We start from the raw sequence: 55,633 nt of genomic DNA, 5'->3' as shown, positions 1-55,633 counted from the left end.
GCTGGCCGCCGCCTCCCTCCACGTACGCGTCCTGCGGAAGGGCCGTACTGTCCGGCTGGAGCCGCGTCGGCCCGCCACGGCCGCTCCGGCCGCCTGGATTCCCGCGTGCGTCTGCGTGGCGGCCGGTCTCGTGACCGTGTTCGTCTTCTTCAAGCTGCAGTACGCCTTCGCCCTCTACGACGGGTACATCGGCTACGCATCCGCCGCCGGTGCGGCCCGAGGCTTCCTGGTGGCGGCCGTGCCCGTCGCCGCCGTGCCCGCGTGGGCCCTCGTGGTAACGCCGGGACGCTTCGCCGTCGCGCTGCTCGGCGGCTGGGTCGGCGGCGTGAACGCCATCGCGGCCATCGACTACGCGAGGGTCGGAATCCGCTTCGCGGACCGCGCCGAGGGCCTCACCCTCGCGGTCGCGTCACTCGTACTCGGCGCGACGGCGATGTTCCTGGGCGCACGCCGGACCGCGACGACACCGCTCGTACGGTTCCGGCGCACCGTCCTCGTCGCCCTGCTGGTCGCCGTGCCCGTGCTCGCCGCGTGCGGGGCCGTGCTCCAGGATCGCCTGGCGCGCAGCGAGGCGAAGCCCCTGGCGCACGGGCCGTCCTATTCCCTGTGCCAGTCCAGCCCTCCGTCCTCGTTGACGAACGGGGCGTAGTTCCCCAGCTGTTCGCCGGTCTCCAGAGAGGTGGCCGTCGCGTCGAGGAGGGCGGGGAGCGAGGACCACATCGGGAAGTCCTTGAAGTGGCCGCCCAGTTCGTGGTCGGCATTGCCTATTCGGCCCGCACGGGGGCCGGGGCGCAGGTCGATCACCAGGTAGTCCCCGGCGCCGTCCTTCGCGAAGGGGATCCAGGCGCGGTTCCACCACGGGCCGAACTCGGACTCGGGGTCGTCCTCGTCGTCCTCCTCCTCTTCCTCCAGCTCGTCCTCGTAGATCTCGACCCTCAGCTCCCAGTTCTCCTCGACCGCCTCAGCGCCCAGCAGGGACCAGAAGGGCGGCAGCACGCTCGCGTCGGCCGAGCCGTCGTGCCGCAGCAGGCTCTCCTTCAGCGGCTCGGGGAAGGCCAGCCCTATCGCTTCCTCGGCCGCGGCGATGCGCTCGGGCTTCGCGGGCGGGGCCAGCGCGGCGAACGTGGCAGGCGCGTGCGCGGCGAGCCACGTCTCGATGCGGGCCCAGGAATCGGTGATCGTCGGTGTCATACGGAAGAGCGTGGCATCCACCTCCGACAATGCCCCAACACCCCCTAGAGATGGGACCTTTCTTCGCCCATCGAAGCAACTGCCCTCTCTTTGCGCACTGTATTGACACACCTGACCTTCCCCTCGAAGCTTTCATCCGATGTCTGGGAGGGAGTGGGTCGGAGTGGGTCACATGAAGCGACTGCACGGACTCGTGGGCCTGGGCGCGGCGATGACGCTCGCCCTGAGCACGACCGCGACGGCGGTCGACGCGCCGGAGAAGCCCCGGGAGCCGCGGCTGCGCGGCGTCCCCGGGGAGATCGCGGGGTCCTCCGACCCCCGGCTCGCGGCATGGCAGCGGCTCCAGTACGGGATGTTCATCCACTGGGGCCTCTACTCCGAGCTGGGCGGGGTCTGGAAGGGCAAGCCCGTCACCAAGGGGTACAGCGAGCAGATCCAGATGTGGGCGGACATCACGCACAGCGAGTACGCGGAGGTCGCGAAGCGCTTCTCGGCGGACAAGTTCGATCCCGCCGCGATCTGTTCGCTCGCCAAGGACGCCGGAATGAAGTACGTCGTGATCACCAGCAAGCACCACGACGGCTTCTCGATGTTCGACACGAAGACCACGGACTACGACGTCGTGGACCGCACGCCCTACGGCAAGGACCCGCTCAAGGCCCTGTCGCAGGAGTGCCGTTCGCAGGGGCTCAAGTTCGGGGTCTACTTCTCGCTCGTCGACTGGCACCAGGGCCACAAGTTCGACCCGGACAACAACAATCCGATCCCCAAGTCGATGGAACCGCTCATCAAGCGGCAGCTCTCGGAGCTGATGAGCAACTACGGGCCCATCTCCGAGGTCTGGTTCGACATGTCGTCGCCGACGGCCGCGCAGAGCCGCGCGTTCGCCGGGATCGTGCGTGACAAGCAGCCCGGCGCGACCGTCAGCAGCCGCGTGTGGAACAACGCGGGCGACTTCCGCGTCATGGGCGACAACGAGGTCCCCGAGGTCCCCCTCGACGGCCCCTGGCAGACCCCCGCCTCCGTCTACCACGAGACCTGGGGCTACCGCAGCTGGCAGAAGCGCGAGGACAAGCCCGGCAAGATCCGCGACCTGGTGACGGGCCTGATGAGCGTACGGGCCCGGGGCGGCAACTACCTGCTCAACATCGGCCCGCGCGGCGACGGTTCGGTCGTCGGCTTCGAGGCCGACGTGCTGCGCGGCGTCGGCTCCTGGCTCGACCGCCACCCGCGCGCGGTCCTCGGCGCCTCGGCGACCCGCTTCGGCGGCCAGCCGTGGGGCGAGGTCACGGTCGCCGGACGGGACCTCTTCCTGCACGTCACCAAGTGGCCGAAGGCCGGGGAGGTGCGACTCCCGGGCCTGGCCACGGACGTACGCCGCGTGACGGCGGAGAAGGGCCGCGCGCTCGACTGGCGGCGGGACGGGAACGACCTGGTCGTCCGGCTCCCCGAGAAGCCGACCGACGCCGTGCTGCCCGTGCTGCGTGCCGAGTTGAAGGGGCCGCTGCGGGTGGTCCCGGACCGTACGGTCACTTCCGACGACGCGCGCTGGTCCCTCACCCCGAAGGACCTGCACACCGGCTACGGCTACGCGGACAAGGGCAGCTACTACTCGCAGAAGCGGACGCGCGTACGAGAGACCGCGTACGTGGCTTCTCCGCGCGCCCACGAGGTCCGCGTACGCCTGAACGGTACAGCCGAGCCGGACACGCTCTACCGCGTCCGGCTCGGCTCCCGCTCGTACGTCGTCTCCGGCAAGGCCCTGACGTCCGGCGCTGTCGGCCCGTTCCGCGTACCGCCCCGTACGGTGACGCCGCTGACCGTCACCCTCGCCGAGCCGTCTCATGAGGGCGAGGACCTCGGGTTGAAGGTGAAGAAGATCGAGGTCTCCCCGGATCACCGATGAGGTGAGTGCCCCTGCCGCCTCGCGGCGGAACGCGGGCACGCCGTGGCCGAGCGCGCAGTTCCCCGCGCCCCTGACGGGGCACGTTCCGCGCCCGGCGTCGCGCCGGTAGGGGCAGCCTCTTAGTCGCGGCCCCGGAGGATCAGGGCCGCTGCCCCCAGCAGGCCCGCGGCCGCACCCGTCACAGCCGTGCGGAGCGGCGGTGGGGACGGGCGGTCCGTGGCCGCGAGGCCCTTGGCGTACGTGGCGTCGAGGGCGGCACGGACACGGCCCGCCGCGTGAGCGCCAAGGCCGCCGCCGAGGACGATCGCGGCGGGGTCGAGGAGGCGGACCGTCCAGACCAGGGCCGTGCCCAGCGCGCGGCCCGCGCTGTCGAGGACCCAGGCGGCCTGCTCGTCGCCCGAGAGGGCCAGCTCCGTCACCTCGCGGGCGCCGGGGGTGGCCGCGCCCGTGAGCGCCGCGCAGCGTTCGCCGATGCCGCGCCCGGAGGCGTACCGCTCCAGGTTGCCGGGCCACTCGGCGTCCACCGCGGAGGGGACGCCGAGCTCGCCGAGGGCTATGGCCTCGCCGCGGGCCCCGGTCAGGGGCTCGCCGCCGGGGAGGATCAGGGTCGAGGAGAGGCCCGTGCCCAGGGAGACGTAGAGGAAGCCCTCCTCGGCGCCCCCGCCCCAGCGGGCCTCGCCGCGTGCCCCGCACCGTGCGTCGGAGTCGACCACGACGGGGACGCCGGGCAGCGTACGGGCGAGGAGGGCGCTCGGCTGCTCGTCCCAGTCGATGACCTCGCGCGCGGTCAGCGCGCCCGCGGGGTCCACGTACTCGGGGAAGCCCGCGCCCAGGCCCGCCACCTCGTACCCCTTCTCGCGCGCGACCTCCGAGAGCTCCCGGGCCACCTCCGCCGTGTCCGCCATCGGGGCGCGCGGGCTCGGCCGCTGTGTGCGGTACAGCAGCGTGCCGTCCTCCGCGACCAGCGCCCCGGCGATCTTCGTGCCGCCCACGTCCAGGGCGAGCGCCACCCGGGTCATCGACGGCCCCGGTACAGGACGCTCTCGAAGCGGTAGGCGTCGCCCCGGTAGACGGACTGCCCCAGCAGCACGGGGGCGTTGTTCTGATCCACGGTGATCTCCTCACAGACCAGGACGGGTTCGCCCGGTCCGATCTCCAGCAGTTCGGCCTGCCGCTCGCTGGCCGGGCAGGCCTGCGCGGCGTAGTGGCTGCGGACGACGCGCGTGCCGCTCAGCTCCTCCAGCACGGCGAAGAGCGAGCGGTCGGCCATGTCGGTCTCGGCCAGTCCGGGCACGCGGGCCCGCGGCAGTATCGACGTCTCCACGCAGACGGGGAGGCCGTCGAGGGCGCGCACCCGGACCAGTTGGACCACCTCGGCCGCGGGCGCGATCCGCAGCTTGGCCGCCTCGTCGAACCCGGCGCGGCGCACGCGCTGGTCGAGGACGGCGCCGGTGGCCCGCAGCCCGCGGGCGCGCGCGATGTCGGTGAAGCTCCGCAGCACCCCGGCCGGTTCGCTGACGACGCCCGAACCGCTGGTCTGGCGGACGAACCAGCCGCGCTGTGCGGAGGAGTCCAGCCTGCCCTCGTTCTTGAGCAGCGCGAGCGCGTTCCGGAGCGAGCTGCGGCTCACGCCGGTCTCCCTGGCGAGCTGCCGCTCGCCGGGGAGCTGCGCGCCGGGCGGGAACTCGCCCTGGTCGAGGCGGTCCAGCAGACGCGCGCGGGCCAGGGCCACGGCGGGTCCCGCCGGTCCCTCAGGGCCCGCGAGGGGGTCTTCTGTCGTCACGGACGGGACTGTACCAGTGACGGACCAGAGTCAGACCAGAAAAACCATGTAAATACATATGGACTAACCCTCGTCTCTGTGCAATCGTCAACGAGTCCGCCCGCAGAGCCGCGGGCGCTCGCTGAGTCCTGAGTGAGGCACCATGCCGGAAACCTCCCCCGTCCGGATCGCCGTCGTCGGCGCGGGCACCATCACGCAGTCCGTCCACCTCCCGGCGCTGAAGCGGCTCGGCCGCAGCCTGCGTCTGACGGCCGTCTGCGACCTCTCCCCGACCCGCGCGGCCCGTGTCGCCGCCGAGGCGGGCGAGGGCGTCCGGGCCTTCCACGAGCTGGACGCGCTGCTGGCCGACGGAGACGTCGACGCCGTCCTGCTCGCCACCCCGGGCACCCACGCCACCGCCGCGCGCGCCGCGCTGGAGGCGGGCAAGCACGTCCTGGCGGAGAAGCCGCTCTGCCTGACCGTCGCCGAGGCCGAGGAGCTGTCCGCGCTCGCCGCGGAGCGCGGCCTCGTCCTCCAGGTCGGCTACATGAAGCTGTACGACCCGGTGCTCCCCGCCGCCGCGCGCGAGCTGGCGGAGCTGGACACCCCGCGCACCGTGCGCGTCACGGTCCTGCACCCGGCCGACGAGCCGCAGGTCGAGCACCTGCGGATGGGCCCGCCCGACACCGACGTGGACACCTCCGTGATCGCGGAGGCGAACGCGTACGAGGCGGCCCGTACCGCCGAGGCCCTCGGCGACGTCCCCGAGGAGCTGGGCGCGTACTACCGCAACGTGCTCAACGGTTCCGTGATCCACGAGCTGTCCGTCCTGCGCGGCCTGGGCCTCGGCCTGCCGCGTACGTTCGACGCCGCGGCCCTGTGGCCCTGGCCCGTCTCCGGCGAGCCGCCGTGCCTGCTGGCCGACGGCGAACTCCCGGGCGGCGCGCGGCTCGTCCTCAACTGGAACTGGCTGCCCGACCACCCCGAGTACGGCGAGGAGATCACCGTCCTCGCCCGCGACGGCCGCCTCCACCTGGACATGGCCGCGCCGTACCTGGTCGACGTGCGCTCCACGCTGCGCGTCGAGAAGGCCGCGAAGGACGGCAGCGGCCTGCGCTCCGACTCCGTGGTCCGGCCCGGGTACGACACCGGGTTCGTGCTCCAGCTCGAAGCCTTCGCCGCCTCCGTCGCCGACGGCGCTCCGGTGCTGTCGGACGCCGCCGGTGCCGCCGACGACGTACGGGCGCTGCAGGCCCTGCTCACCGCCGTGGCCCGCGCGCAGGGCATCGAGGTCGGCGGCGAGGCCGCCCGGCACGCCAAGGAGGGGAACTGATGATCCGTATCGGCAACGCACCCGTCAGTTACGGCGTGTACGGGGAGGCCGCTGGCGGCGAGGGCACCTCGCCCGCGCAGCTGCTCGCCACCATGGCCGAGGCCGGGTACGAGGGCAGCGAGCTGGGCCCGCCCGGGTTCTTCGGCTCCCCGGAGGAGACCGCCGACGCCTTCGCGCGGCACGGCCTCTCCGCGATCGGCGCCTACGCGCCCGTGCACTTCGCGCTGGACGACGCGACGATCGAGCACGACCTGTCCCGTATCGCGATCACCTGCCGCGAGCTGGCCGCCGTCGCCGAACGGACGGGCACGCCGGGCCTGGTGATCCTCGCCGACGAGGGCAGCGAGACCCTGCTGCACAACCCGGCGCGCGCCCACGACGACCGTACGCTCGCGCTGGACGACGCGGGCTGGGCCCGCCTCGCGCACTACGCGCAGACGGCGCTCAGGATGGCCGAGGACCACGGGCTGCGCACCTCCTGGCACCCGCACATCTCGACGTACGTCGAGTCGGCGTGGGAGGTCGAACGGCTGCTGGACTCCACCGACGTGGGCCTCACCCTCGACATCGCGCACCTCCAGCTCGCGGGCTCCGACCCGGTGGACTGCTGGCGGGCCTGGCGCGAGCGGATCAACCACCTGCACATCAAGGACGCCTCCATGGCCGTCCTCCAGGACGCCAAGGACCAGCGGCGCACCGACTTCGACGAGTGGTGGGCACACGTCTGCGTGCCGTTCGGCAAGGGCGACGTCGACATCGACGCGTTCCTCGACGCGGTCGTCGCCGACGGCTACGACCAGTGGCTCGTCGTAGAACAGGACCGCGAGCCCACCCCCGCGGACCTCTACCCCCAGGTGGCACAGGAACAGGCCCACAACTACGCCTGGCTGTCGAAGGCCGTCCGCACCAGGAGCCAGGCGTGAAGGGCCCCTTCAGGGGCGCGGGGAACTGCGCGACCAGCCACGAAACACCCGCAGCCTGCGGCGAAACGCGAACGGGCAGCCCCTTCCCAGCCCCCGGAAAGAGGGCACGGGCAGGAATCGCGGCACTCGGATTCGGTCTGGCCCTGGCGCTGAGCGCATGCAGCGTGCCCGGCGCAGGCGGCGGCACAGCCGACGAGCAGCTCGCAGGGGGCCGGGTCACCAAGCCGGTCAGCCCCGACAAGGTCAAAGAGCTCGGCAAGACAGACCTGCGCATCATCGCCGACAGCGGCGAACAAGGCTTCCTGAAGAAGTTCGTGCCGCTGTACGAGAAGAAGTACCCGAACGTGAACGTCAAGGTCGAGACCAAGGCGTTCGCGGACTTCTCCAAGACGATCGTCAACACGATGTCCGGCGACAACCCGCCCGACCTCGTGCAGGGCAACCAGGGCTACGGCGTGGACGGCCTCCTCGTCCAGAGCGGCCTGCTGCGCCCGATAGACGACGTGGCCCACGCGTACGGCTGGGACCTGGACCTCCCCTCGGGCGCCACCAGCCAGCTCCGCTGGAGCAGCGACGGCCGGATCTTCGGCTCGGGGAACCTCTACGGGATCAGCCAGAGCAACGAGTACGTGGGCGTCTTCTCCAACAAGAAGAAGCTCAAGGAACTCGGCATCGAGGAGCCGAAGACCTGGGAGGACTTCACCGAGGCCCTGAAGGAGGCCAAGGCGAAGGGCGAGCAGCCGATCATGCTCGGCAACTCCGACCAGTACCCGGCGGAGCAGCTGCTGGGCACCATCCAGGCCCAGAAGCAGTCCGTCGCCGCCAGCCGCGCCTGGGTCAACGGCGTGCCCGGCACCACGTTCGGCACCAAGGCCAACCGCGAGTCGGCCGAGACGCTGCGCGACTGGGCGAAGAAGGGCTACCTCGGCTCCGGCTACAACGGCGTCAGCTCCGACGACGCGGTCACCAAGTTCACCGGCGGCAAGGGCGTCTTCCTCGTCGCGGGCGCCTGGAACGCACCGGCCATCGGCAAGCAGTTGAAGGACGACGCGCTCTTCACCATCCCGGAGAAGTCCGACGGCACGGTCGCCGCCGCCGGTTCGTTCGGCCTGCCCTGGCACATCTCCGCGAAGACGGAGAAGACCGAAGCGGCCATCGCCTGGCTCGGCATGATGCAGGGCGAGGAGGGCGCGCAGGCCATGGCCGACGCGGGCCGCCTCCCGGTGCGCACCAAGGGCGTCACGATGCCCGACAAGCTCGCCGAGCGGCAGGCCGCCGCCGGCAAGCGGCTGCTCGACGACGACGGGCAGACGTACTACTTCGACTGGGCCAGCAACTCGATGATGACGACCATCGGTTCGGCCACCCAGGACCTGCTGACCGGCCGTCTCGGCACCGACGCCTACCTCGGCAAGGTGCAGAAGGACTGGAAGGGCTTCCGCGCCGACCAGGAGAAGAAGGCCGCGAAGAAGAGCGGGGCAGACAAGTGACGTCCGTGAGTCCCGCGGTCAAGGCGTGGGCCCGCCGTCAGTACTGGCCCGCGTATCTCTACCTGCTGCCGGGCGCGGCCTTCTACATCCTCTTCGTGCTGCGCCCGCTCTTCACCACCGCGTGGATCTCGCTCTTCGACTGGGACGGGCTCACGCTCGGCTCGTGGGCGGGGCTGGACAACTACACGGCGCTGCTGAGCGATCCGGTGCTGCGGTCCTCGCTGCTCCACTCGCTCGTCTTCATCGTCTTCTACGCGCTGGTCCCGGTCGCCGTCGGACTGATCCTGACGGGGCTGATGGTGCGCATCCGCATCCGCGGCCTCGCGGTCTTCCGCTCGCTGCTCTTCATCCCGCAGGTGCTGTCGACCGTCGTCATCGCCGTCTCCTGGCGGTGGATCTACGACACCGACGGGCCGGTCAACGGGCTGCTGCGCGCCGTCGGCCTGGACGGCCTCGCCCGCTCCTGGCTCGGTGACTACGGCACCGCGCTGCCCTCGGTCGGGCTCATCGGCTCCTGGATCATGTACGGCCTGTGCATGGTGCTCTTCCTGACGGGCGCGATGCGCATACCCCGCGAGCTGTTCGAGGCCGCGCGGCTCGACGGCGCGGGCCCCGTGCGGGAGTTCTTCACGGTGATCCTCCCGGCCCTGCGCGGCGAGATCAGCATCGCGCTGGTCCTCACCGTCACCCAGGCGCTGCGCAACTTCGACATCGTCTGGAACACCACGACGGGCGGCCCGGGCAACAGCACCACCGTGCCCAGTGTCTTCATCTACCAGGGCGCCTTCGTCACCCGTCAGGTCGGCAGCGCGGCGGCCGTGGGCATCGCGCTGACCGTGCTGACGCTGGTGGTCTGCGCCGTGATCATGCGCGTGCTGCGCGAGAGGAAGGGCTGAGAGAGATGGCCCAGACACAGTCACCGGCACGGGTACGCCCGGCAGCGTCCGCGCCCGTACGGCCCAGGAAGTCGCCCCCGCCGCGCCGCTCCACGATGGACGGGAGCCGCAAGGAGTCGGTCGTCAGCCACGCGCTGCTGATCTTCGCCTCGCTGGTCGCGCTCTACCCGTTCGTGCAGATCCTGCTCGTCGCGCTGCACGAGCCCGGCGCGCGGGTGAGCGGCTTCTCGGTCCCCTCCTCGCTCCACTTCGACAACTTCGTGACCGCCTGGAACAAGGGCCTCTTCTCCAGCGCGCTGGTCTCCAGCCTGCTGGTCGCGGTCGCCGTGGTGGTGCTGACGATCCTCGTCTCGGTGCTGGCGGGGTACGCCTTCGCGTTCTTCACGTTCCCGCTCAAGGGCCCCCTGATGGGCATCCTGATGATCGGGCTCGTGCTGCCGTACGAGGCGACCGTGATCCCGCTCTACTACCAGATGAAGGAGTGGGGCCTGCTCAACACGTACTGGGCCCTGATCCTCCCCCAGGTCGGGCTCTCGCTCGCCCTCGGCACCTTCTGGATGCGGAACTTCTTCACCGGGGTGCCCACCTCGCTGCGCGAGGCCGCGGAGATCGACGGGGCCACCCGCTTCCAGACGCTCCGCAAGATCATGCTCCCGCTCGCGGTCCCCGCCATCACCACGCTGGCGACCCTGCTCTTCCTCTACGCCTGGAACGAGTTCCTGCTCGCCCTGGTGCTCGTCCCCAACAACCCCGATGCCCAGACCGCGCCCCTGGCGCTCTCCTTCTTCACCAGCGACCGGCGCAACAGCGACCCCGGAGTGACCTCCGCCGCCGCCGTGCTCGTCGCCCTGCCCGTCCTCATCGGCTACGTCCTGCTCCAGCGGAAGTTCATCAGCGGGATGCTGGCCGGTGCCGTCAAGGAGTAAGAACGCGTGACCGCACCGCTCACCACCTTCCCCACGGACGCCGAACTCGGCGACCGCCTCGCCGCCGAGATCGCCGACGGCATCGAGACCGCGGCCCGCGAGAACCGCCGCTACGTCCTGGGCTGCCCGGGCGGGCGCAGCCCCCGTACGACGTACCAGGCGCTCGCCGCGCTCGTACGGGAACGGGACCTGGACCTGTCCCATGTCGTGATCGCGATGATGGACGAGTACGTGGTGCCCAACGGCGACGGCTCCGGCGGTTACGCGGACGTCGACCACGAGGCGCACAACTCCTGCCACCGCTTCGCGCGCGAGGAGATCGCGGGCCCGCTCGGCATCCCGGCCGACCGCGTCTGGTTCCCGGACCCGGCGGCCCCGCACCTCTATGACAAGAAGCTGGCGGAGGCCGGGGGCGTGGACCTGTTCATCCTCGCCACCGGCGCCTCGGACGGCCACATCGCCTTCAACCCGCCCGGCTCGCCCCTCGACAGCGGCACCCGGATCGTCGCGCTCCCCGACACCACGCGCCGCGACAACATGGGCACCTTCCCGGACTTCGCCTCCCTGGACGAGGTCCCGGCGCACGGCGTCACCGTCGGCGTCGGCACCATCCGCCAGGTCTCGCACCGCGTGCGGATGGTGGTCGGCGGCGCCCACAAGCGCGCCGCCGTACGCCGTCTCCTCGTCGACGCCTACGACCCGGAGTGGCCCGCGAGCGTCGTCGCCGCCTGCGCGGACGCCCGTATCTACGCGGACGAGGCGGCCGCCGGGAAGTAGCCACGCTCCTCCCTGGACCTCCGTGGACCTCCGTGGACCGGGCATCCCGCGAAATCTCTCGCCGCCGAGCGATGACTTTCCGCGGGACGCCCGGTCCACATCCATGTCGGCAGCGGCCGCGCCGAAGCACTGAAGGAGCAGACAGCCATGGCAGAGCAGTCAGAGCAGTCGGGGAAGAAGAATCCGCACGTCGGCGGGATCGTGCTGGGCAGCACGGACCCGGCACGGCTGTGGGAGTGGTACCGGACGGCTTTCGCGCCGGAGGCCGAGAAGGAGGGGCCGATGCTCAGCCTCTCCCTGGGCAGCACGACCCTGATCTTCGAGAGCAGGAACGACGTCGGCCGCAAGTCGGTCGAGCCCGGCCGGATCCTCGTCAACTTCGAGGTGGACGGCATCCGCGACCTGGAGAAGCACCTGACGTCCGCGCTCAACGCCCGCTGGGTGCGCGAGGTCGAGGAGCCGGACGGCGCCGAGGGCGAGGTGCTCCTCGGCACGCTGGAGGACCCGGACGGGAACTACGTACAGATCTTCGAGCTGACCGGCGGCACGCCCGGCATGTAGACCCAACGGGGAGGACGCTCCATGTACCGCGGTGACGGATCCATGCGGCAGACCGGTTCACGCCGCGAAAGAGGAGCGACGGACGGGACGGACACGGGGACGGGGACGGCAGCCGGAGAGCTGCTGCGGCGGGCCGTCGGATACGCGCTGGGCTGCGCCCAGTTCGTGACCCCGGCCCTGCTGCACCGCCCCACGCCCTGTGCGAAATGGGACCTGGAGGCGCTGCTGGCACACGCCGACGACTCGCTGGCGGCGCTGCACGAGGGGTTCGACGGCGGCTCGATCGCCGTGCTGCCCGGCCCCCGGCCCCTTCCCGACGACCCCGCCGCCGCCTTCCGTTCCCGCGCCGCACGGCTGCTGGGCGCCTGGACGGCGGCGGGACCCCCGCACCGGCTGATCGCCGTCGCGGACTCGCCGCTCACCGCCGAGGCGGTGGCCCTCACCGGGGCGCTCGACCTCGCCGTGCACGGCTGGGACATCGCACGGGCGGTACGGCAGACCGACCGCCCCGTCCCTACCGGCCTGGCCGAGGCGCTGCTCCCCGTTTCCCGGCACCTGGTCCCCTACCCCGAGGCACGCCCGCCCCTCTTCGCGCCCGAGGTCCCGGTGGGCCCGGAGTCCCCGCCGGGCGACCGCCTGGTCGCCTTCCTGGGGCGCGCCCCGGACTGGTAGCGCACGACAGGGGCCGCGCCCCCGCGACGCGGCCCCTGAGATGCGAGATGTCCTTCGGCCCTCAGCCGGGGATCTCACCCGGAGGGTTCATCGGGTAGCCGAGGTACCAGGTGCGGACCCAGCCCTTCTTGCCCTTGTTGGCTCCCTTGAGGACCTTCCCGTACGACCACTTGCCGCGCTGGCAGGTCTCGTAATAGTTGTTGGTCCCCTTGCCCACCAGGCCCTTGGACGTGTAGCTCTTGCCGGGGCCGGTGCGGAGGTGCACCGTCTCGCTGACCGAGACCTTCACGTTCTTCACGTTCTTGGTGCAGGCCGAGGAGCCGACGGCGGAGGCGCTCGGTGCGCCCGTCGTCAGGACCAGCCCCGTCCCCACCATGGCACCGACCGCGAGCGTGCCCACGACCCTGCCGAAGAACTTTGGCTTCTTCATGCGTCCCCGTTCCGGTTGACCTTGGTTGATCTCCAACGGTCGTGGACGCTACAGCGCCGGAAGCCGGGATTCTGTCCCGAATTCGGGGCACTCGCCCCTGACTTCCGTGTCCGTCCGTGCTTCGTGTTCCTGCACTGCATGAACCGGAAGGGGCCCGCGGTCAACTATTCGGCGAAGAGGCCGCGCTCCCCCGCCCGTACGTCGAAGTCCTCCAGCCGGGCCTGCGCGTCCGGCAGTCCGTCGCACATCGCCTCCAGCAGCACCCGGCCCAGCAGCATCGGCGCGCAGGCCGTGTCGAAGGCGAGCCCCGTGCCGACGGCGGCGGGCAGCAGCAGGTCCTCCGGGTGCGCGACGGGCGCGAAGGCGCTGTCGGCGACGGTCACGATCCGCAGCCCTGCCCCCCGCGCGTACTCCAGCCCCTCCAGCGTCTCGCGGGGGTGCCGGGGCAGCGCGAAGCAGAGCAGGGCGCTCGCGCCCGCGCGCACGGCCGCGTCGATCCGGTCGACGAGCATCGAGCCGCCCTCGTCCAGCAGCCGCACGTCGGGGTGGACCTTGGCGGCGAAGTACGCGAACCCGCCCGCCTGGGCCGCCGCCGCGCGCAGCCCCAGCACGGGCAGCGGGCGGGAGGCCGCGAGCAGCGCCCCGGCGCGCTCGACGGGCGTGGGGTCGGCGAGCAGCGCGGCGAGGTGGCGCAGGTTGTCGATCTCGGCGTGCACGGCCTGCTGGTACTCGTTGTACGTCTCGCCGTCCGCCCCCTCGGCGCTCTGCGCGCCCTGCTCGCCCTCGCGCAGCTGGCGCCGCAGCGCCGGGTACCCGTCGAAGCCGAGCGCGACCGCGAAGCGCGTGACGGACGGCTGGCTGACGCCCGCCAGCTCCGCCAGCTCCACGCTCGACAGGAAGGGCGCGTCCTCGGCCCGCCGCACCATGCAGTGCGCGATGCGCCGCTGGGTGGGCGTCAGCCGGTGCCCCTCGAACAGCTTCAGCAACCGGGCGCTGGCACTTCCCACGGAGCCCTCCCCTATTCACTCGCCGCTAGGTCTGCATGGCCCCATACAGTACCCGGATCCCCTAGGGATGAGCCCCGGGGAATGCGGGGGCTAGCCCCACTGTCCCGCTCCGGGACCCGTCGTAATCTGGCCGCTATGAGCGCCTCCGACCCTGAGCTGAAGAAGGAACTCGACGCGACCCTGGCCACGCGCAGGGAGCTGGGTCCCGAGTACGAGGACGAGCTGATCGACTCCTTCCTGGAGAAGGTCGAGCAGCGTCTCGACGGCGTGGTCGACAAGCGGGTCCGCCGTCAGCTCGCCGAGCAGCAGATGGTGGTGGCGCGCGGCAGTGCCCGCCCCCAGCAAGGCGGCTCCCCGCAGTCGTACCCGGACGGGCTCGGCGCCCGGCTGGGGCTCGCGGTGGCCTCCCTGGTGCTGGCGATCCCGCTCTCCGCCATCGCCGCCGTGAACGCGGGGCTGTCCGGCCTGATCTCCTGCTGGGTCGGCATCGTCGCGGTCAACGCGCTCCAGGCCAGCCGCTCCTGGTTCACCTGGGGCCGCCGCTCGGAGCGGCGCTCCTCGCAGACGAGCGAGTGGGAGTAGGCCCCTGAAGGGCTGAAGGACTGAAGAGGCGGGGACCGCCGCACCCCGGCGCGCGAGCGCTCAGGGGCGGGACGACGGCGGTCCCCGCGGGCGTCATCACCGGTCCGGGAGCCGCTCCGGGAATCCGTGACGCCGACAACCTCCACTCTGCGCGACAGGTGTTAACCCCGCTTTTCGGCCGGGTGACACTTGACGCACCCCTGACGCGGAGGCGTGCCCGCGGGGCCGTACGTCGGGCCCCTACTTCACCTCGCTCGCGAGGAACGCCAGCAGGTCCTGCCTGCTCAGCACCCCGGCGGGCTTGCCCTCCGCGAGGACGATCACCGCGGGGGCGCCCTCCAGCACGGCCATCAGGTCGGCGACCGTCTCGCCCGAGCCCACGTGCGGCAGGGGCTCGCTCATGTGCTTCTCCAGCTGGTCGCCGAGCGAGGCCCGCTGCGCGAACAGCGCGTCCAGCAGCTCGCGCTCCACCACCGAGCCGATGACCTCGGCCGCCATCACGTCCGGGTGCCCCGCGCCCCGCTTGACCACCGGCATCTGCGAGACGCCGTACTCGCGCAGCACCTCGATGGCCTCGCCGACCGTCTCCTCCGGGTGCATGTGGACGAGGCTCGGGATCGGGCCGTCCTTGTGCCGCAGCACGTCGCCGACGCGGGCCACGGCGGGGCCGCCCTCCTCCAGGAAGCCGTAGTCGTTCATCCACTCGTCGTTGAAGATCTTGCTGAGGTAGCCGCGCCCGCTGTCCGGGAGCAGGACGACGACCACGTCGTCCGGGCCCAGCCGCTTGGCGACCTCCAGCGCGCCGACGACCGCCATCCCGCAGGAGCCGCCGACCAGCAGCCCCTCCTCCTTGGCGAGCCGCCGCGTCATCTGGAACGAGTCCTTGTCGGAGACCGCGACGATCTCGTCCGTGACCCCGCGGTCGTACGCGTCGGGCCAGAAGTCCTCGCCGACGCCCTCCACGAGGTACGGGCGCCCCGAGCCGCCCGAGTAGACCGAGCCCTCGGGGTCGGCGCCGACGATCTTCACGCGGCCGTCGCTGACCTCCTTCAGATAGCGCCCGGTGCCGCTGATCGTGCCGCCCGTGCCGATGCCCGCCACGAAGTGGGTGATACGGCCCTCCGTCTGCTCCCACAGCTCGGGACCGGTCGTCTCGTAGTGCGAACGGGGGTTGTTCGTGTTGCTGTACTGGTCGGGCTTCCAGGCGTCCGGGGTCTCGCGCACGAGGCGGTCGGAGACGTTGTAGTAGGAGTCCGGGTGCTCCGGGTCGACGGCGGTCGGGCAGACCACGACCTCGGCGCCGTACGCGCGCAGGACGTTGATCTTGTCCATGGAGACCTTGTCCGGGCAGACGAAGATGCAGCGGTAGCCCTTCTGCTGCGCCACGATGGCGAGGCCCACGCCCGTGTTGCCGGAGGTCGGCTCCACGATGACGCCGCCCGGGCGCAGCTCGCCGGACTCCTCCGCCGCCTCGATCATCCGCAGCGCGATCCGGTCCTTCACCGAACCGCCGGGATTGAAGTACTCGACCTTCGCCAGAACGGTGGCCTGGATTCCGGCCGTCACACTGTTCAGCTTGAGCAGCGGGGTGTTGCCGACAAGCTCGATCATCGACTCGTGATACTGCACCGTGGTCTCCGCGCGTCGTGAGAGGGCTGCGCTGTTGCGCACCCGTGGGCCCCCTGGCTCATACGAGCTGAGGGGACCCCCACCATATTGGGCAACACGCGCACACCGGGGGCGCGTTGCGCGCCGGGCCGCGCGGGGCAACACAGTCTTAAGGGAGCAAGTCCGGCGCACCCCCCAGGAACATCATCGCGCCACACAGGGACGCACAGGGCCCCACCGGTACTCACAGGAGGCGGAAACACCACAATGCCGATGTCGAAGGCGTCGACCGCGCGGGTCGCGCGGCGTATCGCGACAGCCGCTGCCTACGGGGGCGGCGGAATCGGGCTGCTCGGCGGGGCGACGGTCGGCCTGCTCTTCGCCGAGGTCCAGCTCGCGAAGCGTAAGGTCGGCGGCTCGGCGGACCAGCCACCCCTGGCCGACGGTCTCTACGGCTCCGCCTTCGCCCGGCTGTACTCGGGACGCCCGCTCCGGCTCGCGCTGCTGGGCGACTCGACAGCAGCGGGCCAGGGCGTACACCGCCCCCGCCAGACGCCCGGCGCACTGCTGGCCTCCGCGCTGGCCGCCGTCGCCGAGCGTCCCGTCGCGCTGCGGAACGTCGCCGTGCCGGGCGCCCAGTCCGACGACCTGGAACGCCAGGTGACGGTGCTGCTGAGCGAGGGCCCCGCGCCGGACGTGTGCACCGTCATGATCGGCGCGAACGACGTCACCCACCGGATGCCGCCCGCGCGCTCCGTCCGCCACCTCTCCGACGCGGTGGCCCGGCTGCGCACGGCGGGCTGCGAGGTGGTGGTCTGCACCTGCCCGGACCTCGGCACGATCGAGCCCGTGGGGCAGCCGTTGCGCTGGGTCGCGCGGCGGCTGAGCCGCCAGCTCGCCGCCGCGCAGACGATCGCGGTCGTCGAGGAGGGCGGCCGTACGGTCTCGCTGAGCGACCTGCTCGGCCCCGAGTTCACCGCGCACCCGCGCGAGATGTTCGGCCCCGACAACTATCACCCCTCGGCGGAGGGGTACGCGACGGCGGCCATGGCCGTCCTCCCCTCCCTCTGCGCGGCGCTCGGCATGTGGCCGACGGAGGACGAGCGCCCCGACACGGCACGCCGCGAGGGCATCCTCCCGGTCGCCCGCGCGGCGGCGGAGGCGGCGGCCGAGGGCGGCACGGAGGTCGCGGCGATCCGTGGTCCCTGGGCCCTCCTCAAGCACCGGCGCCGCCGCAGGCTGCCTCCGGCGGAAGAAGCCACCCCCTCCGAAAGAGCCGACGCCGACTCCCTCCAGGGCCCCCACCACACATAAGAGGGCCCCCTCCAGGCCCCCGAGCCCCCACCTCGGGGCTTGCCCCCTTTCTCCCTCAGGGGCGCGGGGGTCACGACGCATCGGGGCTTGCCCCTGTTCCCTCAGGGGCGCGGGCCTGTGTTTGTTTTGCGGCTCCGCCGCGTGGGCGCGACCGGTCCAAGACTTCTGGGCTTGCCCGTTAAGGGGCGCGGGGAACTGCGCGCCAAGCCACGACGCGGGCGCGGCCCGCGAAGCACAGCCCGGGGCACCCCGAACCCGGCCCTGTACACGGGGCACCCGGCGAAGTGGGCTGCGCTTGCCAACCCTGCGCCTTGCGCAGACTTCCCAAGCTTCGCGCAGGGAGAAGCGCAGGCCTGCCAAGCACAGCAGGCGGAGGGCGAAGCACAGCCCGGGGCTCTCCGGGGGCGGCCCCTCGTAGGGGGTGGGCAAGCGGGCGCTTAGAAAGAGGTCCGCGTCACATGGGCGGAACAGTGACCTCCGCGCTACGTACGGGTAGCTTCGCGCAGAGGAACCGCAACCCACGAGGAGCCGTGATGCCCGAAGCAGTGATCGTGTCCGCCGCCCGATCCCCCATCGGCCGGGCCTTCAAGGGCTCCCTCAAGGACGTGCGCCCTGACGACCTGACCGCCGGCATCATCCAGGCCGCACTGGACCAGGTCCCCGCGCTGGACCCCACCGACATCGACGACCTGATGCTCGGCTGCGGCCTCCCCGGCGGCGAGCAGGGGCACAACCTGGGCCGCGTCGTCGCCGTGCAGATGGGCATGGACCATCTGCCGGGCTGCACCATCACCCGTTACTGCTCGTCGTCCCTCCAGACGACCCGCATGGCGATGCACGCGATCAAGGCGGGCGAGGGCGACGTCTTCATCTCGGCGGGTGTCGAGGCGGTCTCCCGTTCCGTGAAGGGTTCCTCGGACGGCATGCCCGAGACCCACAACCCGCTCTTCGCCGACGCCGAGGCCCGTACGGCGCACCGCGCGGAGCACGGCGGCGAGGGGTGGACCGACCCGCGGGGCGAGGGCAAGGTGCCCGACGTCTACATCGCGATGGGGCAGACCGCCGAGAACCTCGCCCGCGACAAGGGCGTCACGCGCCGCGACATGGACGAGTTCGGCGTCCGTTCGCAGAATCTCGCGGAGAAGGCCATCGCGGACGGCTTCTGGGAGCGGGAGATCACGCCGGTCACGACCCCCGACGGGACGGTCGTCGCCAAGGACGACGGGCCGCGCGCGGGCGTCTCCCTGGAGGGCGTCGAGGGGCTGAAGCCCGTCTTCCGCCCCGACGGCATGGTGACGGCGGGCAACTGCTGCCCGCTGAACGACGGCGCGGCGGCGCTCGTGATCATGTCCGACACCAAGGCGCGCGAGCTGGGCCTGACCCCGCTGGCCCGCATCGTCTCCACCGGCGTCTCCGCGCTCTCGCCCGAGATCATGGGCCTCGGCCCGGTCGAGGCGAGCAAGCAGGCGCTGGCCCGCGCGGGGATGACGATCGGCGACATCGACCTGGTGGAGATCAACGAGGCGTTCGCCGCGCAGGTCATCCCCTCCTACCGGGACCTGGGCGTCGACCTGGACAAGCTGAACGTCAACGGCGGCGCCATCGCCGTCGGCCACCCCTTCGGCATGACCGGCGCCCGCATCACCACCACGCTGCTCAACTCCCTCCAGTGGCACGACAAGCAGTTCGCGCTGGAGACGATGTGCGTGGGCGGCGGCCAGGGCATGGCCATGGTGCTGGAGCGGCTGAGCTGATCCGGGAGTGATCCCCAACTGATCCGGAGGTGATCCGGACAGGCCCGCGCCGCCCCGGATTTGTGGTGTGGGTCACGTCCCGGAGTTCCGGCGACGGCGATATGTCAGCGAGACAAAAGCGCCCCCAGGATGTGATATACGCCCTGGGGGCGTGACGTTCTCGCAGGTCAGAGAGGTTTATACCAATCGGCCCACGCTTCTCGACCGCCCCATTGGGGACGTTTTGCACTACGGTCGAGAGGCGTTCGACGTAACGCTGTTGTAGGAATTCAGGGGGATCGAACCGGAATCGGGAGTACGTCAGTGAGCGCCATATCCCTCATCCTGCTGTGCGCCGCGGCCCTGGCCACGGCCCTCGGGGCCGCGGCACTGTGCACCGCCCTCGGTCTGCGCCGCCAGTTGACCGAGCTGCGTGCCGAGGCCACGGAGGCCGCGCGGGCCGCCGGTGCCGTGCCGCACGCGCGCCACGGCGCCTCCGCCGACGAGATCCGTTCCGCCGTCGCGGACGCGCTCGCCGACGAGCGCGAGCGCGAACTCGCCGAGGCGCGGGCCTTCTGGGCCGCGCAGGAGGCGCGCGACGCGACCCCCGACAGCGGCACGCTGCTGGCGGGCCACGGCACCGAGTACGAGATCGTGCACGGCGACCTCGCGGACCAGCTCGACGAGCTGCTCGACGCGTACGAGGGCGAGCTGTTCATCCCCCGCCAGCCCCAGGAGGGTCCGGACGACGCGGACGCCACCGAGCTGTGGGAGGACGCCTGGGAGACGCTCGGCGCCGCACCGGAGACCGGGACCGCCGGGACCGCCGGGACGTCCGGCACGGCCGGGACCGCCCCCGAGGCGGAGACCCCGGACGCCGGGACGGCCGAGTCCCCCGGGCTGGCCGCCGCGCGCCGCCGCCACCCCTCGCACCCCGACTTCAACCTCAACGGCGAGCCCGTCGTCCCCGCCCCCGCGCCGTCCTCGGCACCGACCGTGGCCGACCACGAGCGGACGGTGGAGCGCCTCGCGGAGCTCGCGGGCGCGCGCACGCCGCTGACGGACGTCCGCCCGGGCCCGCTGGGCACGCTGGACGTCTACGTCTTCGAGGACGGCACGACCGTCTGCCTCTCGCCCGGCCACCGCGCCACCAGCGAGGCGCTCTCCGACGCGCTGCGGCTCGGTGAACCGCCGGTCCTCATGGGCGGCTCGGGCATCGCGGGCTCGTACGCGCTCACCTTCGGCCTCCCGAACGGCGAGACGGCCTATCTGCTGGCCGACCGCGTGATCGCCTCGCTCTGACCGCTCTGACAGACCTGCCGCGTCCGGCGCGTACGGCAGGGCGCCGCCGGAGGGGACGGCGTCAGCCGATGCGCTGGGACGCGGCCTTCACCAGAGCGAGGGCCTCTTTCAGGTGATCCTCGCGCTCCGCGGACGGGGCCAGGGCGAGCGCCTCCACGAAATCGTTCGCGGCGACCGCCAGTTGGTCACCGGTCGCGAAGAGGCCCGCGTCCGGCAGCACCAACGGGGTCTCACCGGGTGCCTCCAGACGCTGGGCACGCAGGGCCAACTCCCTGGCCAGAGCGAGTCCCTCGGCCGCCGCGCCCCGCCGCAGGGCGCTCTGCGGGAGCGCGCGCAGACGGTCGGCGAGCCGGTCGGCGGCGGTGATCAGCGGAGCGGTGTCGGACACGATGCCAGCCTATGCGCCGCTCTCCGACTGTTGCCAACGCCCCAACGCTCAGGCAACGTGGCGTCAAGGACTCACTAAGAAAGCGTCCGGAGGCGCCGATGTCCCAGATCTTCTCCGAAGAGACCCACCGGAACCTGCTCTCGCGGATCCCCCACTGCACCGGTCGTGAAGTCTCCGACTGGCTCCGCACAGTCGATGAAGGCCCCGCTCTCTTCCGCTTCGAGGAGAAGGTGAGCTGGCTGCGGGGCGAGCACAATCTCGCCTACGGCCACGCCAAAGCGATCATTCACGAGCACGACCTCAGGCGCGCCGCGCGCAATCTTTGAGCCGCACCCCCGGGAGGACACGCGAGAGGGCCCGGAGGCATCGCCTCCGGGCCCTCTTCCGTGCGCTACGACCGCTAGTTGTCGCCCTGGAGGATGGCGATCAGCCGCAGGAACTCCAGGTAGATCCACACGAGCGTCAGCGTCAGGCCGAAGGCGGCCATCCACGCCTCCTCGCGCGGAGCGCCGTACGCGATGCCGTCCTCGACCTGCTTGAAGTCGAGCGCCAGGAACAGCGCGCCGAGCACGATGCCGATGACGCCGAACAGGATGCCCAGGCCACCGCTGCGGAAGCCGAGGCCGTCACCGCCGCCGAAGACCGCGAACAGCAGGTTGACGCCCATCAGCAGGACGAAGCCGATCGCGGCGGCCATCACGAAGCGGTAGAACCGCTGGTTGACGCGGATGATCCGCGTCTTGTACATCACGAGGACCGCGGCGAAGACGGCCATGGTGCCGAGCACCGCCTGCATCGCGGCGCCGTTCACATACCCGTTGACGTAGTTGCTGATCGCGCCGAGGAAGATGCCCTCGAAGGCGGCGTACGCCAGGATCAGCGCGGGCACCGGCTTGCGCTTGAACGCCTGCACGAGCGACAGCACCATCGCGATGAGCGCGGCGCCGATGGCGGGCCCGAGCGACAGGTCCGTGATCCAGGCGGCGGCCGCGGCGACGACGACGAGGCCGACGGTCATCCCGGTGCGGGAGACGACATCGTCCATCGTCATCCGGCCGGACTGCGGCGGGGCTACGGGCTGGGTCTGCTGGGCATACGGGTTCGTCGCGTACGGGTTCCCGGCCTGCGGCGGCTGCTGCTGGGTCTGAAAACCGGCATAGCCACCGTCTCGGCTGAGCCCCCGACGCGAGAAGACCGGGTTACTGCTCCTCATCTCACTCCTCCATGGCCACACTGCGCGGCCTTGCGTCCAGCGTAATGCGTAAGTAAAAACAGCACGCTAGTGCAGACCCACAACGAGCGAAAGTGATGTTTTTGTTCCCCAGGGGCCACTGGGAGGGCTAGCCCAGCTGCACAGAGCGCTTGGCGAGGCCGTGCCAGAAGCCGTCGATCACCGTGCGCTGCGTCGAGAGGTCCGTCTCGCCCGCGCCGAGCGTGACGAAGAGCGGCGCGAAGTGCTCCGTACGGGGGTGGGCGATCCGCCCCGCGGGCGCCTTGCGGGTGAAGTCGAGCAGCGCGTCCAGGTCCTGCCCGTCCAGCGCCTCCCGCCCCCACGCGTCGAACTCCCGCGACCAGGCGGGCGCCTCGTCGGCCCCGGCGCCCCAGGAGAGGCCCCTGAGGTTGTGGGTGAAGAAGCCGCTGCCGACGATCAGGCAGCCCTCGTCGCGCAGCGGCGCCAGCGCGCGGCCGAGCGCGAGCAGCCGCTCGGGGTCGAGCGTGGGCATCGAGAGCTGGAGGACGGGGACGTCGGCCTCCGGGTACATCTCGACGAGCGGGACATACGCGCCGTGGTCGAGCCCGCGCTCCGGCGCGTCGTGGACGGGGAGCCCGGCGCCGCCGAGCAGCCCCCGCACGCGCGCGGCGAGCGCGGGGGCGCCCGGCGCGGCGTACGTCACGCGGTAGTAGTGCTCCGGGAAGCCGCCGAAGTCGTACACCAGCGGCACCGTGCGCGTCGCCGCGAGGGTCACGGGCGCCGACTCCCAGTGCGCGGAGACCATGAGGACCGCGCGGGGGCGCGGCAGGCCCGCGGACCACTCCGCGAGCTGCCGCGTCCACAGCGCGTCGTCGGCCAGCGGCGGCGCCCCGTGGCTGAGGTAGAGCACGGGCATCCGCGCCGGGGCCCCGCCCTGGCCGGCCGTCATGAGCGGACGAGCAGGACGACGCCCGCGACGACCGCGCCGAACACGACGGCGGCGGCGCCGTAGGTGACCTTGTGGTCGCGCAGGACGGGGAGCGCGCGGTCGGCGGCGAAGCGGCCCGGCCCGGCGAGGGCGAGCGCGGCGGCACCGGCGGCGAGGACCAACGGGTACTCGATGCCGCCGAGGAAGCCCTTCTCCCAGTCCACGGCGACCACGTTGAGCATGGTGCCGACGACGGCGGCACCGGCGAGCGGCGTCAGCAGCCCGAGCGCCAGCCCGAGGCCGCCGAGGGTCTCGGAGAGCCCGGCGACGACGGCCATGAGCTTGCCGGAGGGGTAGCCCACGGACTCGAAGAACTGCGCGGTCCCGTCCAGCCCTCCCCCGTCGAACCAGCCGAAGAGCTTCTGCGAGCCGTGCGCGGCGAGCGTGAGCCCGAGGACGACCCGAAGCACCAGCAGCCCCGCGTCGTACGGGAGCCGGGGGTCGGCGGTGCCGGTGGTGGTGGTCGTGGGTGCCGCCTCGGGGTCGGACGTGACGGTGGCGTGGGGGGACGACATGAGCGGAGCCTCCTACGTCGAGGTGTGGGACTGTTGCATGGGACACATAGTTCAAATTCGAACTACAGTGGACCGTACCCGCAGGTTTGAATTTGAACAACTTCGTAGGATGGATCCATGGCGCAGAGCACGGGCCCCAGATGGCTCGACGAGCGGGAGATGGCGGCCTGGCACGGCTTCCTGGAGGCCACCAGCCGCGTCGCCCGGCATGTGGAGCAGCAGCTCAAGGACGAGGCCGGGCTCTCCCACGCCCAGTACGAGATCCTGGTCAGGCTCTCCGGGGCGCCGGACGGCGAGATCCGGATGACGGAGCTGGCGGAGGGCCTCTTCACGACGAAGAGCGGACTCACGTACCAGGTCGGCCAGTTGGAGAAGCGGGGCCTGGTCGCCCGCCGCTCCTGCCCGACGGACGTCCGCGGCGTCCTGGCCGTCCTCACCGCCGAGGGCCGAGCCGCCCTCCGCGACGCGGCGCCGGGGCATGTCGTGGCCGTACGGGAAGCGCTGATCGACGTCTTGGATGAGGAAGAGCTGGCCGTCCTGGCACGGGGCTTGGCCCGAGTAGGGGCCCGCCTCCGCCCCTCAGACTGACCAATCCTTGGGGGCCTGCCTGCTTCTCCCTCCGCCCCTGCGAAGCTTGGGAAGTCTGCGCAAGGCGCAGGGTTGGCAAGCGCAGCCCCCTTCGCCGGGTGCCCCGCGCAACGGGGCCGGGTTCGGGGTGCCCCGGGCTGTGCTTCGCGGACTGCGGCCGCGTCGTGGCTTGTCGCGCAGTTCCCCGCGCCCCTGAAGGGGCAAGCCCCGAAGTCTTGGAGCCGCACAGGCCCGCGCCCCGTTGGGTACGGCTCTTTCACACCGTGAAGCGGAGCATGTCCGCGAGGATCAGGCAGGCCGCGCCGCGCAAGGTGTCGGACTCGTCCCACGGGGCCAGGACGACCGAGGGGCGGATGCCCGGGTGGGGGAGGACGAGAGGGGTCAGGGCCTCCTCGACCGCCTCGCGGAGGGGCCGGCCGGCCCCCACGGGGTCACCGTGCAGCAGCACCGCCTCGGGCGCGAGGAGCTGCCAGACGACGGCGAGCCCGACGGCGAGATTCTCCGCGTACTCGCGCAGGAGCCCCGCCGCGCGCCGGTCCCCCGCGTCCGCGCGCCCCGCCAGGGCCGCGCTCGTGAGCGTCGCGGCGTCCGGCAGGCCGAGCCGCTCGGCGCGGGCGCGCAGCCAGCGCACCGTCGCCAGCGTGTCCCAGCAGCCGCGTCTGCCGCAGCGGCAGAGCGCGCCGCCGACGTCGACGACCGTGTGCCCGATCTCGCCCCCGGCGCCCCGCGAGCCCCGGTGCAGCGTGCCGTGGGTGACGAAGCCGACGCCGATCGCCTCGCGCACGTAGACCGAGGCGAACGAGGAGAGCCCGCGCCCCTCCCCGAACCACAGGTCGCCCAACGCCTGCGCGCGCGGGTGGAGGTCGACGAGGACGGGCAGGCCCAGCCGCTCCTGGAGGAGGGGGCCGAGCGGCAGTCCGTCCCACTGCGGGGCGAGTTCGACGTGCACGACGCAGCCCATCGTCGTGTCGACCATCCCCCCGACGGCCACGCCCACCCCGCGCGGCGGGACCGCGCGCCCGCGCCCGCCGGGCACGGGCACCCGCGCCCGCGCGTCCCGCAGCGCGCCCTCGATCTCCTCCAGCACGGCGCCGGGCCCGGTGCCCGGCGCCAGGGTCCGCGAAGCGGAGGCCCGTACGGTGCCTCCGGCGCCGATGACCGCCGCGCGTACCGAGCCCGGCATCAGGTGCACGGCCCCTATCGGCGCGCTGTCCTCCGCGAACCAGAGGGGGCGCCCGCCCCGGCCGCCGCCCGGCCCGCTGGGGCGCGGGGCGCCCTCCGCCAGCAGCCCTTCCTCGATCAGCGGCTGCGCGACCGCGCCGACGACCGCGCGCTGCGCGCCCAGCAGCCGGGCCAGCTCCGAACGGGAGAGCGGCCCGTGCGCGTAGAGCAGGCGCAGCAGACGCGCGCGGTTCATCCGGCCGGTCTCGGCGGGCGAGACGAACGCGAGCGAGGGGCGGGAGGGACGGAAGGGGCGGGAGGACGCCTCGGGCCCCATGGCTTCGGGCCCCATGGGCTACCCGACCCGCTCCCCCGTGATCCAGGAGCGCGCCCCGAGGAGCTTCTCGCCGAACTCGCTGAGCTCCGGCAGCGGATACTCCCGCTCCCTGCCGCGCGGGTCGCCGGGGAAGACCGGCTTGGGCGGGGTGCGCTCGCGCCAGGCGGTGAGCCGGTGCCGCACCTGCTCCGGGTCCTTCTCCTCGGCCGGGAACATGGTGACGTACTGCGCCATCCGCACCCGGTCCTCCGTGGTGTTGGGGCGGACGCCGTGCGGCAGCAGGCTGTTGAAGACCAGCAAGTCGCCCGCGTTCATGGGCAGCAGTTCGGGCTCGCCCAGGCCCGTGGTGTCCGGCTTCCACGGGTCGCGGCCGTCGGGCTGGCGCTCGACCCACGCGGAGAAGTCGCGGTACAGCTTCGGGTAGGCGTGGGTGCCGCCGATCTCCGGTCCCGTGTCGACGAGCGAGACGACGCCCTGCACCTCGAACGGCAGCGGGTCCAGCGAGGTGTCGATGTCCCAGTGGACGAAGCCCTCGAAGGCGCGGCTGCGCCTGTTGGGCGGGTTCACGTTCGCCCGGTCGAGCGCGACCCAGAGGTCCTCGCGGTCCCAGATGTCGACGAACGTGTCGTAGATCCGGGGCTCCTCGCGGATGTCCCACAGGTGCTGGTGCTGGTAGATCTCCACCATGCCGCTGCCGTTGATCTCCGGCAGGGGGTGAACGTCGGGCCGCGGCTCGTACCAGCTCTCCCGGTCCTCGGGGTCCATCCCCGTGAACTCCCACAGCGTGCGCTTGAGGCGCTCGACCTTGTCGAGGGGCACGGCGTGCGGGACGCGCACGTACCCCCATGTCTTCCAGTGCCGCCAGTCGTCGGCCGACAGCACCCGTAAGGGCAGTTGCTTCTCCATCGCGTACATCGGGTCCCTGGGCATGTATGGAACCGTTGCAAACGCCCGGAGGGCCGTCAACGGCGCCTCCTCGGGTAGTGTGACCGTCTTCGACGCCGATCGTGCACGCGCCAAGGAGGTGAGACCCATTACCGCCAGGTCAGGCAGGGTGCTCTCGCCTCGTGGCCCCGGGGACGACGCCGCCGCGTAGCGGCACCTCCGGGGAGGGAGCGCCCCACGGCACTCCGAAAGGCTCCCATGACGGTCCCTCCCTCTCCCCCTTCCTCTTCCTTCTCCGCCGTCGTCGGCCGACTGCGCGCCGCCGGGTGCGTCTTCGCCGAGGACGAGGCGCGGCTGCTGTGCGACGCCGCCCGTACGTCCGCCGAGCTGGACGCGCTGGTCGCGCGCCGCGCGGCCGGGCTCCCCCTCGAACACGTCGTCGGCTGGGCCGAGTTCTGCGGGCTGCGGATCGCCGTGGACCCGGGCGTCTTCGTGCCGCGCCGCCGCACGGAGTTCCTCGTACGGCGGGCCCTGGAGCTGGCGCCGCCCGTGACGCCGCTCGTCGCCGTCGACCTGTGCTGCGGCTCGGGCGCGGTGGGCGCGGCGCTGGCCGCGGCGCTGGACCGGCGCGGCCTCCGCGCCGAGTTGCACGCCTCGGACGTGGACCCGGCGGCCGTACGCTGCGCCCGCCGCAACCTCGCGGCGGCGGGCGGCCAGGTGTACGAGGGCGACCTGTTCGCGCCGCTCCCCCGCGCGCTGCGCGGCCGGGTGGGCGTGCTCGCCGCCAACGTGCCGTACGTGCCGAGCGGCGAGGTCCCGCTGCTGCCGCCCGAGGCCCGGGAGCACGAGGCGCTGCTGGCGCTCGACGGCGGCGCCGACGGCCTCGACGTGCTGCGCCGCGTGGCCGCCCCGGCGGCCGGCTGGCTGCGGTCGGGCGGCTGCCTGCTGGTCGAGACGAGCGAGCGCCAGGCGGAGACGGCTGCGGCGGTCCTGTCGGCCGCGGGCCTGATCCCGCGGATCGCCACCGACGCCGCCCTCGGCGCCACGATCCTCACGGGCGTCAGCCCGTAACCCTGCCTTGCCCCACACGCCCCCGCGCCCCTGCCGAGGCAGTCCCCTGCTCCTCCCCTCGCCCCGCGAAGCTTGGGAAGCGTGCGCTTCTCCCTCCTCCCCCCGCTGAGCTTGGGAAGTCTGCGCAAGGCGCAGGGTTGGCAAGCGCAGCCCACTTCGCCGGGTGCCCCGCGCAACGGGGCCGGGTTCGGGGTGCCCCGGGCTGTGCTTCGCGGGGCGCGCCCGCGTCGGGGCTTGGCGCGCAGTTCCCCGCGCCCCTGATCGGGCAAGCCCCGACGTGTCGTGACCCGGCGCACCCCGCGGCGGAGCCGCAAATCGAAACAGCCCCGCGCCCCTGAGGGCATAGGGGCAAGCCCCGAAGTGTCGTGACCGGTCGCGCCCACGCGGCGGAGCCGCATATCAAACGCAGCCCCGCGCCCTGAGGGAGAAGGGGCGAGCCCCGACGTCTTGGACCCGGGGCGCCCCGGAGTTCTGGGGCCGGGCCCATCGGCTAGTGCGGGGTCGTCTCGATCGTGCTGAAGATGAGGGGCGGCGGGAGTTGGCCGTACGAGGGCGGCCCGAAGCCCGAGGCCTCGCACAGCGCGGCGAAGTCCTCCTGGGTGCGCTCCCTGCCGCCCATGTTCACCAGCATGTTGAGGTCGCTCAGATACGGCACGCCGCCCGTGGCGTCCGGGTCGACGAGGGTCGGCAGCACGGGCTCCACGATCAGCAGCCGTCCGTGCGGCGGCAGGACGGCGCGGACGTGGCGGAGGATCGTCACGCACCGGTCGTCGTCCCAGTCGTGGAGCACGCTCTTGAGCAGGTAGAGGTCGCCGCCCTCTGGCACGGAGGCGAAGAAGTCCCCGGCGACGGCGGAGGCGCGCTCCGCCACGCCCGCCGCCTCCAGCGTGGCCCAGGCCTGCGCGAGGCCCTCGGCCGTGTCGTACACCACGCCGCGCGGGCCCGGGTGCGCGCGCAGGATCGCGGCGAGCAGCGTGGCGTCGCCGCCGCCGACGTCCACGACGGTGGAGAAGCGCCCGAAGTCGTAGTGCGCGGGCAGCACGTCGGCCGTCGCGCGCGAGCTCTGGCTCATCGCGGCGTTGAAGCGCGCGGAGAGCGCGTCGTCGTCCTTGAGGTACGAGAAGAAGTCGGTGCCGTGGACCGCGTCGAACGCGGGGCGCCCGGTGCGGACGCTCTCGCCGAGCCGATCCCAGGCGCGCAGCAGGAGAGATTCGTCGAAGATCCTGACCAGCGAGGCCATCGACCGCGGATGCCGCTCGCTCAGCACCGCGCCGGTGTCCGTCACCGCGAAGACGCCCTCGCGCGTCTCGGTCAGCATGCCGAGCGCGGCCAGGGCGCGCAGCAGCCGGAGCGTGGTGCCGGGCGGGGCGCCGAGGTCCGCGGCGAGCGCGTCGGCCCCGCGCTCGCCCTCGCCCTCGCCGATCAGGTCCACGATGCCGAGTTCGACCGCGGTGCCGACCGTCCGGGCCGCCATCGCGCCGAACAGGAGCTGGAACACCCGTCCCCGGTCTTCCGCTCCCCTGTCTTCCTCGTTCACGTCGCCCGTCCTCTCCGAGTCCGGCCCCTTTACGGAATGGGTAAGGGTAGCCTGACTCGTATACCAGGGAGGGTCAAGGGCGGGGGCGTTGGCGGGCGCGGTAGTTGGCGACGTTGAGCCGGTTGCCGCAGACCTCGGGCATGCAGTAGCGACGGCGCCCGGCCTTGCTGGTGTCGACGAACAGCCCCCCGCAGTCAGGCGAAGCACAGCCGCGGAAACGGGCGTGGCCGAGTGTGCGGAGAGCGCCTAGCAGCCCCGTGCCCACCAGGACGGCCAGCTCCCCGGCGAGCGGGGCGCCGGGCTCCGTCGCGACGTACCACTGCCACTCCCCCGCCGCGTCGCGCGCCAGCACGGGGCCGCGGCCCGCGCGGGCGACGAGCGCCGAGGCGCCCTCGGCCACGCGCTCCTCGGACTCCGCGCCCAGCAGCTCCCGCACCTCGTCCCGCAGGGCCCGCACCCCGGCGAGGTCGCGCGCCGACGGCCGCCCCCCGTCGAGCGCGTCCGGGGCGAGCCCGTGCCGGGCGAGGAAGCCCGCCAGCCCCCGCTCGTCCGCCAGCAGGTCGCTCGCGCCGACCGGCGGACCGGTGACGACGAGGTCCGTCGCCACCGAGGCGCCCGTTCTGTAATCGGAAAAAAGAGTTTTCAAGCCTTACCCCTGCTACGGTACGACCCCGAGGTAACCGGAGAAAGGCAAGTTTACCCATGAGTGAGCACATGAGTGAGCAGACGCGTGTCCAGGTCTCCGGCGGCGAGGTCGCCGTACGGGTGGCGGGCGAGGGCCCGCCGGTGGTCCTCACGCACGGCACCCCGGCGTCGTCGCACCTGTGGCGCGAGGTCGTGCCCGTACTGGCGCGCGAACACACCGTCCACACCTGGGACATGCTCGGCTACGGCGACTCGCGCGCGGCGCCCGGCACCGCCCCCTCGATCGCCCGCCAGGCCCGCACCCTGGCCGAACTCGTCGCGCACTGGGGGCTGGAGGAGCCCGCGCTCGTCGGGCACGACATCGGCGGCGGGGTCGTGCTGCGCGCGCACCTCGTCGAGGGCGTACGGGCGCGGCGCCTCGCGCTCGTCGACGCGGCGGTGCTCGGGCCGTGGAACACCCCGTTCACCGAGCACCAGCAGCGGCACGCGGACGTCTACCGCACGATGCCGCCGGACGTCTTCGCCGACCTGATCGCCGCCCGCTTCCGTACGGCCACGCACCGGCCCCTGTCCGAGGAGGCGACGGCGGCCCTCCTCGCGCCGTGGCGCGGCGCGGCGGGGCAGGGGCGCTGGCTCGACCAGGTCGCGGCCGTCAGCTTCGAGGACACCCGCGAGGTGGTGGCGCGGCTCGGGGAGATCACCGCGCCCTCACTCGTCCTGTGGGGCCGCGAGGACACCTGGCTGCCGCCCGCCACCGGCGAACGGCTGGCCGCCGCGATCCCCGGCGCGCGCCTGCGCCTGATCGAGGACGCCGGGCACTTCCTCCCGGAGGACGCGCCGGGGCCGGTGGCCGAGGCCCTGCGCACGCACCTGGCCTGAAGCGAGTTACACCGGAGCGGTCGCCTCCGCGAGCCAGAGGTCCGGCCCGAAGACCTCGTACCGGACCTGCCGCGCGGGCACCCCGGCGCGCAGCACCTGCTCCCGTACGGCGCGCATGAACGGCAGCGGGCCGCACAGGTAGACGCTCGCGTCGGCCGGGATCTCCGGCGCGCCCGGCGCGGTCAGGTCCATCAGCCCGGTGCACGCGTCCGGCTCCTCCGCGTCCGGCTGCTCGTACCAGAACGCGGCCCGCGCGCCCGGGAGTTCGCCGAGCAGCCGGTGGGTGTCGGCGCGCAGCGCGTGGGTGAGCGGCGAGGCGTCGGCGTGCAGCACCGTGACGGGGCGCGCGGAGCCGAGCGCCGCGAGGTGTTCGAGCATCCCGACCATGGGCGTGCAGCCGATACCGGCCGACACCAGCACCAGCGGCCGGTGGCTGTCGTCGAGCACGACGTCCCCGAACGGCGCGGAGAGCGTCAGCTCGTCGCCCGGCCGCACCGTGCGGTGCAGCAGGCTCGACACCTCGCCGTCGATCCGCTTGACGGTGATCCGCCGGGTCTCCGCGCCCGGCGCCGAGGAGAGGCTGTACTGCCGCAGCTGGTGGACCCCGTCCGGCATCCGCGTCCGCACGCTCACGTACTGGCCCGCGCGGGCGTCCGGCGCCGGTGCGCCGTCGGCCGGGCGCAGCAGGAACGAGACCGTGTCCGCGGTCTCCTCGTGCCGCCCGGTCACGGTCCACTGCCGCCACGGGTGCCCGGGGCGCACGTGCGCCTCCAGGTAGAGCCGGGCCTCCTGCGCGATGAGGGCACCGGCCATCAGCCAGTACACCTCGTCCCAGGCGGCCGTCACCTCCGGCGTCACGGCCTCGCCGAGCACGTCGGCGATCGCCGCGAACAGGTACTTGTGGACGACCGTGTACTGGTCGTCGGTGACGCCTACGGCCGCGTGCTTGTGCGCGATCCGGGACAGCAGGCCCTCGGGGCGGGCCTCCGGGTCGGCGAGCAGCGCGCCCGCGAACGCGGCGACGGCCCCCGCGAGCGCCTGCCGCTGCGCTCCGCTGGCCTGGTTGCCGCGGTTGAACATCCCGTCCAGCAGTTCGGGGCGCTCCTCGAACATCGAGCCGTAGAAGCGCGCGGTGATCTCGGGCAGCGCCCCGGTGACGGCGGGCAGCGTCGCACGTATGACCGAGGCCGATTCGTCGGAAAGCATGGCTCCTGTCTAGCAGCGACAACCCGGGCGAACGGGCCCTCAGCGGCCGATCAGGGACCAAGGTCCCGAAGGTGAGGACCATGCGCCCGGGCCCCCGCCGGGAGACGGCCCCGGGTGGCCCCGCCGCCCGGCACACCCAGGCGGTACGTTCGCAGCATGAGCGGAGCGACAGAGCAGGTGCGGATCTTCCTCGTCGACGACCACGAGGTCGTCCGGCGCGGAGTGCGCGACCTGCTGGAGGCCGAGCCCGGACTGCTGGTCGTCGGCGAGGCGGGCAGTGCCGAGCAGGCCCTCGCCCGCGTCCCGGCGCTGCGGCCCGACGTGGTGGTGCTCGACGTGCGGCTGCCGGACGGGAACGGGGTCGGCGTCTGCCGGGAGCTGCGCTCGCTGATGCCCGGGCTGGCCTGCCTGATGCTCACCTCGTTCGACGACGAGGAGGCCCTGCTCGACGCGATCATGGCGGGCGCCTCCGGGTACGTGCTCAAGCAGATCAGCGGCACGGACCTGGTCACGGCCGTACGGACGGTGGCCGACGGCAAGTCCATGCTCGACCCCGGCGCCACGGCCCGCATCATGGCCCGCCTGCGCGACCAGGGCGGGGGCGGGAGCGCGGGCGAGGCTGCGCAGGACAAGGAGCCGACGGGGCTGGCCGCGCTGACCGAGCGCGAACGGGACATCCTCACCCTGATCGGCGAGGGCCTCACCAACCGCGAGATAGGCGCCCGCCTCTACCTCGCGGAGAAGACCGTCAAGAACAACATCTCCCGCCTCCTCGCGAAGCTGGGCGTGGAACGCCGCGTCCAGGCGGCGGTCATAGCGACCCAGTCGGCACCGCCGCCGGGCGTGCGTCCGGTGCGCTGAGCGGGGCGCCCGTTCCCCCTTCGCGCACCGCGATGATCTCCGCGGCGATCGAGACGGCGGTCTCCTCGGGCGTACGGTCCCCGAGGTCGAGCCCGATCGGCGACCGCAGCCGCGCCAGCTCCGCCTCGCTCACGCCCACTTCCCGCAGCCGCCGCTCGCGGTCCAGGTGCGTACGGCGCGACCCCATGGCCCCGACGTACGCGACGGGCAGCCGCAGCGCCGCCCGCAGCAGCGGCACGTCGAACTTCGCGTCGTGGGTGAGGACGCACAGGACGGTGCGCGCGTCGGTCTCCGTCCCCCGCAGATAGCGGTGCGGCCAGTCCACCACGACCTCGTCGGCCTCCGGGAAGCGCGCCCGCGTGGCGAAGACGGGACGCGCGTCGCAGACGGTGACGTGGTGGCCGAGGAGCTTGCCCACGCGGACGAGCGCCGCCGCGAAGTCGATCGCCCCGAACACGATCATCCGGGGCGGCGGCAGGCTCGACTCGACGAAGACCGTGAGCCCGCCCGGGCAGCGGGAGCCGTCCTCGGAGAGTTCGACCGTTCCGGTGCGGCCGGCGCCGAGCAGGGCGCGCGCCTCGCGCGCCACGGCCTCGGCCACCCGGCCGTCAGGGGCGCCGAGCGCGGCTCCGTCCACCCCGCCCGCCTCTTCGGCGTGCACGGTCAGGGCTCCGCCCACGAGTCCGGCGGGGCCGCGGACCACCCGGGCGAGGGCCACGCCCTCGCCTCGGGCCGCGGCGCGCAGGGCGGCCGTGAAGGTCTCGCGCCGCGGTCCACGCGCGGCCACCGGCGTGACCAGGATGTCGATCACCCCGCCGCAGGTCAGCCCGACCGCGAACGCGTCCTCGTCGCTGTAGCCGAACCGTTCGAGCACCGGCTCGCCGTCCTGGAGCACCTGGAGGCACAGCGCGTGCACGGCCCCCTCGACGCAGCCGCCGGACACCGAGCCGATGACGGTCCCCTCCCCGTCCACCGCGAGCGCCGCGCCCGGCCCCCGGGGTGCGCTGCCGGAGACGGCCACGACCGTGGCGACCGCGAAGGCACGGCCGTCCTCCGCCCACCGTGCCAGCTCCCCGGCCACGTCAAGCACGGCGCTGTGCCCCCGCGAGCACCCGGTCCGGGCGGAGGGGCAGGTGCCGGTGGCGTACCCCCGTCGCGTGCCACACCGCGTTGGCGACGGCCGCCGCGGCACCCACGACACCGATCTCGCCGACGCCCTTGATGCCGACCGGGTCGTCCGGGACGGGGTCGTCCACCCAGTCCGCCTCGACGCGGTCCACGTCGGCGCTGGCGGCGATGTGGTACCCCGCGAGGTCGGCGCCGACGAGGCCGCCCGAGGCCTGGTCCCGTACCGCTTCCTCGTGCAGGGCCATGGAGAGGCCCCAGACCATCCCGCCGGTCAACTGGCTCCTCGCGGTCAGGGGGTTGACGATGCGGCCCGCCGCGAAGATGCCGAGCATGCGCCGGACCCGCACCTCCCCGCTCGCGGTGTCCACGGCGACCTCGGCGAACTGGGCGCCGTAGGAGTGGCGTTCGGCGGGGGCCGTCCCGCTGACGGCCTCGGTGCTGTCGAAGCGCACGGTGAGCCCCTCCGGCGGGATGTCGGCGCCCAGGGCGAGACGTTCCCGCAGCTCCTCGGCCGCCGGGGTGACGGCCCGCGCCCAGGAGCTGGTGCCCGCCGAGCCGCCCGCCACCCACGCGGGGCCGAAGTCGCTGTCGCCGATGCGGACGCGGATCCGTCCGGGCGCCACGGCGAGCGCGTCGGCCGCGACGAGGGTGAGCGCCGTCCGGGCTCCGGTGCCGATGTCGGCGGCGGCGATCCGCACGGTGTACGTCCCGTCGGCCCAGGCCGTGACCGCCGCCGTGGAGGGGAGCGTCATCGCGTGGAAGGTGGCCGCCGCCGTCCCGGTGCCGAGCAGCCACCGCCCCTCGCGGCGCACTCCGGGGCGCGGATCGCGGTCGGCCCAGCCGAACCTGCGGGCGCCCTCCTCGTAGCAGCCGGTCAGGTTGCGGCCCGCGAACGGCAGCCCGGTCACCGGGCCCGCCTCCGGCTCGTTGCGTACGCGCAGGGCTATCGGGTCGACGCCGCACTTCTCGGCGAGCTCGTCGAGCGCGGACTCCAGGGCGAAGGACCCAGGGGTCATGCCGGGTGCGCGCATCGCCGTCGGCGTGGGGACGTCGAGGCCGACGACCCGGAACTCGGTGTGATGCGCCTCGGCGTCGTACAGGACGCGGCCCGCCGCGGCGGCGGGCTCGGCGAATGCGTACACCGAGGACGTGCGGCTGACGGAGCGGTGCTCCAGCGCGCGCAGCCGCCCGTCCGCGTCGGCGCCGAGCCTGACCCGCTGCGCGGTGGGGCTGCGGTGCCCGGTCAGCGTGAACATCTGCCGCCGGGTCAGGGCGACGCGGACCGGCCGCCGCAGCACCGCGGCCGCCATCGCCGCCGCCACCTGGTGCACCCGCACGGTCTTGGAGCCGAACCCCCCGCCGACGTGCTCGGAGCGCACCCGTACGGAGGCCGGGTCGAGCGAGAACACGTTCGCGAGGTCCGCCGCGGCCCAGGAGGCGCCCTGGTTGGAGTCGACGACCTCCAGCCTGCCGTCGTCCCAGCGGGCCGCCGCCGCGTGCGGTTCCATCGGGTTGTGGTGCTCCTCGGGCGTCGTGTACTCCGCTTCGACGACGACGGCGGACGCGGCGAGCGCGGCGGCCAGATCGCCCTTGCCCGCCGTCGCGGGCACCACGCTGTCCAGCGGACGGGAGTCGGCGCGTTCCCCGGAGAACGCCGTGTCGTGCGGCTCCCGCTCGTACCGTACGACCAGGGCTTCGGCACCGGCCCTGGCCTGCTCGGGGGTCTCGGCGACGACGAGCGCCACGGGCCAGCCCTCGTGCGGCACCCGGTCGTCCTGGAAGGCGCCGACGGTCGGGTCCGGCACCGTGCCCATGATGCTGCCGTAGTCCGTACGGACGCGCGGCGCGTTGTGGGGGTGGAGCACGGTCAGGACGCCGGGCATCGCGCGCACCGGGGCGTCGTCCAGCGAACTGACGCGCCCCCGGGCGACGGTGGACAGCACCAGGCTGCCGTGGGCGAGCCCGGCGAAGGGAACGTCGCCCGCGTACCGCGCGGCGCCGGTGACCTTCTCCCGGCCCTCGACGCGCGTGTGCCCGGTGCCGACGGCGCCCCGCGCCCGCGTACGTTCGGGATGGGTGAGGGTCATCGAACCTCCGCCCCCTCTGTGCTCTCTGTGCTCTCGGCATCGGCGAGTTCGGTCAGGACGGCCACCGTGAGATTGCGCAGCAGCGTCACCTTGTACCCGTTGTGGGCGAGCGGCCTGGCCTCCGCCAGCTCGGCGTCCGCCGCGGCGGCGAAGCTCCCGGCGTCGGCCGGTCCCCCGCGCAGCAGCTCCTCGGCCGCGCGCGCCCGCCAGGGCCGGGACGCCACCGCCCCGTACGCCAGCCGTACGTCGCGTACGGCACCGTCCCGGACGTCCAGCGCGGCGGCGACCGACCCGATGGCGAAGGCGTACGAGGCCCGTTCGCGCACCTTGCGGTAGCGGGACCGGGCCGCGACGGGCGCGGGAGGCAGGGTGACACCGGTGATCAGCGCGCCCGGCGGCAGCGCCGTCTCCCTGTGCGGGGTGTCGCCCACCGGGAGATGGAAGTCGGCGAGCGCCACCTCGCCCGGCCCCCGCGCCGTCTCGTAGGTGACGACCGCGTCGAACGCCGCGAGCGCGACCCCCATGTCCGAGGGGTGCACGGCCACGCAGTGCTCCGAGGCGCCCAGGATCGCGTGGTTGCGGTGCTCGCCCCCGATCGCGGGGCAGCCGCTGCCGGGCTCCCGCTTGTTGCAGGGGCGGGAGAGGTCGGTGAAGTAGCCGCAGCGGGTGCGCTGCAGCAGATTGCCGCCGACGGTGGCCATGTTGCGCAACTGCCCGGAGGCCCCGGCCAGGACGGCCTGCGCCAGCGCCGGAAAGCGGCGGCGGACCTCCGGGTGGGCGGCCAGGTCGCTGTTGGTGACGGTCGCGCCGACGCGCAGGCCGCCGTCGTCCGTGGCCTCGACGCCGTCGAGGGGCAGCCCCCGGATGTCGACGAGCCGCTCGGGGCGCTCGACACCGGCCTTCATGAGGTCGACGAGATTGGTACCGCCGGCGAGGAAACGGGCTCGTGGATCGGCGTCCAGCTGCGCGACCGCGCCCGCGGTGTCGGCCGCCCTCCGATAGGCGAACTCCTTCACGCCGCCGCCTCCTCGCCCGCCGCGTGCCCGACCGCCCGGACGATCGACACGTACGCGCCGCAGCGGCACAGGTTGCCGCTCATCCGCTCCCGGATCTCCTCCGGCGAGAGCGGCGGCGGCCCCGCTTCGGGCCGTACGTCGCCGGTGACGGCGCTCGGCCACCCGGCCGCGTGCTCCTCGATCACGCCGATGGCCGAGCAGATCTGCCCGGGAGTGCAGTAGCCGCACTGGAACCCGTCGAAGTCGAGGAACGCCTGCTGCACGGGGTGCAGTTCGCCGTCCCCGGCGATCCCCTCGACCGTGGTGACCTCCCGGCCCTCGCTACCGACGGCGAGCTGGAGACAGGAGACGGTCCTGCGGCCGTCGACCAGAACGGTGCAGGCGCCGCACTGGCCGTGGTCACAGCCCTTCTTGGTACCGGTCAGTTCGAGACGCTCGCGCAAGGCGTCGAGCAGGGTGGTGCGATGATCGACGGTCAGCGTGTGCTTCTCGCCGTTGACGTGCAACGTGACGGTGCTGTGCGTCGACGGGTCGGAGGAGTCAGGGAAGTCGGAGAAGTCAGGTGGATTCATCGTCGGCCCTCTGTGGTCGCTGCCGCGACGGTGTTCGTCCGCCGCGTCTGCCGATACGCTGGGACTGATCAGAAGCGGACAACTGTCCGGTACGGGGAAACGTAGCGGACAGTTGTCCGGTACGCAAGCGAATCCGGCGCGGGCCACCGGAGTTGGGCACCGTCATGAGTGGGCACCGTCATGACGTCATGAGGAGGACGTGGATGGACCGGCAGCAGCAACCGGGGCCGAAGCGCTCGGACGCCCAGCGCAATCGCGAGCGCATCCTGGAGGTCGCGCTGGCCGAACTGACGCGCGCCCCCGACGTGCCGCTGAGCGCGATCGCCCGGAAGGCGGGCGTCGGACAGGGCACCTTCTACCGCAACTTCCCCAGCCGCGAGGCGCTCACCCTGGAGATCTACCGGCACGAGATGACGCAGGTGGCGCGCAGCGCCGCCGAATTGCTCGCGACCCGGGCCCCCGATGCGGCCCTGCGCGCCTGGATGGACCGGCTCGCCGAGTTCGCGCTGGCCAAATCGGGCCTCGCGGACGCGATCCACAAGGCCCTCAACACCACCGGGGGCGAGAAACCCCCTCCGGCCGAACTCCAGGACGCCGCCGAGGTCCTGCTCCGCGCGTGCGAGGAGGCGGGCACCATCCGCGAGGGCGTGACCCCGGACGACTTCATCCTCGCGATCACGGGCCTGTTCACCATCGAGCCCGACGAGCGCTGGAAGGAACGCTCCACCCGACTCCTGGACCTGATCATGGACGGCCTCCGAACAGGAGCTCCGACTCCTTGATCAGAGCGCCCCGAAGGGGCGCGGGGAACTGCGCGCCCAGCCACGACGCGGCGGCAGCCTGCGAACCACGGCAAGGGGCACCCCGTAAACAGCCCCGATGCCGGATCAGCTCTCATCGACGGGCAACCCCACCGGTTCCTTGATCCGCTTCATGATGATCTGGGAGTTCACCTCGGTCACCCCGGAAAGAGCGGTCAGCTTTTCGATCCAGAGGCGCTCGTACGCCCGTAGGTCCTCCACGGCGATGCGGAGCAGACAGCCGGGGCTGCCGAAGAGGCGGTGGGCCTCGACGACGTCGGGGATGTCCTGGAGCGCGGCCTCGAACTCCTCCACCACCTCGCGGTCCCGCTTGACCTCCACGGAGACCAGCACCTCGAAGCTGCGGCCCACCGCCTCGGGGTCGATCACCGCGCGGTAGCCCTGGATCACCCCGTCCTTCTCCAGCTGGCGCACGCGGCGCATGCACGGCGAGGGCGTCAGCCCGACCCGCTGGGCCAGCTCCTGGTTGCTGAGCCGCCCGTCGCGCTGCAGCTCGCGCAAGATATCCCGGTCGATGGCATCCATGGCGCAATTATCCACCCGTACTACCCGGTAGCGCTTCCAGAACTAGCGATCGAATTGCGGACGTTTCCGCCTATCCTTGCGTCCGGTCGATCCCTCACCCCCGGATCGGGACGAAGGAGTACGCGCAGTGGGACGAGTCATCGTCATCAGCACCGGCGGCACCATAGCCAGCCGCTGGCAGGGCGCCGGGTTCGCCGCCGAGGCGCAGGGCCGCGAGGTCATGGAGTCCACCGTGGTGCCCGACGGCGTCACCGTGGAGGTCCGCGACCTCTTCAGCCTGAACAGCTCACGGCTGACCACGGCCCACCAGCTCACCCTGCTCCGCGCCGTCCACGACGTCCTCGCCGACCCGGACGTGGACGGCGTCGTCGTGACCCATGGCACCGACACCCTGGAGGAGTCGGCGTTCCTGCTCGACCTGTACCACGACGATCCGCGCCCCGTGGTGTTCACCGGCGCCCAGCGCGCGTTCGACGCGCCGGACGGCGACGGGCCCGGCAATCTCCGCGACGCGCTGCTCGTCGCCTCGACGGTCCGCGGACTCGGCGTCCTGGTCGCCTTCGACGGCACCGTGCACGCCGCGCGCGGCACGGTGAAGACGCACACCCTCGACGCGGACGCCTTCGGCGACCCGTCCGGCGTCCGGCTCGGCAAGATCGGCTTCGGCAAGGTCACCATGCTGCGCGCCCCCCGGCGCCCCGAGCCCCTGTCGCTCCGCGCCGATGCCGGTACCGGCACCGGCACCGGCACCGGTACGCCGCCCCGCGTCGACGTGATCGCCCACCACGCGGACGGCGACGCGACGCTGCTGAACGCGGCCGTGGACGCCGGGGCGCAGGGCCTCGTCCTCGTCGGTACGGGCGCGGGCAACGCGACGCCCGAGATCGCCGAGGCCGTCGCGAAGGCCGTCGCGCGCGGCGTGCTCGTCGCACTGACCACCCGGGTGCCCTCCGGCCCCGTCGCGCAGCTCTACACGCTCGGCGGCGCCGTCGACCTCGTCGCGGCCGGTGCCGTGCCGACCGGGACGCTGCGCGCGGGCCAGGCCCGTATCGCCGTGCTGGGCGCGCTGCTCGCCGTCGGCGCCGACGACGCGGCGGGCCGTGTACGCGCCCTGCGGCACGCGCTCGGCCTGGAGACCGCCCAGGACCACGGGGCGGGGCACGGACGGACCGTCCCCCATGCGGCCCGTACGCGCCCCGCCCCCCGCACCCACGAACCCCACACGGCCCACGCCTCCTGACACGGACTGAGCAGGGGCTGCCCCGCCTGTCCGCCGCAGACTGCGGGTCGTGGGTGGCTGGGCGCGCAGTTCCCCGCGCCCCTTGAGGGCACTCCTCGGCGCGCCCCCAAGGGGCGCGGGACTGCGCCGACATGCGACTCCGCCGCGCGGGCGCGACCGCACAAGCAGGCGCCCCGTCAGGGGCACCCGCCGAGCAGGGGCTGCCCCACCTGCCCCTCGCGGGCTGCGGGTCGTGGGTGGCTGGGCGCGCAGTTCCCCGCGCCCCTGAAGCGGCCCCTCCGGGGCCTGCTTCAGAGCGCCCCGCGCCTCTAGGGGCGCGGGGAACTGCGCGACAAGCCACGACGCAGCCGCGGTCTGCGAACCACGGCAAGGGGCAGCCCCTGCCCAGCCCTGAGACGAGGGCGACCCGCACTCGCCGGCCACGCGCTAGCGCAGAGGTGCCGTCCAGGTCAGGCACGTGCCCCCGGACGGCGGGGCCGTCAGGCGGAGGGTGCCGCCGACGTCCTCGGCGCGGTCGGCGGCGTTGCGCAGGCCGCTGCGGCGGCCGCCGTCGGGGAGGCCTACGCCGTCGTCGGTGACGGTGAGCTCGACCTGCCCTGAAGCGGCCCGCAGGGCGACCCGTACGGTGCTCGCCCCCGCGTGCCGCGCCACATTGCTCAGCGCCTCGGAGAGCACCGCGACAACGTGGTCCGCCACATGCGGCGGTACGTCCGTGTCGAGCAGGCCCTCCAGGGAGAGCTGGGCGGGGAAGCCGAGCGGGCGCCGCGCGTCCTCGACGGCGCGGGCGGCGCGGGCCCGCAGGCCGCCCCCGGCCTCCTCCTCGCGGGAGCGCAGCCCGAAGATCGCCGAGCGGATGATCTTGATGGTCTCGTCGAGGTCGCCCATCACCTGGCCGACGCGCTCCCCCGCGCCCGTCCCCTCGACCTCGGGCAGCCGCGTGGTGCTGCGGAGCGTCATCCCGGCGGCGAACAGCCGCTGGATCGCCAGGTCGTGGAGGTCGCGCGCGATACGGTCGCGGTCCTCCAGCAGCGCGAGCTGCTCGGCGTCGCGGCGGTGGTCGGCCAGTTGCAGGGCCAGCGCCGCCTGGTCGGCGAAGCCCAGCAGCGGGCCGATCTCGTCCGCGCTGAAGTGCCGTTCGCCCGCGCGCCGCGCCAGCAGCAGCACGCCCTGCACCTCGCCGGTCGCCGCCGCCAGCGGTACGGCGACCGCGGGGCCCAGGTCCTGGAAGCGGCGCGGGCCCGCCGTCAGCCTCGGGTCGCCGTCGATGTCCTCGCTGGTGACCGGGGATCCGGCCGCGACCGCGGCGCCCGAGAGGGTGCCAGCGGCGGGCACGGTCAGCCCCAGCCGCGCCTGCGCCCGCGCGCCCAGGGCCAGTTCGACGCGGAGCTGGTCGGCGCCCTCCAGCGGCACCGAGACGTCTGCGAGTTCGGCCCCGGTGATCTCCCGGGCCCGCTGCGCGACGAGTTCCAGCACCTCGGCGCGCGGGCTGCCGGAGAGCAGGCCGCGGGTGATCTCCGCGCTGGCCCGCAGCCATGACTGCTGCTGCCGCGCCTCCTCGTACAGCCGCGCGTTGTCGATCGCGACGCCCGCCGCGACCGCGAGCGTCTGGAGGACGGCCTCGTCCTCGTCGTCGAAGTCCTCGCCGCCGCGCTTGTCGGTCAGGTAGAGGTTCCCGAACACCTCGTCCCGCACCCGCAGCGGGACGCCGACGAAGGTGCGCATCGGCGGGTGGTTCGGCGGGAAGCCGGACGACGCCGGGTGCTGGGCCAGGTCGCTGAGCCGCAGCGGCTCGGGGTGCCGGATCAGCTCGCCGAGGATGCCCTCGCCCCGGGGGTACGGGCCGATGGCCTCGATCTCCTCGGGCGTCAGGCCGACGGTCAGCATCTGGTCGAGGGTGCGCCCGTCGGGGCCGATCACGCCGAGCGCCGCGTACCGCGCGTCGACGAGCGTCGCCGCCGCCTCCACGATGCGCTGCAGCACGTGGGTGACGTCCAGCTCCCGCCCGACGGAGAGCACGGCCTCCAGCAGGCTGTGCAGCCGGTCGCGGGCGCCCCGCGCGTCGTCGATCCGCGACTGGAGCTCGTCCAGCAGCCGGTCCAGCCGGAGCCGGGGCATCCGGGAGCCCCGCTCGCCGTCCCCGTCCACCCGCGCTCCCTCGGTTCTCGTACACATTTCCGTCCCACGGTATCCACATGTCCCCCACCCCTGCCGTCCGCCTCCGGTCCTACGGCCGGAGCCCGATCCGCCCTCGTCCCGCGCTCGGTAGCGTCGCCGGGCATGACGATCACGGAACCGGCGCGCGACGCCGGGCAGCGGAAGCGGGACGTCCTCGAACGGCTGGAGCGGGAGGAGGACATCTGGGTCGCGTCGGCCGACGGGGACGGGGTGCCGTTCCTCGTGCCCCTGTGGTTCCGCTGGGACGGCGAGGCCGTCTGGCTCGCGACCCGGCTCACCAGTCGCACCGCCCGTAATCTGCGGGCCACGGGCCGGGCGCGGCTGGCGTTCCCGGCCACGCGGGACGTCGTCCTCGTCGACGGGGAGGCCGAGGTCTTCACGGCGGAGGACGTACCGGCCGCGGCGGCCGACGGGTTCGCGGAGCGGTACGGGTGGGAGCCGCGCGGGGACCACGCCTCGTACGGCTATCTCCGCGTCCTGCCGCGCACGGTGCAGGCGTGGCGCGGGGAGTACGAGATGCCCGGCAGGCACGTGATGCGCGAGGGGCGCTGGACCGCCTGAGCCCGTACGGCCGTAGGGCCCGTACCGGCTCGTACGGGCTCAACTGTGTGACGTGAACGGGGTGGAGGGATCAGCGCCCCCGATCGCGCGGGGCGCGGCCCGGCTCCGTGACGCGGGTGCGCGCCCTGGGCCGGTTGGTGCCCGGAGCCGGACTCGAACCGGCACGGCCCGAAGGCCAACGAGGTTTAAGCTCGTCGTGTCTGCATTCCACCACCCGGGCACCGGCTCCTGGACCGCTGCTCTCGCACGCTCCGGAGCGCACGCGGCCCTCCCCAGGGCGCGAGGATGAGCCTATCCAGGGTCATCCCCCGAACAGCGGATCGACAGACCGATGTTGTCTTATTTTATTGGCAACTGACGGCGCATCAGTACACCGTGTTCCACTTCGGAGCGATGCGCTGTCCGTGCCCGGCTCGCGAGAAATGACGGAAAGTCGCCGCTCGGTCACGCGTTCTGGAGGGCGATGCTCTCAGGGTCGCCCTCATCCCAGAGGATGAGCGGAGTCACGGGAACTACCTCCCAAGGCTCCCCCGGAAACCAGAGCGGGGGCTGATCCGCGAGAGCGGATCTGACGGAACGATGGGGATACACGGAAAGTTCCGCCCGTCCCCAGTACCCGTCCCGACAGGAGCACCGCGCCGTGACGACGAGCACCCGCCCCCAGCACCCCGCCGGGAGCCCGCAGCAGGGCTTCCCCGCAGCGCCGTACGGAGCCGGTGGTCCCGCGGCGGCGCGGGCCACGGACCTCTCGAAGGTCTACGGACAGGGAGAGACCCAGGTGGTCGCCCTCGACCGGATCACGGTCGAGTTCCGCAAGGCCGAGTTCACCGCGATCATGGGCCCGTCCGGGTCCGGCAAGTCGACCCTCATGCACTGCATGGCGGGGCTCGACACGATCTCCAGCGGCAGCGCCATGATCGGCGACACCGAGCTGACCGGCCTCAAGGACAAGAAGCTCACGCAGCTGCGCCGGGACCGGATCGGCTTCATCTTCCAGGCGTTCAACCTGCTCCCGACGCTCAACGCGATCGAGAACATCACGCTGCCGATGGACATCGCCGGCCGTAAGCCCGACAAGCAGTGGCTCGACCGGGTCATCCAGACCGTCGGCCTCTCCGACCGCCTCAAGCACCGGCCCAACCAGCTCTCCGGCGGCCAGCAGCAGCGCGTCGCCGTCGCCCGCGCCCTCGCCGCGCAGCCGGAGATCATCTTCGGCGACGAGCCGACGGGCAACCTGGACTCCCGCGCGGGCGCCGAAGTCCTCGGCTTCCTGCGGAACTCGGTGCGCGAGCTGGGCCAGACCGTCGTCATGGTCACCCACGACCCCGTCGCCGCGGCGTACGCGGACCGGGTCGTCTTCCTGGCCGACGGCCGCATCGTCGACGACCTCGCGAGGCCGACGGCGGACTCCGTCCTGGAGCGCATGAAGTCCTTCGACGCCAAGGCGCGTACGAGCTGAGGACCGCACCGAGCTGAGCCGCCGCCTCCGAGCCGAGGCGCCGCCTCCCTACCGAGGCACGCCTCCGAGCCGAGGCATGCCCTCCGCGACCCGAACTCCCGACCGGTTCCCAGGACTCCAGGACTTCCCCATGCTCCGTACCGCCTTGCGCAATGTCTTCGCGCACAAGGCCCGGCTGCTGATGACGATGCTCGCCGTGCTCCTCGGCGTCGCCTTCGTCTCCGGCACCCTGGTCTTCACCTCGACCATCTCCGACGCCTGGAAGAGCAGCTCCCAGAAGGGCTACAGCAGCGTCGACGTCTCCATCCAGCAGGACGGCGGCGACAGCGACAAGGGCCGTCCCGACTCGGACACGCCGCTGACCCAGCGCACCCTCGACAAGGCCGCCGCGCTGCCCGGCGCCAAGTCCGCGACGGGTGACGTCTCCGGCTTCGCCGCGCTCTCCGACAAGAAGGGCAAGCTCGTCGGCGACGGCTTCGCGACGAACGGCGGCAACTACTTCACGGGGCAGGACGGTTCCGGCTCCGACCCGCGCTACGCGATGGAGAAGGGCAAGGCTCCCTCGGCCCGCGGCGAGATCGCCATCGACGAGAAGTCCGCCGACCGTGCCGGTTACAAGGTCGGGGACACCGCCCGCCTCTCCGTCAACGGCCCCGTGCGCGACGAGAAGATCAGCGGCATCTTCTCCACCGACGACGGGAACGTCGCCGCGGGCGGCACCCTCGTCCTCTTCGACAACGCCACGGCGCAGCAGCTCTTCGCCAAGCCCGGCGAGTACACGAAGATCAACGTGCAGGCGAAGAGCGGCGTCTCGCAGGCCGCGCTGCAGCAGCAGGCCGAGAAGGTCCTCCCGAAGGGCACCGAGGCCGTCACCGGCAAGAAGCTCGCCGACGACGAGGCCAAGTCGATCGCGAGCAGCATGTCCGGCATGCAGACCTCGATGCTGGCCTTCGCCGGGATCGCGCTGTTCGTCGGCATCTTCATCATCGCCAACACCTTCACCATGCTGGTAGCCCAGCGCACCAAGGAGCTGGCGCTGCTCCGCGCCGTCGGCGCGAGCCGCCGCCAGGTGACGCGCTCGGTGCTGATCGAGGCGCTCGTCGTGGGCGTCGTCGCGGGCCTCGCCGGGATGGGCGCGGGCATCGGCATCGGCGCCGGACTGCGCGCGCTGGTCGGCAGCATGGGCGAGATGCCCGACGGGCCGCTGGTCATCGCGCCGTCCACGGTCGCCGTCTCGCTGATCGTCGGCGTCGTCGTCACGGTCCTCGCGGCCTGGCTGCCCGCCCGCCGCGCCGCCAAGATCCCGCCGGTCGCCGCGATGAGCAGCGTCCACGCCCCGGCCTCGACCCGCTCGCTGGTCGTACGGAACAGCATCGGCGCCGTCTTCGCGGGCCTCGGCATCGCCCTGGTGCTCTTCTCGACCGCGCAGGACGACGGCAAGGCGCCGCTCGGCTTCGGTGCCGGGCTGCTGCTGATCGGCGTCTTCGTGCTGACGCCGCTGCTGTCCCGCCCGCTGATCGCGGCGGCGGGCCCGGTGCTCCGGCTCTTCAACGTCAGCGGCAAGCTGGCCCGGCAGAACGCGGTGCGCAACCCGCGGCGTACGGCGGCGACCGCCTCCGCGCTGATGATAGGGCTTACCCTGATCACCGGCCTGACCGTCATCGCGGGCGGTGTCCAGAAGGGCATCGACAAGATGGCGAGCGACTCCCTCAAGGCCGATTACACGGTCTCGATGGCCAACTTCACCCCGCTCTCGCCGGACGTGGAGAAGAAGCTCACCGCCCAGCCCGAGGTCACCGCCAGCTCCGCGCTGCGCAACGCCCCGGCGGCCATCGGCTCCGGCGAGGAGAACCTGACGGGCGTCAACGGCCGTACGATCGGCAAGCTCACCTCCCTCGACTTCCAGGAGGGCTCGTTCGCCGGGCTCTCCGGCAGCGGGAAGGCCGTGGTCGACACGGACACGGCCGAGGAGAAGGGCTGGAAGGTCGGCTCCCGGTTCTCGGCGACGTTCCAGGACGGCAAGAAGGAGAGCCTGACCGTCTCGGGGCTCTACAAGGGCAACGAGATGATCACCGGCATCATGGTCGACAACGCCGTGGTGACCCCGCACCTCGACAAGGTCCTCGACATGCAGGTCATGGCGAAGACCAAGGGCGGCGCCTCGGCCGACGCCAAGGAGTCGCTGGAGAAGGCCCTCGGTGACAACCCGGCCGTCCTGGTCCAGGACAAGAAGGACATCTCCGAGGGCATCTCGCAGATGATCAACATCATGCTGAACGTGCTCTACGGGCTGCTCGCGATGGCCGTCATCGTCGCGGTCCTCGGCGTGATCAACACGCTGGCGATGTCCGTCTTCGAGCGCAGCCAGGAGATCGGGATGCTCCGCGCGATCGGCCTCGACCGCCGCGGCATCAAGCGGATGGTCCGCCTGGAGTCCCTGGTCATCTCCCTCTTCGGCGGTGTCCTCGGCATCGGCCTCGGCGTCTTCTTCGGCTGGGCCGCGGGCGACCTGATCGCCGGCTCCGGGCTGGACACGTACGAGCTGGTCCTGCCCTGGGACCGGATGGCCCTCTTCCTCGGGCTGGCCGCCGTGGTCGGCGTCCTGGCCGCCCTCTGGCCCGCCCGCCGCGCCGCGCGGCTGAACATGCTGGCGGCGATCAAGAGCGAGTAGCGCAGGAGCGGCACGGCACAGCACAGCGCACCGCAAGCGGCCCGGCCCGCCCCCGCGAGGGGCGTGCCGGGCCGCTTCCGTGTCGCGGGGTCAGCGAGCCCGCGTCACCGCGGTCCGACGCCCGACAGGTCCTGCGCGAAGCGCCCCGTCACATACGCCATCGCGTCCCCGTACTGCCCGAAGAACCGGCGGTCGATCCGGTCGATCCGGTCGCAGGTCTGGTGGTAGCACGGGTCGAGGTACTGCCCCGCCGTGCCGCCGAACAGCCGCTCCCACTCGGGCGTCTTGATGTGGTCGTATCCGCCCGAGCCGCCGCCCGTCGGGATGCCCGCCTCGAAGAACGGGGCGTAGTCCGAGCGGTGGTCGAAGTCCATGGGAACCGTGGGCAGCCCGCGGCGCGCGAAGTACCCGGTGAACTCCCGCTCGATCGTGTCCGATCCCGGCGGTCCCGCGCCCGTCCCCGTGCCGTCGCTGTCGTCACCGTCGTAGACCATCCGCGCGTAGTTGGAGGCGCCGAGCGTCTCGAAGTTGAGGTTCAGGGCGTGGGACTTCAGCTCGGACGGCGAGAGCGATTCCACGTAGTGCCTGGATCCGAGCACCGCGCGCTCCTCCGCGCCCCAGAAGGCGAACCGCACCTGGTTGCGCACCTGGCCCGCATGGGGCGCCAGCCGCAGCGCGGTCTCCAGCACCATCGCGGCGCTGGTCGCGTTGTCGTCGATGCCCGGCCCCTCGCGCCCGCCGTCCAGGTGCGCGCCCACCACGACCTTGCGGCCCGGGTCGCCGGTCGGCGTGTCGGCCAGCAGGTTGAAGGTCCTGGTGCGTTTCTGCCGTCCCCGCAGGTCGACCTGGAGCGTCACGGGCTTCCCCGTGGCGGCGTCGGCGGTCAGCTGCTCGCTCTCCCGGCGGGACAGCGTGGCGGCCGGGATGGCGTCGGCGGACGGGGTCGTGAAGTACCGCTGCCGCAGGTCGGCACCCGGCGCTCCGGTGTTGAGCAGGACCAGCCGCGCCCCGGCCTCCTTCGCGACCCGCTGCTTCTGGTCGACGGCGCACCCCTTGCCCTGCACGAGCGCGATACGGCCACGGGCCGCCGCCTGCTCGTACTCCTCGGCGGTGCACCCCGAGCCCGGCAGGACGGCCAGCCCGGCGTGCACCCCGCCCTCGGGGGTGGAGGAGCTGAACTCGGCCATGAGCGGGTGGAGTTCGCGGCTCACGGGACCGGTCGCGGCCGCCGTCTCCCGGAGCGGTTCGAAGTCGGGGAAGGAGAAGCGCTGCACGCGCACGTCGTATCCGGCGGCGGTGAGCTTCTTCTTGACGTACTCCGCCGAGACCGCGTAGGCGGGAGAACCGGCGGAGCGCTCCCCTCCGTTCTCGTCCGTGATCCGCTGGAAGGCGCTGAGATGGCGGAACGCCGCGGGTTCCTTCACGTCCCGCTCAAGGCGCTCCGCGAGAGTCCGCCCGGGGTCGGAGTGGGCCGTCCCGGGAAGCGCGGTGGCCACGACGACCGCCGCGAGCACGACGGCCCCCAGGGCTAACCGGCTGGACAGACCTGCCATGGACAGCCTCCCGACGTTTCGGCACATGCGCACCCGACGTCTCAGGAGCCTATGGCCGCTCCTCGTCCATCAGAAGCCCCGGGAGGGGCGGAGGTCCGCGCCTCCGCCCCTCCCTTCCGCTCCCTTCCGCGTCCGTACGGCCTACGCGCCGTCGGCCGTCCACACGCGGGAGCGCAGCGGGAGGCCCGAGGTGCCCGACTCCGGGGTCCGCACGGCCAGCACCTGGTTGACGCCGATCCGGTTGCGCTCGAAGGCGAGCGCGGAGGCGGCCATGTAGAGGCGCCAGATGCGGGCGCGGCCCGGCGAGGAGAGGCGGACGGCCCGGCCGAAGTCGGACTCCAGGTTCGCGACCCAGGCCCGCAGCGTCAGCGCGTAGTGCTCGCGCAGCGACTCCACGTCCCGCACCTCGAACCCGGCCTCCTCCAGCGCGCCCACGGTCCGCCCGAGGGGCGCGAGTTCGCCGTCGGGGAAGACGTACGCGTCGATGAACTCGTCGACCTCGTACGCCTCCTCGTCGGCCAGCGGGCGGCGCGCGATCTGGTGGTTGAGCAGCCGGCCGCCCGGCTTCAGCAGCTTGTGGAGGTCCGCGGCGTACTCGGCGTAGCGCGCCTTGCCGACGTGCTCGGCCATGCCGACCGAGGAGATGGCGTCGTACGGGCCGTCGTCCACCTCCCGGTAGTCCTGGACGCGGATCTCCACCCGGTCCGTCAGGCCCTCCTCCGCGACCCGCTTACGGGCGTACGCCGCCTGCTCCCGCGACAGCGTGACGGCGACGGCGCTCACCCCGTACTCGCGCGCCGCGTGCAGCACCAGCGAGCCCCAGCCCCCGCCGACGTCCAGCAGCCGCTGGCCCTCGCGCAGCGCGAGCTTGCGGCAGATGAGGTCGAGCTTGTCGCGCTGGGCGCCCTCCAGGGTCCCCTCGGGGGCCCAGTAGGCGCAGGAGTAGACCATGGACGGGCCGAGCACCAGCTCGTAGAAGTCGTTGCCCACGTCGTAGTGGTGGCTGATGGCCGCGCGGTCGCGGCGGAGCGTGTGGCGCAGGCCGCCGCGCCGCCGGTTCTCCTCGCGGGGCGGGGGCGGCGGCAGTCCGGGGCCCGCGAGCCGGGCCAGGGAACGCGCCGCCGCGCGGATCTCCGGGTCCCGGGCCAGCGCGAGGGCGCCGCGCCGGGACTCCTCCCCCTCGGCGGCCTCGGGCCGCTCCCAGATCAGCTCGGCCAGCGCATCGAGCGCCTCGTACAGATCGCCCTCGACGTCGATCTCGCCCGCCACCCACGCGCGGGCCAGGCCCAGCTCGCCCGGGCGCCACAGGATGCGCCGCAGCGCGCGCCGGTGCCGGATGACGAGGACGGGGGCGCCGGGCGGCCCCGCCTCGCTGTGGTCCCAGGCCCGGATCCGGACCGGCACGGGACTTCCCAGGAGCTTCTCCGCCAGCGCGAGGAGCTGCGGCGCGGCAGCCGACATACGTACACACCTCCGTGGAATGAAGGGGTGGATTCCCCATACACGTAACGCGTGCGGGAACCGTCGTATGCCCACTGTGCACAGAAATCCACGGACACGCGAAAGGGGCGTGAGCCCCACGGATGGCTCACGCCCCTCGGCGTGCTGTGCGACGTACGCGTGCGAGACGCGTGCGTAGTGTCCGGTCAGGACGCCTTGGCGGTGTCCTTGTCCTTCACGTCCTGCGAGGGAACGGCAGCGGCCTCGGCCTCGGCCTCCGCCTTCTTGGCGGCGGCAGCGGCGGTCACCGGCGCCGCCGCCTCGTAGAACTCGCCGCGCGGGTGCTCCATCGCGCCGAGCGAGACGACCTCGCGCTTGAGGAACATGCCGAGCGCCCAGTCGGCCAGGACCCGGATCTTGCGGTTGAAGGTCGGGACGGCCATGCCGTGGTAGCCACGGTGCATGTACCAGGCCAGCCGGCCCTTCAGCTTGATCTTGGTCTTGCCGAAGACGATCATCGCGACGCCCTTGTGCAGGCCGAGACCCGCGACGGCGCCCTTGTTGGCGTGCTTGTACTTGCCCTGCGGGAAGCCGCGCAGCCCGGAGATGACGTTGTCACCGAGCGCCTTGGCCTGCCGCAGCGCGTGCTGCGCGTTGGGCGGGCAGAAGGCGTTCTCCTTGTCGGAGGCCAGGTCCGGGACCTGGGCGTTGTCGCCCGCGGCCCAGATGTAGTCGGTGCCCTTGACCTGCATCGTCGCGTCGACGTCGACGTGGCCCTTGGGGCCCAGCGGCAGGCCGAAGCGGGCCAGCGCCGGGTTGGGCTTGACGCCCGCGGTCCACACGATGGTGGAGGAGTCGACCTCCAGGCCGTTCTTCAGCACCACGTGGCCGTCCACGCAGGAGTCCATCGAGGTCTGGAGGTAGACCTCGATACCGCGCTTCTTCAGGTGCTCCAGGCCCCACTCGCCGAGCTTCGGGCCGACCTCGGGAAGGATCCCGGGGGCCGCGTCCACGAGGATGAAGCGCATGTCCTCGCGCTTCACGTTCGGGTAGTACTTGGCGGCGTCCCTGGCCATGTCCTCGACCTCGCCGATCGTCTCGGCACCGGCGAAGCCGCCGCCGATGAAGACGAACGTGAGCGCCTTGCGGCGGGCCTCCTCGTCGTGCGTGGAGTCGGCCTTGTCGAGCTGTTCGAGGACGTGGTTGCGCAGACCGATCGCCTCTTCGACGCCCTTCATCCCGATCCCGTTCTCGGCCAGCCCGGGCACGGGGAAGGTGCGCGAGACGGCACCCATCGCGATGACGAGGTAGTCGAACGGCAGCTCGTACGGGTCTCCGACGAGCGGCGCCACCGACGCGACCTTGCGGTCCTGGTCGATGGTGGTGACCCGGCCGGTGAGGACCTCAGCCTTCGGGAGCACGCGTCGCAGGGGGACCACGACGTGGCGGGGAGAGATGCTGCCGGCGGCGGTTTCGGGAAGGAAGGGCTGGTACGTCATGTACGACCGCGGGTCGACGACGGTGACCGTCGCCTCGCCGTAGCGCATCTTCTTGAGGATGCGCCGTGCCGCGTACAGACCGACGTACCCGCCACCCACTACGAGGATTCGGGGACGCTCCGTGGTGCTCATGAAATCGAGTATCCACCCAGGGACCCGGGTGACTTCGTGAGGGTCTTCACAAGCATGAGGGGCCCCTCTGCTACACTCCCCCGCCCCGTACCGGTCTGTCCCGGCGCGTCCTACTCCACCCCTCGCGAGCTGCACCGATTCCCGAGGGTCACCGGCGCCCCAGAGGCCCGTCCGCCAGCACACCCGACTCGCGCCCCGCTCAACCCCGCGGAACGTCTCATTCCGGCCCCTATATAGCTCTCACCGGCGCCTTTTTCATGTGAAGAGTTTCACAAAACTCTCTGCGCGCGCGGCTCCGCTGACCGCCGAGGGCCTGCCTCATCCCTATCAGCGGAGTACGAGAACGCTCAAGTGAGACCTTTACGGTCCCCTTAGCGGGTCGGCGCCGGCCCCACGGCCCACGCCGCACGGCCGACGCCGAAACCGGGCACCTCAGCCCCGGGCCAGGCCCCGGACCAGGCCCCTGCCCAGGTCCCGGATCAGGTCCCCGGCTTCTTGACCCAGCCCTTGGCGACCAGGTTGTCGCACCTGGACACGGCATCCTTCTTGCCCTGCCTCTTCGCTTCCTTGATGCAGTCGGAGTACGGGAACGGGGCGCCGCCCGCCCGCGCCTGCGTCTGGCCGGCGGGAGCGGCCTGGACCGTCGCCCCCGAGAACACCACACCGCTCACCGCAACAGCCGCAGCCAGAGCGAAGGTCAACCGTCGCATCGCTGTCCTCTCTTCCTGTGCCGAAGCCCGGTGCTCCGGACACGCGAGAGCCCTGCCGCAGCTCATCGGTCGATCAGCCGCTCGACAAGACCCGTCCCAGCACAACGAGCCGACCGACCACGAGAAACGTCACGCCACCGGCGGTGTCGGCCAGACGAGCCCCTCCCGAGCGGAAGCCTTGACAGGGTTGAGGGGCGAGTCGAGCCAAGGGGTATGGATGCCGTCGGGGGCGACGGTCAGGCCGAAGCGGGCGTAGCCAGGGCGGCCCTGCTCCGTCCACCAGGCGAAGGCGGCCTCGACCTCGTCCCACAAGTGGCGGGGGCCGTCCTGGTAGACGACGAACTCGGTCACGTCCGGGTCGTAGTCGACGGTCGCCCAGGAGGTGACCGCCTCGTCCCGCAGCCACAACGTGTACGCGCCGGTGTCGCCATACTGTTCTGCCCAGGGAAAGACGCCGCTGGTGCGGAGCCCGAGCACGAACATGGGGAGCCAGTCGCCCACGTCCTCCGGCGACAGGGCCGTGCGGGAGCGGACTGCGTCGGCGGGCCAGTCGTTCCCCGCCAGATACTCCCTTGTGTGCCTCCGGTTGGAGCGTTGCTGCCGCAGCCGCATGAAGGACGCGCCGCCGACGAACGGCCCGGACGCCGTCCCGTCCTCCCCCACGGTGAGCTGTACGACGGCGCCAGCGCCGTACGTGGGCGCGTACGGGGCGACGATCAGCCCGCCCGGCCGCGTCTGCCGGACAGCGGCCTGCGGCACGTCCCGTACGGACGCGGTGAACAGCACGCGGTCGTACGGGGCCGCGGGCGCGTACCCCTCGGCGCCGTCGCCGACGACGGTCGTCGGCGCGTAGCCCTTACGGCGGAGTGCCTGCCGTGCCCACTGGGCGTTCTGCGGGTCCACCTCGACCGTGAACACGTGGGGCGAGCCGAGGCGTTCGCACAGCAGCGCGGTGCACCAGCCCGTTCCGGTGCCGACCTCCAGCGCCTTGTGGCCCGGGGCCGCGTCCAGCGTGGCGAGCATCGAGAAGACCATGGTGGGCTGCGAGTTCGAGCAGGACGGGGACGTGCCGGGCTCCGGCCCGGTGTGGGCGCCGTCGTCGTACTGCGTGGTCAAGGACCGGTCCGAGTAGACCGCCTCCCGCCACGCCTCGGGCTCCGCCGTACGGTCGATGGCCCGGCCCTGCCGCGCGCCGCCCCTGCCCGGCCAGAACACGTCCGGGACGAACGCCTCACGCGGCACCGCCTCGTACGCGGGCAGCCAGTCGGAGGTCAGCGCCCCGTTCTCCAGGAGCACGGAGGCCAGCCGCGCGGGACCGGCCTCCCGCCCCTCATGCGCCTCGGCCACTACCGCTGCTGCTCGTCGCTGTGACCGGAGTCGTCACCCTGCTGCATGGCCGCCTCTCTCTCATTCGGTGTGCCATCGGATCGTGCGCCGTCCCACGGGAGCGGGACGACAGCTCATCGGAAACGCATGGACGGCGAGCCGCCCCCGCGGTCCGGGCAGGCCGCGGCAGGGCACCGGCACGGCGGGTACCGCATCGACCAGGCGAAGCCGGGGCCCTCGTCGGAGACGACCTCGCGGGGTGGCTCCCACGCGACGACGAAGCGGCCGCCGTTCGCCACCAGGGCTGTCAGCACGTGGCCGACGCGCAGCGTCATCCGGCTGGCGTTCACGAGGCGGTCGCGCGCAGGAGCGCCGACAGGAGGCGGGCGTCGTCGGTCGTCAGGGACAGGCGTGGTGCTCCGTCCGTCACGGGGTCGAGGGTCGTCGTCTCCATCCCCAGCGTGGGGAGCACAACGCCACGCAGCGCGGCCACTTCCCGCAGCGCGTCGAGCGCGCCCTCGGCGTCCCGGATGCGCTCACGCCGTGTCTTCCTTTGACTGGATGCTCCCGAGCTGCTCATGCAACCCAGGTTGGGGCACCGGGAGTTGATTGCACTGGTGACAAACGGTGACTACCCGGTACTACGCTGGTTGTCACCATGGAGGACTTCATCCGCCGGGTGCACGCTGCCCTCGACGAGCGCGGCCTCAGCATCCGAGAAGTGTCTCGCGCGCTGCACTACGACCACGCTTATCTTTCTCGCGTGCTCGCCGGGAAGCAGCGCCCCTCCCGACGCATGGCGCGCAGGCTCGACGACCTCCTCGGCGCAGACGGCAGCATCGCCGACAAGGTCACACCACGCGTCCCCTCCCAGCCCTCTGAGAGTCGCGAGCCGACCCTCGCCGACTTCCTGCCCGACGGAGATCCCCTCGCCCCTCTCAAGGCTCGTCGGGGGCGCCGCATCGGCGCTCAGGATGTGAGCGACCTCGCCGCCCGCGTGCACGGGCTACGCCTCGCGGATGACGTGATCGGTGGGCGTGACACACTCCCGCGCGCCTTGCGAGAGCTACGGTCCGCCGTCGCGCTGTACCGCGAAGGTGTGCACACCGACGAGGTCGGCCGCGCGCTCCTGGCCGAAGTCGCCGAGCTGGCCCAGATCGCAGGATGGATCGCCAGCGACGCGGGCAACCACGCCGACGCCGAGAACGCCTACCGCCTCGGCCTCAGCGCGGCCGAGCGCGCCGGAGACGCCACGCTCGCGGGCCAGCTCCTCAGCACACTCTCGTATCAGGTCGCCAACGTCGGCGAACCGCGCGAAGCGGTCGCCATGGCGCACGCAGCCGTGGAGCGCGCGCGAACCGTCGCACCGCCCCGCGCCCGCGCGCTCTTCTTCGACCGGCTCGCCTGGGCCCACACCAAGGCCGGAGACGTCCAGCCCGCCATACGTGCACTCAGCGAGGCACACGAAGCGCTCACCACCAGGGCGCCCGAGCCCGACCCTTCGTGGCTGTACTGGGTGTCCGAGGACGAACTAGAGATCATGGACGCCCGGGTGTTCACAGAACTGCACCGCCCCCTGCGCGCCGTGCCGCTTCTGTCCCGGGTCCTCGACCGGTACGACGCTGCGCACGCCCGAGAGCTGGCGTTGTACCTCTCCTGGCTCGCCATGGCCTACGCCGACGCGAACGAGCCCGGGCAGGCCGCCGCCGTCGCCGAGCGCATGTTCGCCATGTCCGCCTCTGTGGCCTCGGCCCGTACAGACACGCGCGCGGACGCCGTGCGTACCCGGCTCACCGAGTACCGAGAGGTACCCGAGGTCCGCTCAGTGCTGTCACTCGACCACACGAGCCCATAGCGGCAGCGAGCGCCCCGCGGCCGACACCGGCCAACGCGACAGTGCCCCCGGCAGTCTCCCGCCGGGGGCCCTGCGCGATCACGCTTGACCAGTTCATCCGAAGGGTGATCTACACACCCCGCCGCAGGTCAGTTCTCTTCGTCGGCCTGCTCGGCGTCTTCTGCCACTTTGAAAGCGATGCCGTCCAGGATGTCGTG

Annotated in this window: 54 protein-coding genes and 1 tRNA gene (2 of these 55 cut by a window edge); 25 read left to right on the top strand and 30 right to left on the bottom strand. The window is 72.6% G+C overall.

All coding sequences use genetic code 11. The features are described 5' to 3' along the window. On the top strand, positions 1–649 hold the 3' end of the coding sequence (locus ACGF3A_RS43000) for a caspase domain-containing protein (RefSeq protein ID WP_393736646.1). Its footprint begins 1,364 nt before the window's first position; the window shows 649 of its 2,013 coding nt (coding positions 1,365–2,013); its start codon lies beyond the left edge, outside the window; its stop codon occupies positions 647–649. Here the strand turns inward: ACGF3A_RS43000 and ACGF3A_RS42995 are convergent. After that, positions 598–1,191, bottom strand: coding sequence for an SMI1/KNR4 family protein (locus tag ACGF3A_RS42995; RefSeq protein WP_393736644.1), 594 nt, complete (start codon positions 1,189–1,191; stop codon positions 598–600). The genes ACGF3A_RS43000 and ACGF3A_RS42995 overlap by 52 nt on opposite strands. 172 nt (positions 1,192–1,363) lie before the next feature. Between ACGF3A_RS42995 and ACGF3A_RS42990 the strand changes: the two genes are divergently transcribed. Beyond that, positions 1,364–3,097 (top strand): alpha-L-fucosidase, encoded by a 1,734-nt coding sequence (locus tag ACGF3A_RS42990; protein WP_393736642.1) that lies wholly within the window; start codon positions 1,364–1,366, stop codon positions 3,095–3,097. 119 nt (positions 3,098–3,216) lie between these two features. Here the strand turns inward: ACGF3A_RS42990 and ACGF3A_RS42985 are convergent, their stop codons facing one another. After that, entirely contained in the window at positions 3,217–4,116 is a 900-nt protein-coding gene (locus ACGF3A_RS42985; RefSeq protein ID WP_393736640.1) for an ROK family protein, read from the bottom strand. Continuing rightward, positions 4,113–4,880 (bottom strand): GntR family transcriptional regulator, encoded by a 768-nt coding sequence (locus tag ACGF3A_RS42980; protein ID WP_393736638.1) that lies wholly within the window; start codon positions 4,878–4,880, stop codon positions 4,113–4,115. The genes ACGF3A_RS42985 and ACGF3A_RS42980 overlap by 4 nt, the downstream gene beginning before the upstream one ends. Before the next feature lie 142 nt (positions 4,881–5,022). Here ACGF3A_RS42980 and ACGF3A_RS42975 point away from each other — a divergent pair, with 142 nt between their 5' ends. The 8 genes from ACGF3A_RS42975 (at position 5,023) to ACGF3A_RS42940 (ending at position 12,437) form a co-directional block, all read left to right on the top strand. Next, positions 5,023–6,192 carry a Gfo/Idh/MocA family protein gene (locus ACGF3A_RS42975; protein WP_393736636.1) on the top strand — a complete coding sequence of 390 codons (1,170 nt, stop codon included), beginning with the start codon at positions 5,023–5,025 and terminating at the stop codon, positions 6,190–6,192. Continuing rightward, on the top strand, positions 6,192–7,115 hold the full coding sequence (locus tag ACGF3A_RS42970) for a sugar phosphate isomerase/epimerase family protein (protein WP_393736634.1): 924 nt from the start codon (positions 6,192–6,194) through the stop codon (positions 7,113–7,115). Before ACGF3A_RS42975 ends, ACGF3A_RS42970 begins: the two co-directional genes overlap by 1 nt. Positions 7,116–7,279: 164 nt before the next feature. Further along, positions 7,280–8,605: an ABC transporter substrate-binding protein gene (locus ACGF3A_RS42965; protein ID WP_393736632.1), complete on the top strand. Its 1,326-nt coding sequence runs from the start codon at positions 7,280–7,282 to the stop codon at positions 8,603–8,605. After that, the gene (locus tag ACGF3A_RS42960) at positions 8,602–9,501 is read left to right on the top strand and encodes a carbohydrate ABC transporter permease (protein ID WP_393736630.1); all 900 of its coding nucleotides are present in this window, start codon (positions 8,602–8,604) and stop codon (positions 9,499–9,501) included. Before ACGF3A_RS42965 ends, ACGF3A_RS42960 begins: the two co-directional genes overlap by 4 nt. A gap of 5 nt (positions 9,502–9,506) precedes the next feature. After that, positions 9,507–10,427, top strand: coding sequence for a carbohydrate ABC transporter permease (locus ACGF3A_RS42955; RefSeq protein WP_393736628.1), 921 nt, complete (start codon positions 9,507–9,509; stop codon positions 10,425–10,427). A gap of 6 nt (positions 10,428–10,433) precedes the next feature. Next, on the top strand, positions 10,434–11,204 hold the full coding sequence (locus tag ACGF3A_RS42950) for a glucosamine-6-phosphate deaminase (protein WP_393736626.1): 771 nt from the start codon (positions 10,434–10,436) through the stop codon (positions 11,202–11,204). A 147-nt stretch (positions 11,205–11,351) separates the two neighbouring features. Continuing rightward, entirely contained in the window at positions 11,352–11,765 is a 414-nt protein-coding gene (locus ACGF3A_RS42945; protein ID WP_393736624.1) for a VOC family protein, read from the top strand. A 21-nt stretch (positions 11,766–11,786) separates the two neighbouring features. Next, entirely contained in the window at positions 11,787–12,437 is a 651-nt protein-coding gene (locus ACGF3A_RS42940; RefSeq protein WP_393736622.1) for a TIGR03086 family metal-binding protein, read from the top strand. A gap of 61 nt (positions 12,438–12,498) precedes the next feature. Here the strand turns inward: ACGF3A_RS42940 and ACGF3A_RS42935 are convergent, their stop codons facing one another. Then, entirely contained in the window at positions 12,499–12,867 is a 369-nt protein-coding gene (locus tag ACGF3A_RS42935; RefSeq protein WP_393736620.1) for an SH3 domain-containing protein, read from the bottom strand. 164 nt (positions 12,868–13,031) lie between these two features. Next, positions 13,032–13,874 (bottom strand): MurR/RpiR family transcriptional regulator, encoded by an 843-nt coding sequence (locus ACGF3A_RS42930; RefSeq protein ID WP_393736618.1) that lies wholly within the window; start codon positions 13,872–13,874, stop codon positions 13,032–13,034. Positions 13,875–14,009: 135 nt separating this feature from the next. On the opposite strand from ACGF3A_RS42930, the gene ACGF3A_RS42925 reads away from it, so the two are divergent. Continuing rightward, positions 14,010–14,456, top strand: coding sequence for a hypothetical protein (locus ACGF3A_RS42925; RefSeq protein WP_393736615.1), 447 nt, complete (start codon positions 14,010–14,012; stop codon positions 14,454–14,456). 240 nt (positions 14,457–14,696) lie between these two features. On the opposite strand, the gene ACGF3A_RS42920 is transcribed toward ACGF3A_RS42925, so the two are convergent. Next, positions 14,697–16,085 (bottom strand): cystathionine beta-synthase, encoded by a 1,389-nt coding sequence (locus ACGF3A_RS42920; protein ID WP_393736613.1) that lies wholly within the window; start codon positions 16,083–16,085, stop codon positions 14,697–14,699. Positions 16,086–16,331: 246 nt separating this feature from the next. On the opposite strand from ACGF3A_RS42920, the gene ACGF3A_RS42915 reads away from it, so the two are divergent. The 3 genes from ACGF3A_RS42915 (at position 16,332) to ACGF3A_RS42905 (ending at position 20,413) form a co-directional block, all read left to right on the top strand. Further along, entirely contained in the window at positions 16,332–17,378 is a 1,047-nt protein-coding gene (locus ACGF3A_RS42915; RefSeq protein WP_393736611.1) for an SGNH/GDSL hydrolase family protein, read from the top strand. Positions 17,379–17,911: 533 nt separating this feature from the next. Further along, complete coding sequence (locus tag ACGF3A_RS42910; RefSeq protein WP_393736609.1) at positions 17,912–19,132, top strand: acetyl-CoA C-acetyltransferase; 1,221 nt, start codon at positions 17,912–17,914, stop codon at positions 19,130–19,132. Positions 19,133–19,435: 303 nt separating this feature from the next. After that, positions 19,436–20,413 (top strand): hypothetical protein, encoded by a 978-nt coding sequence (locus tag ACGF3A_RS42905; RefSeq protein ID WP_393736607.1) that lies wholly within the window; start codon positions 19,436–19,438, stop codon positions 20,411–20,413. Positions 20,414–20,474: 61 nt separating this feature from the next. Here the strand turns inward: ACGF3A_RS42905 and ACGF3A_RS42900 are convergent, their stop codons facing one another. Continuing rightward, on the bottom strand, positions 20,475–20,801 hold the full coding sequence (locus ACGF3A_RS42900; RefSeq protein WP_393736605.1) for a hypothetical protein: 327 nt from the start codon (positions 20,799–20,801) through the stop codon (positions 20,475–20,477). Between the two features lie 98 nt (positions 20,802–20,899). Between ACGF3A_RS42900 and ACGF3A_RS42895 the strand changes: the two genes are divergently transcribed. Next, entirely contained in the window at positions 20,900–21,127 is a 228-nt protein-coding gene (locus ACGF3A_RS42895; protein ID WP_344522728.1) for a DUF4287 domain-containing protein, read from the top strand. A gap of 74 nt (positions 21,128–21,201) precedes the next feature. On the opposite strand, the gene ACGF3A_RS42890 is transcribed toward ACGF3A_RS42895, so the two are convergent. From ACGF3A_RS42890 to ACGF3A_RS42880, 3 genes are all read right to left on the bottom strand, one after another. Next, on the bottom strand, positions 21,202–22,014 hold the full coding sequence (locus ACGF3A_RS42890) for a Bax inhibitor-1/YccA family protein (protein ID WP_393736603.1): 813 nt from the start codon (positions 22,012–22,014) through the stop codon (positions 21,202–21,204). Positions 22,015–22,141: 127 nt separating this feature from the next. Next, positions 22,142–22,942, bottom strand: coding sequence for a dioxygenase (locus ACGF3A_RS42885; protein WP_393736600.1), 801 nt, complete (start codon positions 22,940–22,942; stop codon positions 22,142–22,144). Then, on the bottom strand, positions 22,939–23,496 hold the full coding sequence (locus ACGF3A_RS42880) for a DoxX family protein (RefSeq protein ID WP_393736598.1): 558 nt from the start codon (positions 23,494–23,496) through the stop codon (positions 22,939–22,941). The genes ACGF3A_RS42885 and ACGF3A_RS42880 overlap by 4 nt, the downstream gene beginning before the upstream one ends. 117 nt (positions 23,497–23,613) lie before the next feature. Between ACGF3A_RS42880 and ACGF3A_RS42875 the strand changes: the two genes are divergently transcribed. Further along, positions 23,614–24,084, top strand: coding sequence for a MarR family winged helix-turn-helix transcriptional regulator (locus tag ACGF3A_RS42875; protein ID WP_393736596.1), 471 nt, complete (start codon positions 23,614–23,616; stop codon positions 24,082–24,084). Between the two features lie 256 nt (positions 24,085–24,340). Here ACGF3A_RS42875 and ACGF3A_RS42870 read toward each other — a convergent pair whose 3' ends face one another. Beyond that, positions 24,341–25,597, bottom strand: a complete 1,257-nt coding sequence (locus ACGF3A_RS42870; protein ID WP_393736594.1) for an ROK family protein — start codon at positions 25,595–25,597, stop codon at positions 24,341–24,343. A gap of 3 nt (positions 25,598–25,600) precedes the next feature. After that, positions 25,601–26,512, bottom strand: coding sequence for a phytanoyl-CoA dioxygenase family protein (locus ACGF3A_RS42865; RefSeq protein WP_393736592.1), 912 nt, complete (start codon positions 26,510–26,512; stop codon positions 25,601–25,603). 213 nt (positions 26,513–26,725) lie between these two features. Between ACGF3A_RS42865 and ACGF3A_RS42860 the strand changes: the two genes are divergently transcribed. Next, positions 26,726–27,538, top strand: coding sequence for a putative protein N(5)-glutamine methyltransferase (locus ACGF3A_RS42860; protein WP_393736590.1), 813 nt, complete (start codon positions 26,726–26,728; stop codon positions 27,536–27,538). Positions 27,539–28,028: 490 nt separating this feature from the next. Here ACGF3A_RS42860 and ACGF3A_RS42855 read toward each other — a convergent pair whose 3' ends face one another. Both ACGF3A_RS42855 and ACGF3A_RS42850 read right to left on the bottom strand, forming a co-directional pair. After that, on the bottom strand, positions 28,029–29,075 hold the full coding sequence (locus ACGF3A_RS42855) for a methyltransferase (RefSeq protein WP_393736588.1): 1,047 nt from the start codon (positions 29,073–29,075) through the stop codon (positions 28,029–28,031). Positions 29,076–29,148: 73 nt separating this feature from the next. Continuing rightward, the gene (locus ACGF3A_RS42850; RefSeq protein ID WP_393736585.1) at positions 29,149–29,682 is read right to left on the bottom strand and encodes a CGNR zinc finger domain-containing protein; all 534 of its coding nucleotides are present in this window, start codon (positions 29,680–29,682) and stop codon (positions 29,149–29,151) included. Between the two features lie 107 nt (positions 29,683–29,789). Between ACGF3A_RS42850 and ACGF3A_RS42845 the strand changes: the two genes are divergently transcribed. Continuing rightward, positions 29,790–30,599 carry an alpha/beta fold hydrolase gene (locus ACGF3A_RS42845; protein ID WP_393736583.1) on the top strand — a complete coding sequence of 270 codons (810 nt, stop codon included), beginning with the start codon at positions 29,790–29,792 and terminating at the stop codon, positions 30,597–30,599. Positions 30,600–30,605: 6 nt separating this feature from the next. Here the strand turns inward: ACGF3A_RS42845 and ACGF3A_RS42840 are convergent, their stop codons facing one another. After that, positions 30,606–31,805, bottom strand: coding sequence for a globin domain-containing protein (locus ACGF3A_RS42840; protein ID WP_393736581.1), 1,200 nt, complete (start codon positions 31,803–31,805; stop codon positions 30,606–30,608). A gap of 156 nt (positions 31,806–31,961) precedes the next feature. Between ACGF3A_RS42840 and ACGF3A_RS42835 the strand changes: the two genes are divergently transcribed. Beyond that, positions 31,962–32,666, top strand: coding sequence for a response regulator (locus tag ACGF3A_RS42835; protein WP_393736579.1), 705 nt, complete (start codon positions 31,962–31,964; stop codon positions 32,664–32,666). On the opposite strand, the gene ACGF3A_RS42830 is transcribed toward ACGF3A_RS42835, so the two are convergent. Genes ACGF3A_RS42830 through ACGF3A_RS42815 form a run of 4 tightly spaced genes read right to left on the bottom strand, consistent with a single transcriptional unit; the run spans position 32,617 to position 37,469 of the window. Next, the gene (locus tag ACGF3A_RS42830; protein ID WP_393736577.1) at positions 32,617–33,756 is read right to left on the bottom strand and encodes an XdhC family protein; all 1,140 of its coding nucleotides are present in this window, start codon (positions 33,754–33,756) and stop codon (positions 32,617–32,619) included. The genes ACGF3A_RS42835 and ACGF3A_RS42830 overlap by 50 nt on opposite strands. Further along, positions 33,749–35,881 (bottom strand): xanthine dehydrogenase family protein molybdopterin-binding subunit, encoded by a 2,133-nt coding sequence (locus ACGF3A_RS42825; RefSeq protein WP_393736574.1) that lies wholly within the window; start codon positions 35,879–35,881, stop codon positions 33,749–33,751. Before ACGF3A_RS42825 ends, ACGF3A_RS42830 begins: the two co-directional genes overlap by 8 nt. Then, the gene (locus tag ACGF3A_RS42820; RefSeq protein ID WP_393736572.1) at positions 35,878–36,897 is read right to left on the bottom strand and encodes an FAD binding domain-containing protein; all 1,020 of its coding nucleotides are present in this window, start codon (positions 36,895–36,897) and stop codon (positions 35,878–35,880) included. The genes ACGF3A_RS42825 and ACGF3A_RS42820 overlap by 4 nt, the downstream gene beginning before the upstream one ends. Next, the gene (locus ACGF3A_RS42815; RefSeq protein ID WP_393736570.1) at positions 36,894–37,469 is read right to left on the bottom strand and encodes a 2Fe-2S iron-sulfur cluster-binding protein; all 576 of its coding nucleotides are present in this window, start codon (positions 37,467–37,469) and stop codon (positions 36,894–36,896) included. Before ACGF3A_RS42815 ends, ACGF3A_RS42820 begins: the two co-directional genes overlap by 4 nt. A 203-nt stretch (positions 37,470–37,672) precedes the next feature. Here ACGF3A_RS42815 and ACGF3A_RS42810 point away from each other — a divergent pair, with 203 nt between their 5' ends. Beyond that, on the top strand, positions 37,673–38,251 hold the full coding sequence (locus ACGF3A_RS42810) for a TetR/AcrR family transcriptional regulator (RefSeq protein ID WP_393736568.1): 579 nt from the start codon (positions 37,673–37,675) through the stop codon (positions 38,249–38,251). 105 nt (positions 38,252–38,356) lie between these two features. On the opposite strand, the gene ACGF3A_RS42805 is transcribed toward ACGF3A_RS42810, so the two are convergent. Continuing rightward, positions 38,357–38,815 (bottom strand): Lrp/AsnC family transcriptional regulator, encoded by a 459-nt coding sequence (locus ACGF3A_RS42805; protein ID WP_393736565.1) that lies wholly within the window; start codon positions 38,813–38,815, stop codon positions 38,357–38,359. Positions 38,816–38,942: 127 nt separating this feature from the next. On the opposite strand from ACGF3A_RS42805, the gene ACGF3A_RS42800 reads away from it, so the two are divergent. Next, complete coding sequence (locus ACGF3A_RS42800; RefSeq protein WP_393736563.1) at positions 38,943–40,055, top strand: asparaginase; 1,113 nt, start codon at positions 38,943–38,945, stop codon at positions 40,053–40,055. A 426-nt stretch (positions 40,056–40,481) separates the two neighbouring features. Here ACGF3A_RS42800 and ACGF3A_RS42795 read toward each other — a convergent pair whose 3' ends face one another. Beyond that, complete coding sequence (locus ACGF3A_RS42795; protein WP_393736561.1) at positions 40,482–42,227, bottom strand: GAF domain-containing protein; 1,746 nt, start codon at positions 42,225–42,227, stop codon at positions 40,482–40,484. Positions 42,228–42,332: 105 nt separating this feature from the next. Between ACGF3A_RS42795 and ACGF3A_RS42790 the strand changes: the two genes are divergently transcribed. Next, positions 42,333–42,791 (top strand): pyridoxamine 5'-phosphate oxidase family protein, encoded by a 459-nt coding sequence (locus ACGF3A_RS42790; protein ID WP_393736558.1) that lies wholly within the window; start codon positions 42,333–42,335, stop codon positions 42,789–42,791. Between the two features lie 135 nt (positions 42,792–42,926). Here the strand turns inward: ACGF3A_RS42790 and ACGF3A_RS42785 are convergent. Next, positions 42,927–43,011 (bottom strand) — tRNA-Leu (locus ACGF3A_RS42785). 420 nt (positions 43,012–43,431) lie between these two features. Between ACGF3A_RS42785 and ACGF3A_RS42780 the strand changes: the two genes are divergently transcribed. Together ACGF3A_RS42780 and ACGF3A_RS42775 are read left to right on the top strand one after the other, a co-directional pair. Then, entirely contained in the window at positions 43,432–44,250 is an 819-nt protein-coding gene (locus ACGF3A_RS42780) for an ABC transporter ATP-binding protein (RefSeq protein WP_393736556.1), read from the top strand. 130 nt (positions 44,251–44,380) lie between these two features. After that, a complete protein-coding gene (locus tag ACGF3A_RS42775; protein ID WP_393736554.1) occupies positions 44,381–46,921 on the top strand; it encodes an ABC transporter permease in 2,541 nt (846 codons plus the stop codon). A 104-nt stretch (positions 46,922–47,025) separates the two neighbouring features. Here the strand turns inward: ACGF3A_RS42775 and ACGF3A_RS42770 are convergent, their stop codons facing one another. The 7 genes from ACGF3A_RS42770 to ACGF3A_RS42740 form a co-directional block, all read right to left on the bottom strand. Continuing rightward, positions 47,026–48,474: a M20/M25/M40 family metallo-hydrolase gene (locus ACGF3A_RS42770; protein WP_393736552.1), complete on the bottom strand. Its 1,449-nt coding sequence runs from the start codon at positions 48,472–48,474 to the stop codon at positions 47,026–47,028. Positions 48,475–48,615: 141 nt separating this feature from the next. Further along, the gene (locus ACGF3A_RS42765) at positions 48,616–49,935 is read right to left on the bottom strand and encodes a class I SAM-dependent methyltransferase (protein WP_393736550.1); all 1,320 of its coding nucleotides are present in this window, start codon (positions 49,933–49,935) and stop codon (positions 48,616–48,618) included. A 185-nt stretch (positions 49,936–50,120) separates the two neighbouring features. Continuing rightward, the gene (locus ACGF3A_RS42760) at positions 50,121–51,545 is read right to left on the bottom strand and encodes an NAD(P)/FAD-dependent oxidoreductase (RefSeq protein WP_393736548.1); all 1,425 of its coding nucleotides are present in this window, start codon (positions 51,543–51,545) and stop codon (positions 50,121–50,123) included. 479 nt (positions 51,546–52,024) lie between these two features. After that, positions 52,025–52,216, bottom strand: coding sequence for a hypothetical protein (locus ACGF3A_RS42755; RefSeq protein ID WP_393736546.1), 192 nt, complete (start codon positions 52,214–52,216; stop codon positions 52,025–52,027). Between the two features lie 168 nt (positions 52,217–52,384). Further along, positions 52,385–53,602, bottom strand: coding sequence for a methyltransferase domain-containing protein (locus ACGF3A_RS42750; protein ID WP_393736543.1), 1,218 nt, complete (start codon positions 53,600–53,602; stop codon positions 52,385–52,387). A 113-nt stretch (positions 53,603–53,715) separates the two neighbouring features. After that, a complete protein-coding gene (locus ACGF3A_RS42745; protein WP_393736541.1) occupies positions 53,716–53,931 on the bottom strand; it encodes a hypothetical protein in 216 nt (71 codons plus the stop codon). Beyond that, complete coding sequence (locus ACGF3A_RS42740) at positions 53,928–54,161, bottom strand: hypothetical protein (protein WP_393736539.1); 234 nt, start codon at positions 54,159–54,161, stop codon at positions 53,928–53,930. Before ACGF3A_RS42740 ends, ACGF3A_RS42745 begins: the two co-directional genes overlap by 4 nt. Before the next feature lie 78 nt (positions 54,162–54,239). Here ACGF3A_RS42740 and ACGF3A_RS42735 point away from each other — a divergent pair, with 78 nt between their 5' ends. Then, complete coding sequence (locus ACGF3A_RS42735; RefSeq protein WP_393736537.1) at positions 54,240–55,436, top strand: helix-turn-helix domain-containing protein; 1,197 nt, start codon at positions 54,240–54,242, stop codon at positions 55,434–55,436. Positions 55,437–55,564: 128 nt separating this feature from the next. Here the strand turns inward: ACGF3A_RS42735 and ACGF3A_RS42730 are convergent, their stop codons facing one another. Further along, positions 55,565–55,633: the final stretch of an exopolyphosphatase gene (locus ACGF3A_RS42730; protein WP_393736675.1), read on the bottom strand. The gene runs 909 nt beyond the window's last position; only the last 69 of its 978 coding nucleotides appear in the window; the start codon falls outside the window, past its right edge; it ends in the stop codon at positions 55,565–55,567.

Origin of the sequence: Streptomyces sp. NPDC048172 (genome assembly GCF_043202595.1) — a bacterium.
Lineage (GTDB): Bacteria > Actinomycetota > Actinomycetes > Streptomycetales > Streptomycetaceae > Streptomyces.
The sequence above is the reverse complement of the archived record's forward strand: the minus strand, read 5'-3'. Positions and strand labels throughout refer to the sequence as shown.

Coding starts and splice junctions, on each gene's coding strand:
- ACGF3A_RS42935 (WP_393736620.1), bottom strand. CDS start 12,867: ATGAAGAAGCCAAAGTTCTTCGGCAGGGTCGTGGGCACGCTCGCGGTC.
- ACGF3A_RS42970 (WP_393736634.1), top strand. CDS start 6,192: ATGATCCGTATCGGCAACGCACCCGTCAGTTACGGCGTGTACGGGGAG.
- ACGF3A_RS42915 (WP_393736611.1), top strand. CDS start 16,332: ATGCCGATGTCGAAGGCGTCGACCGCGCGGGTCGCGCGGCGTATCGCG.
- ACGF3A_RS42940 (WP_393736622.1), top strand. CDS start 11,787: ATGTACCGCGGTGACGGATCCATGCGGCAGACCGGTTCACGCCGCGAA.
- ACGF3A_RS42925 (WP_393736615.1), top strand. CDS start 14,010: ATGAGCGCCTCCGACCCTGAGCTGAAGAAGGAACTCGACGCGACCCTG.
- ACGF3A_RS42890 (WP_393736603.1), bottom strand. CDS start 22,014: ATGAGGAGCAGTAACCCGGTCTTCTCGCGTCGGGGGCTCAGCCGAGAC.
- ACGF3A_RS42840 (WP_393736581.1), bottom strand. CDS start 31,805: ATGCTTTCCGACGAATCGGCCTCGGTCATACGTGCGACGCTGCCCGCC.
- ACGF3A_RS42790 (WP_393736558.1), top strand. CDS start 42,333: ATGACGATCACGGAACCGGCGCGCGACGCCGGGCAGCGGAAGCGGGAC.
- ACGF3A_RS42885 (WP_393736600.1), bottom strand. CDS start 22,942: ATGACGGCCGGCCAGGGCGGGGCCCCGGCGCGGATGCCCGTGCTCTAC.
- ACGF3A_RS42775 (WP_393736554.1), top strand. CDS start 44,381: ATGCTCCGTACCGCCTTGCGCAATGTCTTCGCGCACAAGGCCCGGCTG.
- ACGF3A_RS42985 (WP_393736640.1), bottom strand. CDS start 4,116: ATGACCCGGGTGGCGCTCGCCCTGGACGTGGGCGGCACGAAGATCGCC.
- ACGF3A_RS42765 (WP_393736550.1), bottom strand. CDS start 49,935: ATGTCGGCTGCCGCGCCGCAGCTCCTCGCGCTGGCGGAGAAGCTCCTG.
- ACGF3A_RS42895 (WP_344522728.1), top strand. CDS start 20,900: ATGTCCCAGATCTTCTCCGAAGAGACCCACCGGAACCTGCTCTCGCGG.
- ACGF3A_RS42735 (WP_393736537.1), top strand. CDS start 54,240: ATGGAGGACTTCATCCGCCGGGTGCACGCTGCCCTCGACGAGCGCGGC.
- ACGF3A_RS42740 (WP_393736539.1), bottom strand. CDS start 54,161: ATGAGCAGCTCGGGAGCATCCAGTCAAAGGAAGACACGGCGTGAGCGC.
- ACGF3A_RS42810 (WP_393736568.1), top strand. CDS start 37,673: ATGGACCGGCAGCAGCAACCGGGGCCGAAGCGCTCGGACGCCCAGCGC.
- ACGF3A_RS42945 (WP_393736624.1), top strand. CDS start 11,352: ATGGCAGAGCAGTCAGAGCAGTCGGGGAAGAAGAATCCGCACGTCGGC.
- ACGF3A_RS42870 (WP_393736594.1), bottom strand. CDS start 25,597: ATGGGGCCCGAAGCCATGGGGCCCGAGGCGTCCTCCCGCCCCTTCCGT.
- ACGF3A_RS42770 (WP_393736552.1), bottom strand. CDS start 48,474: ATGGCAGGTCTGTCCAGCCGGTTAGCCCTGGGGGCCGTCGTGCTCGCG.
- ACGF3A_RS42865 (WP_393736592.1), bottom strand. CDS start 26,512: ATGCCCAGGGACCCGATGTACGCGATGGAGAAGCAACTGCCCTTACGG.
- ACGF3A_RS42845 (WP_393736583.1), top strand. CDS start 29,790: ATGAGTGAGCAGACGCGTGTCCAGGTCTCCGGCGGCGAGGTCGCCGTA.
- ACGF3A_RS42990 (WP_393736642.1), top strand. CDS start 1,364: ATGAAGCGACTGCACGGACTCGTGGGCCTGGGCGCGGCGATGACGCTC.
- ACGF3A_RS42955 (WP_393736628.1), top strand. CDS start 9,507: ATGGCCCAGACACAGTCACCGGCACGGGTACGCCCGGCAGCGTCCGCG.
- ACGF3A_RS42760 (WP_393736548.1), bottom strand. CDS start 51,545: ATGAGCACCACGGAGCGTCCCCGAATCCTCGTAGTGGGTGGCGGGTAC.
- ACGF3A_RS42995 (WP_393736644.1), bottom strand. CDS start 1,191: ATGACACCGACGATCACCGATTCCTGGGCCCGCATCGAGACGTGGCTC.
- ACGF3A_RS42910 (WP_393736609.1), top strand. CDS start 17,912: ATGCCCGAAGCAGTGATCGTGTCCGCCGCCCGATCCCCCATCGGCCGG.
- ACGF3A_RS42975 (WP_393736636.1), top strand. CDS start 5,023: ATGCCGGAAACCTCCCCCGTCCGGATCGCCGTCGTCGGCGCGGGCACC.
- ACGF3A_RS42880 (WP_393736598.1), bottom strand. CDS start 23,496: ATGTCGTCCCCCCACGCCACCGTCACGTCCGACCCCGAGGCGGCACCC.
- ACGF3A_RS42875 (WP_393736596.1), top strand. CDS start 23,614: ATGGCGCAGAGCACGGGCCCCAGATGGCTCGACGAGCGGGAGATGGCG.
- ACGF3A_RS42815 (WP_393736570.1), bottom strand. CDS start 37,469: ATGAATCCACCTGACTTCTCCGACTTCCCTGACTCCTCCGACCCGTCG.
- ACGF3A_RS42835 (WP_393736579.1), top strand. CDS start 31,962: ATGAGCGGAGCGACAGAGCAGGTGCGGATCTTCCTCGTCGACGACCAC.
- ACGF3A_RS42795 (WP_393736561.1), bottom strand. CDS start 42,227: ATGTGTACGAGAACCGAGGGAGCGCGGGTGGACGGGGACGGCGAGCGG.
- ACGF3A_RS42805 (WP_393736565.1), bottom strand. CDS start 38,815: ATGGATGCCATCGACCGGGATATCTTGCGCGAGCTGCAGCGCGACGGG.
- ACGF3A_RS42825 (WP_393736574.1), bottom strand. CDS start 35,881: ATGACCCTCACCCATCCCGAACGTACGCGGGCGCGGGGCGCCGTCGGC.
- ACGF3A_RS42860 (WP_393736590.1), top strand. CDS start 26,726: ATGACGGTCCCTCCCTCTCCCCCTTCCTCTTCCTTCTCCGCCGTCGTC.